This window comes from Pseudoalteromonas holothuriae (assembly GCF_945859825.1).
GTDB lineage: Bacteria > Pseudomonadota > Gammaproteobacteria > Enterobacterales > Alteromonadaceae > Pseudoalteromonas > Pseudoalteromonas holothuriae.
Window position 1 is genome coordinate 1 of sequence record NZ_CAMAPC010000020.1, and the last position, 57,671, is coordinate 57,671.

The following is a 57,671-nucleotide window of genomic DNA, read 5'->3' on the forward strand; positions in this document are numbered from 1 at the left end:
GTCGAGTTTGTTGCAGTCGAGTTTGTTGCAGTCGAGTTTGTTGCTCCTCGGATAAAACTAAATAGAGATTCATGTTGGAAGCTTAAGTTCACGTTTAAGTTCACTTAAAGCAAAACCCAATAATTAGCTAGAGTGGTTATGATAAAAATTAAATAATTTATGTGGTAAAGGTTATGCTGGGCTATTTCAACATTACTATAAATGGCTTATCGCTGAATGTTGATAAGCCACTTTAACGCTATCTTAGTTAGAAATTAGATACTGTATTTAAGTGCTCGTTTTGACTGATAATATCACTTAAATAGATAGAGTTACTTGTTTTTGCTAACTTTAACGCAGTGTTAGATGCATGTAGCGCTTTTACTAATTGTTTGTTTAGCTTGTATGCTGTTGCTAGGCTATCCCACAATATTTCTGATTTACCAAACTCTTTTACACCTTGCTCGAGTATTTCAATGCCCCATTGATGTTTACCTTCATATACTGCTTTTAGGCCGTAAACATTATATTGGTGTGCTGACAAGGTAAAATGATACCCATACTCTGGTATTTTTTTCAGGTAAAAATCATGCAGCTTATGGAGTGGCATTACGTCAATTTCAGGCACCGCATTCCAGTTATTAAATATTTTCTTAAGTGCACGCGCATTACCGATGAGTGGTGTACTGTCATGCGTTTCTTCAGGAAAATGCTCTGAAAACCAATGTAATTTAGATAAAGGCTGCTCATTCAGTGCATTAATCATCGCAGTATATGACTCGAACATTTCCCCTGATTCACTGGCGATACTTAAAAACCAACGCTTAGGCGAGCTGAGGTGATTATCACTCAATGCTTTATAATTATTCACTAATATCGATTTTTCCCACCATAGGCTAGGGCTTATTGATATGTGTAAACCAAATTTACTATTATTATCAAGTACTAAATTACTAGTAAACAACCCTCCGAGCGAATGCCCTGTGACTGCATAATAAGGTGCTACACGGTATTTATTACTTATATATGGGATGAGTTCTTTTTGTAAATAACCTTTGAACAAATCAGCTTTACCTGAACGACCAACAAACTTTTCATGCGCTGTTGGTGTAAAATAGGTCATCCTTTTTTGCGTACTAACCGACACCACTATCATCTCGGGTATAATGGCATAAGTACTTAAAAACTGGGTGCTTGCTGCAATATGAGAAAACTGCGTTGAGCCATCAAGCACCAATAGCAAAGGGTATTGATATGAATCTGAGTGGGAATATGTATCTGGTAAAGAAACTTGTACTGTTGGGTTTTCGTCTATAATTTTTGATTTTACGATAAACCGCTCTGAATTTGCTTGGCATACCATTGTAAATAGAAGTACCAGTAAAAATATGGTTACTTTCATTATTGACCTTTATATAGAATAATTATCTGATACTGCTCTATTGATACTGTTCAACAGGAACGAGTAGCGCTTGTGTTACTTCTATGCTTTCCCACACTTTATTGGTAACGTACGGGTCTTTCATTAACCAATAATCAAGCGCTGATCTTGTAGTAAATTCTACATGCACTGATGAGCCAATCATTTTTCCTGAACCATCTAGTATTGCGCCGCCACTTATAAAGTTGCCATTTTTAATTAATGCTCTAATGCCTGCTAAATGCTGCTCTCTTGCTGCCAAACGACGGTTTATAGCTTCTTCATCTACGTAATCATATGCTGTGATAATATATTGCATTCCTTTCCTTTTATAAATACATTTCAACTTAATCAAACATTGCGAAACAGTTGCTTAGTTCCTCTTTAAAAAATTTACTATACAATAAACAAAGACTTAATTACATATTAAAAGAAACAATTAACTGATTTCAATATGTAAAAGGGGTTTACATATTCCATAGACTAAGTAAAAAATATCGTATTTGAGTGGAGCTAAAATAAAGGCCCATTTACTTCATTAAGGGCCTTTATTTATTGTGGACAGTTAAAATTTTCCTGCAGGTGGCCAATTTGGGTTTTCGATCTCATCTTCACCTACTGCTGTACCTGCTTCTTGAGCAATTGACAGCGGAACATTTTCTTTTGGTATACACACTTCCACCAAGAAGTTAGTATCAGGTTTGCATCTGATTTCTTCCATCACAGCCAGCAGTTCACTCATATGGTTGACCGTTCGACCAGTACCACCAAATGCATCAGTGAGTTTTGCTATTTTCCAACTTGGCAACTCATTGTAGGCATAAACGCTATCAAGCAATTCATCTTTATAGTCAACAGGTGGGTGCCTAAATGGATTAGGGTTTACCAAGTATTGCTCGATGCCGTAAATGCCATTGGCAATAACAAACACCACCGTATTTTGACCATAAGCGTGCTGATCTGCAACAGCTTGACAAGTTTCATGAAAAGCACCGTCACCCACAACAACGATAGCGCGCTTGTCTGGCATTGCGCACTTTACACCGGTTCCCGCAGGAACTGAAAAGCCGATTGATAACCAAGCGGCTTGAGCTATGAAACCATTACGAGAAGGAATTTTAACGCCTTGTGCGCCTATCAAAGGGAAGCCTGCATCAACAACCATCACATCATCTTCACTGATCCATTGGCTCATCGCATGAAAAAAGTTATCGTATCCTAGCGTACTATCGGTATTTGGACATGTCCGTGCCGCTTTCAATAATTGCTTAGTTAAGCGTAAACCAGCAAATTTTGCTGATTCTACTTTCGCCAGTTCAGTAAATTTATCAATTAAAGCATCTAAATATTTATCTAGCTGAACTGATGGGTAAAATTCAGCGCCAACAAATACACCATCATGTGCAGCTAACACGGTTTTGCTGCTACGAATGTCTTCATTACCGGTATCTTTACCGGTGGTCCACGCTCCGATACCAATAAGCGCACCATCTTCACCCACAAGCTCGGTGATTTCTTCATTTTTGAGTGTGACACACCCCTCAAACCATGGGTGTGTTTCTTCAATAACCGATTTACTTAAAGCCGTTGTTACAAAGTGAATATGTTGATTGGGCAGTGTGTGCGAATGATTGAGTATATCCAGTAATGCTAAAAACTTATCCTGTAAACCAAACCGCTGCAACTCAATACCCGCCCAAAAAATACTGTTAGGCTTGCTTAGCATTAGCTCTACGGTTGCTTGTGCTGCATTACTCGCTTCGCTTACTGTGATTGTGGCATCAATGCCGGATTGAAGTGTACCTTGTGGCTTTTGGCACGGCGTACGCCATACATCTTCTGCAACTTCAAAGTAAATAGGGCGCTTGAGAGTCAACATTGCCGTTATTGCAGAATCTATTTGATAGGGCGCTTGTTGCGCGTTTGTGATTCGCTCTGCCGCCACCGTGATAGGTTTAAACATATGTATATCTACAAAATCATACCCTGTAGTATGTGAATACAATAGCCCTGCCTGCTTTGAGATTTGGTCTTCTTTGTTTGTTGGTGCACCATTTATCAAAATAACAGGGACTTGCTCAACAAATGACCCTGCAATGGTATTGAGTAAACTAAACGCACCAACACTATAGGTAACATAAAGCGCACTTACCCCCTTTAATCGTGCATAAGAATCAGCCGCATAGCCTGCGCACAATTCGTTTGCATTACCAGAGATTTTGATTGGTGAGTTATCATCAGATAAAATTACATCCAATAGCGCAGCAGTATAGTTACCCGCAACACCAAACATTTGCTGCACACCTATCTCTTCTAAACGTTGCTTTAAGTAATCAGCAACACAATATTGGTCAATTACATTATTCATGTTTTTTCTCGAAATTTTGCAATAAAAAGGAGGTGTTTAGCCTCCAGTATGTGTTTACTTAAGCTTTATCGAAATAAGTTAAATTTACACCTAAAATACTATTCCTATCGAAGGTTTCATCGATAGGTGCATCACTTATGCTCAAAGTTGGGTCTATATATTCATTAATTAACTTTGAAGCATTTTGTTCATAAGCTTCAGTAATCGCAGCAGATGACGGTATACCATTTTGTTCTTGATAAAGTTTGTCTAGTGCCTGTAAACCAAAGCCTTTTTCTAATACAAGATCAGTTGAGCGTAGCGCTCCTTCTACCCAACCTTGGTAATCAGAAAATGCTTCACCGCAAGTAAACAAATTAGGCAAAGGCTCAGTGAGCTCTTGCATTACCTGCTTGTCATCAGCACCTACCGCCCACTGGTGAACACCATAACCAAACTGCTGACTCATTGGTAAATCAAAGTCAACGCTTCCTTCCCAAATACGCGCACTCGTTAGCACCGGTTGCGGTACGTAGCGTGTATCAAAAATATCTTTAAAAAACGCAGTTGCTTGTTCAACAACGCCTACAGATGCAGGATACATATCAGAGGGCACATCACATACATACTGATCTTGATGTGGATTGTGATAGAGCTCACCTTTATTTTGTAAAGCACTCCAGAAATTAATATTTAGATAGTCACAATATATAGTTAACGCAGCAGGGCGGTCATACTTTTGTGCATTAATTACATCAAGCTTGGCTTGAGTTTTTTTATCAGCACTGGTTTTGCGCTCCTCATACATAAGTGCAGCAACCAATGGTTCGTTAACCGCATAGAAGGGGTAGACGGAGCCAGTTGGAAGATCGGCAAAATTAGGACCAAACTCAACCGATGGACGACCTGTAATACCTGTTGCCCACCATGGTGTATCGTAGTAAAGGTTAATCTTAAGGAGAGGCTGATTAGTTGCAGTTTGTAGTGTATTCCAAATTTTTTGAGACTCATCTTTTGGTAAACTATTAAATGCATTTGAGCCAATGAACAATCGCTCAAGCGCCTGTCTTGGTAAACCCAAAATCACCTTTTCGGCTCGAATAGTCCCTGAAGTCACTGAGCCATTTACATCTGTGCGAGTATATTTTAGTGAATACTCTTTACATTTAGCATCGTAGTCTATCGCTTCTATTTCAGTCTGAAGGTGAATACGCTCTTCGCCAATTTTCTCAACTAAAGCGTTCGGTAAGGTACTAAACCCATCCTTAAAAGTACGAAATTTAGCATCTGCAGGAAAGTCTTCTAACAGTTGGTATGCCACCCCAGCATTCATTTTCGACAAGAAAGTGCCATTGAAGCCAAGTGCGCGATAAAGCATGGTAATGCATTCTTGAGAATAACCCATGTCAGAAAATAGATCCCATAATGACCACTCATTTAAACCTTTATCGTTCCATTTGCACTCTAAACGAAAGTTTTGCCAAAACTGAGGGCCTTTAACCTTTGGGCGATCATTAAATTGAGGATTTGCTTGTAAAATACGATTAAAGACAACGTTAACAATTTCTGTTGGGTTCATCCCTTGTTCTGGCTGATCCAAATTATATAGCTCAGACCAAATCGCAAAATCATCTTTTGCTGCATCATTAACTGAAAAACTCTCTCCACGGAAATATAAGCGATTATTACCACCGCTATTCATAGGAAACGGCACAATTTCATCCTGCAAATCGAGCTCAAGAAATAACGCCATCAAATCGTCCATACTATCGAACAAAAAGCGCATACCGCCTTGCTCTTCTTTGACGGTTATTATGTCAGGTTGGTCTGGACCTTTTTTTTGATTATGGAAATTAATTAAATCCGAGTCTAAGCGCCCACCGGTTCTATTCGAGCGCTCTAATATAGCTAAATCGCTGATGTTCTTTTCATTATTAAGTCGCCAAGCGCTATAAAGGCCCGACATACCGGCGCCAACAATCGCAACTTCAACACGTTCTGGAATGGTTTTACATTTTATTTCACTGCCAAGTTTACAATGGGTCATGATAGTTCCTTGATTTAATTTCTACTTAACTATAGCGTCGTAAACAACCGATAAACGCAGCCGCCATTACTGTAGTCAATGCACAATTCAATCTTGCTCGTTAAAGTTAAAAGTAAGGTAATTACCGCTTATTCAATCCATTAAATAAAAATGCCGTTGTGCCGCTCCTTGTAGACTTAAATAAATGTAGCACCTATGTAAATAAATGTATGTTACAGCGCATTACATGCCAAAATTTTTTACCCTTAAACTCTAACTGGGTGAAGGCAATTAACTTTTATATGAAGATACAAAACTAGCTAGATCGTCATGTTTTGGGAGTGAGTACTATATGCTCTATAGTAAATGCAACAGATGAATTTAAGCTAGTTCAGTTTACACTGGCAGGTGGGCAAGGTAACGCTGATATTTATGTTCAACAAGATAGTTTACCTAATCTACAAACTTATGACTGTATCAGTTCAAATCAAGGCAATGACGAAATATGTAGCTTGGCCGCGCGAACAGCACCATTTTATATTCGTGTATATGCCAACTCCGGATTAGTAACACGACTTTACAGGTAGACCATATTAAAGAAGATGATAGTGAGGTTGAAACGTACTTTGGTGAAATATCAACGCCTGATGAAGTTGACATTCAACCTAACGGCCAGTGGTTTGAATATTAAGGAGGTACACTAATTGCTCGGCTAGCTGGCAACAACCAAGCAGACTTAGAGCTGAGTTTGGAGCAATAGGACAATACTTTACAACAGTGGAAAGTGGTCGCGGTATCTACACAACCTCAATCTAACGAGCGCATAGAATTTCAAGCACCTTATGGTTATTACCGATTTAAAGTTTATAGTTGGGATAGTCAAACAACGGGACAATATCAATTTACTTTAGATAGGTGATCAAAACGCACGCTCTTCAAATAAGGGTGTGCTACTAGATAACAACTATATAAATAAATGCATGTTAGAACGCATTACATGGCAAAACTCTCTAAGCAAGAGAACTAGTTTAATAAAAAGTTTGATTATTAAAATTTTATATCAACTCGATATACATTTGGTAAATTGCCACCCAAACAGCCACTAATACCAAATCCAATCTTTTTGTTTGCCGCAGCGGCTAGCAGCTCTTGTCCATTTGCTCATGTAAGATTAGCTTTTACAGCATATTTTCTTTTATCTGTACAATTCTGACTGTTAGTCTGCGCAGGATAAAATACAAAGGTAGTAGTGGTAAGTGATATTACACACCTTAATTTAACATAATATAAATTATGAGCCATTAAATATTACTTATGATGTTTCATAGACGATACAATTTACAAACCCCAAAATGTCCAATACTAAACAATATCGGACTTAAAAGAGGCTTGACCGTATATCAGCTCATCCTATACTTAAAAGTATTCTATATCCTATGTGGGATCACTTTTGTTTTATAAATATAAAGTTGCTTTATTTTCCTTGCTAACTTTTATCAGTGCATCTTGTTTGTCTGTATCAAGCGAAGACGTTGACTATGAACTCACACGAGCGCAATACTTCGTACGATCGAACCCCAAGCAGTCACAGGCAATACTCAACCAGATAAAAAATATTAATTCATTGTCTGATGAACAGAAAGTTGCTTTCTACACCTTAAAAATGCGCACTTCACTCATACTAAACAAGTTAGAAGCTGTTGAACCTCACCTTGACTCTCTGTTTGCTTTGGATGACAAAAGTGCTTTTGCCGATAAGTTAGTCACAATATTAAGTGGCAGCGGAATTTGGCTAAGAAAATCTAATTATTTTGATGCAGCCCAGCAGGTATTTTCATGTGCACTCAAACATACTGAAAAATCGGGTCAACGAATTTCAATACTTATTAGTAGTGCTATTGTAGCCCGCCATCAGCAAAACTATGCCATTGCTATATCTTTATATAATCAAGCTGCTGCTATAGCCAAAAAGTTGGATAACTTACGTGCAATTGCAACGATTGAAAATAATTTAGGGGCAATTGCAATGGATCAAGGCGATATTAAGCAAGCTGAGCTGCACTTTCGCCAAGCACTATCGGGTTTTCAGCGAACAAATAATCATTCAGGACACATTAATTCAGGTATTAATTTGTTATTCACTTTTATTATTCAAAATCAAGATATTAACTACCAACGTTTATATCCACATATATCAAAACTATCAGATGAATACCCAGACAACTCCAAAAAAGCCTATCTTTTTTGGGTTGATTCCACATATACACATAGTCAGGGGTATAAGTTACCCACGACTGTCAAAGATAACTTGTATTCGTCCTTTGATAAACTTGCAGGCCCACAATTACAAGCCTTGATCAGAACGTATTTAGCCACACGACTAGATATTCAACTACCACCCGTTACCTTTGCAAAAGCCAGACTTTTTGAAAATAAAAGCTGGTACACCAAGGTGTTAAATTGTAACTGGTAAATAGTTTATGGCTTGCTTAAAAGGTCAGTTAAAACAATATTATTGTTTTTATCTCGGCTATTGCGAATTATTTCATCATGATTAAATTTAACGCCCGACTTCAATAACCTATCATAAAGCACAACATTAACGGTAGCCGCCAAATTCATACATCCTTGAGTTGGAACATATATTACATCTTGACAGAGCTTAAGCGTGCCTTTATCGAGTGAGCCGTCTTCAGGACCAAATAGGTAAAATGCACTCTTGGGGTGAGTATACTCAGTAAGCGGTTTAGCTCCTTCGATTAGTTCAATAGCAACTGGTGTCGCGCCCAAGGGTAACATATCAGCAAGTGATGGTGTGCCAATTAACGGAATGTTTTGATACACCTTTTTGGTATCTGTTGTAAATTTACGTGCATTATCAAAGCGTTTACCCGTATAAAAAACCGAGTTTACCCCATAGCAACCAGCTGCACGCATTACTGCGCCCACATTACTTGGGCTTTTAGGATTAGTTAAGCCAATACAGGCAAAGCCATTATCAAACATCTTATTTCACTCTTTTCTTAATGCACCGCGAATCTACAGTAATATCAGCAAAACGTCTATAGGGCTGCGTTTGTTTATCTTGCTATGCTAAAATTGCAATAAATGTAACGCAATAAAATGTGATAATGAACACCGATACTTTTTGGCAAATAATAGCGTCAGTAAAAAATAGTAATAATGTTAACTTGGCGCTTAGAACCGCCCTATCAACACTCGACAAAAATGACATCGCACAATTTGATGTTCTCTACACGCAAGAACTGCGTAAACTATGGCACTGGGATAATTGGGCTTTTGCATATGTAATGTGTGGCTGTAATAGCGAGTATGATTTTCTAGATTTTTGTAACTGGTTAATTCTTCAAGGTAAAGAAAACTTAGCAAAGTTTTTAGCTAACCCTGACTGCTTGGCAGAGTACGAACATATACCAGTTAAAAATGACCTACCAGCGCCCTACTGCGATGAACTCGACTTGATTGCTGGTTTGTTGCATGAAGATATTACAGGCGAAGAGCTGCCCTATCACAATGTTGTTAACTTTGCGCCACAAGGCAAAAAATTTAAAAACAAACCAAAACTACTTATGGAACAATTTCCAAAGCTATACGCTAAGTTTTGGCAGCAAAAATAAAAATGGCGCCAATTTGGCGCCAATTTGGCGCCAACTGTTTAGCTTAAAAATGCCTAGTATTTTGTGAGCCTGAATTACAAGTGAGAGCTTAGCTTGACAATATTATCCGCAGCATACGGCGAAGTGGCTCAGCTGCGCCCCACAATAATTGGTCTCCAACAGTAAACGCGCTTATGTATTCTGGACCCATTGCTAACTTACGTATGCGGCCAACAGGTATATCAAGTGTACCTGTAACATTAACAGGCGTTAACTCTTTAGCCGTTTGTTCACGATTATTTGGTATGACTTTAACCCAGTCATTATGAGAGGCTAAAATCCGCTCAATCTCATTAACTGGCAAGTCAGCTTTTAATTTTATGGTCATTGCTTGTGAGTGGCAACGCATCGCACCAATACGCACACATAAACCATCGATAGGAATAGGCGACTTTGATGAACCAAGGATCTTGTTTGCTTCTACTTGTGCCTTCCACTCTTCTTTTGATTGACCAGACTCCATTGGCACATCAATCCAAGGAATTAAACTACCAGCAAGTGGAACACCAAACTGGTCGGTTGGTAAATCATCAGATTTAATTTTGTTTGCAACAATTTTATCAATTTCTAAAATAGCTGAGCTTGGGTCATTTAACTGGCTTGCGACAGAGCCATGGATCTCACCCATTTGCGTAATAAGCTCACGCATGTTGCGCGCACCGGCCCCTGACGCCGCTTGATATGTCATCGGGCTTACCCATTCAATCAAATCTTTCTCAAATAAACCGCCTAGTGCAAGTAGCATAAGAGAAACTGTACAGTTACCCCCCACGAATGTTTTAACACCCTGCTCCAAGCCTTGTGTGATCACATCGTTATTGACGGGGTCAAGCACAATAATACTATCAGATGACATACGCAGTGCTGATGCTGCATCAATCCAATAGCCACTCCAGTCCGAGTCACGCAATTTAGGGTAAACAGAGTTGGTATAATCACCACCTTGGCATGAAATAATCACATCCATTTCTGACAAAGCGGTCGTATCATTGGCATCTAATAACGGTTTTGCAGCGCCTACAAATTCAGGGCCAAGCTGCCCGGCTTGTGATGTAGTAAAAAAAGTCGCATCAATAAATGCAAAATCATTTTCTTCCATCATTCTGTGCATGAGCACCGAGCCTACCATACCACGCCAACCAACGAGTCCTACTTTTTTCATATTATTACCTTTATTTTAAATTAATAGACATTGCGTGAGTCTAGACGTCCAAAATAACAAATATGGTTGAGTTCGACTAGCCAAAACTTCATATTATTTCCCTTAAAATAGATGCATATATGGTATGAGCCATTAGTTCAATACATATTAATACTGTACTTTGAAATTTGATATTCTAGATAAATAGGGAGGAGAAATAAAATAGAAGGAGGCTAAAAAGGTATCAAAAACTTTAACTTAGCAATCAAGGTAAAATAAAATAACTAATTTTATCAACACATTGAAAATAATTTTAAAATAAAAAACCCCGCAAGCGGGGTTTGGATACAACATGTAAAGGTTGTCCTAATCTGATGTTCACGACACCAATTCAGAACTCGGTTCTAGGTTTGTTTATAATTTTTAATTATAACCTTTTGGATTGAAAGCACTTTAAAGTATAAAGATGACAAATTTATTAAAGTGCTGACATTTATACGTAAATTATTTGGTTCAGTGTTAATTCATATAACCGATTGTGATTATTCTACGTCACATGTCATATTTTCGCAATCAAATCTAATGACTTTTTATGAGATAAAAAAGCCAAGGCAATTGCCTTGGCTTATATTTTAAACAGTTTTAACTGTATACTAGTGCTTAAAACTCGTAGCTATAGCTCACACTTAAAGAAGTTCCAACTTCTTTTTGTCTTACAATTAAATCTGATTGCGTCACTTCTTGCTCTTCATCAAGTAGGTTTTTAACCTTAAACTTAACTTTAGAGTTAAAGTCTGGATACCAAGTATATACTAAATCAAGTGAATGGAATGGCTGTTCAAACGCATCATCTCGCCCACCAATACCTGATGCTAAAATACGCTCACCAAATACATTATATACAACTGAACCACTGTGTTGTCCATCAGCTGAGTCAAAACCCATTTGTAAGTTAACAACATATTTTGAGTGACCTGTCATACGCTTAGTAGGGTTAGTTAAGTTACCCGCAAAAGCTGGATCAATTGATACTTCAGAATCACTGAGCGTTATGTTACCCGAGGTAAAAGTACCACTTACCAATGATGATAAATCGAATAACCATTCTGTTTCAATGCCGTATACTTCACCTTCTATGCCGTTAACAAAAGATGCGCTGTAATCTTCATCACCTACACGAAGTACAGTTTCAATTGGGTTAGCAATGTCTTTGTAAAAAGCACCAACGGAGAAGTTGTCACCATTATCCATATAGTATTCAAAACGTGCATCATAGTTTTTCAAATCACTACTTTTGAGGCCTGGTGTACCAAATGTTTTGATATCGGTTAGAGGGTCAAAGTAAGCAACAGCGACTAATTCACGTAAATCTGGTCGAACTACCGTTTCACCGTAGCTAAAGCGAACTTGATAGTTATTTTCAGCTAAGTAAGTCAAAGCTAACGAGCTGAAAACATCATCAAGATTTACCGTGCCCTCTTTGATTGTCTCTTCTGAGTAATAAATACCCTGAGTAATTTTATCAAAGATTAAGCTAGATGTACCGATAGTAACTTGTTTGAAATCTTCATAACGCAAGCCGCCACTTACACGCCAAGTGTTATTGAAAAATGCATCAAACTCAAAATAGCCAGCATCAATTTTTTGCGCAGCAATGTAGTCATCTGCACTTGGTGCTGTTGGCTCATTAAACGACAAGAAAAAGTCGTTATCATTAACAAAAGTATCGGTTAGATAGCTTGTCATGCCTAAGATATTGTTTTCATCACTATTTACAGGTATTGAAATGCCAGTTTCGTTATTAATAGCAAAACTAGAAGTATTGTAAACACGTGCTCTATCTAAGAAGTCATAACCCGCTTTTAACGTTACTTCAACACTATCAAATGACAATGGCAGTGTCACATTACCACCGTATGACTTTACGTTATCAACCATATCGGTATAAGAATAAACAGCACGGTTGTCATCACCTGTTACTATTGAATTCTCATAAATACCATTTTCAAACGTATCAATAAATTTATAGTCGATATTAGTAGGAATACGCGTCTCAGCTTTAGACTCTGTATATTGCCAATCTGCGCCAATTCCCCAATAATCTAGCAAGGTATGTTGGCCTATAAACTGGTCAACATCTAAAGTACGTTCTTCATAATTAAAACGATGTGAACGTTGAGCTTGACCCGTACCCGCAATTGTTCTTACGGTACTACCATTAGGGCTTTGAAGTACAGACAGGTTTACTTCGTCTTCATTATCTTCTAAGTAAATTTTAGAGTAACTCACACTGTGCTGATCTAACTTATAACCTAAGTTAAATACTCCGCTTAAACGTTCATTTTCTGTGGTTACTTTTGAGTCTTTTACAGTAATGTAGCAATTATTTCTAGCGTCTTCTGTGGTCGCTAAAGACGTTGTACAGCCTTCTGACGGATCATCGTCAGTAACCGCTGTTTTACGCTCAGAGAATGACCAGTCACTATCATAAGAGCCTGCAAGCATAAAGCCAACAGTACCACCAAAGTATTCTTCATCAAAGCTGTTACCAATGTTTGCTTTGATATCATAGTTAGGATCTAACGACTCTTTAGTTACTTTTAAGTCTCTAGGTAATGATAAAACAAGCGCTTTGTTTATTGCCCCAGCTTGTTCAGCTCGGTTTTGAGTTTCAGTGCTTTTAATTCCGTCTCTGTCTACAATGCCGCTTAAACTAAAGTCGCCTTTATATCTCAACACGGCACTATGTAACGCATCTGGCTGGCCTGCATTGGGTCTAGAGTATGTGTACCCTTCATCCGAGCTAGAGTTCATACCTACACCAACCTCTATACCAGCAGAAAACTCTGAAGGTACAGATTTGGTACGAATGTCGATGTTACCACCACCAAACGCCGCAGGCATTGAAGGAGAGTATGCTTTTTGTACCGCTAAGCTTTGAATAATACTTGAAGGGAAGATATCCAAAGGGACTACGTTACGTGTTAAATCAGGGCTAGGTACTGACGCGCCATTTAATCGCGCACTTGAATAACGCTCACCTAAACCACGTACATACACAAATTTGCCATCTACAAGCGTTAGGCCTGTCACACGACGCAAAGCTGATGCAGCATCGCTGTCACCTGTTCGAGCTAGTTGCTCTGCGCCCATAATATCGGCAACAAATGCTTGGTTCTTACGCTCTTCAATCACTGCTGCCGCACTGCCTTGTAGGCGCGTGCCAACTGCAACAACTTCTTCGATTGCTTCGTCTTCTGCTGCTATGCTCGGCAATGAAATGCCTACCATGATTGCAGAACTAACTGCCAAAGCAATTTTTTTTAATTTCATTTGAGTATTCATTTGTAATCCTGCCAAAAATCATAAAAAAGGCGCATTAGCTGCGCCCACTTTGTGATAAACACTTAAAATCTTAATAGATTATTAGTTTGCAATGGCAGCAAGTGATTTTTGTACCCATTTATACCATTCGCTACTAGTATCTGTATCTGACACTGCACCGATGTGATCAACTTGCTCAAAGAAGCTTGCATCTAAACCACTTAGGTCATTCGCTTGGATGGTAACATCTGTAGAGGCTGTGTTAGTTGCAAAGCCATTGGCAGCCAATACACCTTCACCGCTATTCAAAACTAAGCTAGAACCGCTGTTTGCAAACCATTCTGCTTTAGAACCACCGCTCACAAAATTCTCACCCACTTTAAAGTTATTAACACATGCAAGAACTGAATTGTTGAACATCAACTTGCCTGCAACCGCTTTTTCTTCTGCACTTTCTTTTTTGAACTCTATGCAATCAGTACCATTATCACCTTGCGCTTTAACAAATAAAGCGTTGTAGTACATACCTTCAATTGCATCATCAAATTTAGCAGCTTGAGATGAACTGTTATCACGAATTGATTTACCATCAGTTGTTACTACGGTCACATTTGCAATAATTGGGTTTGATGCAGGTACTTCTGAGTATTCATCACCCTTACCTTTTTGACCATCAGTTTCAAAACCGTTGTTACCCATGAAGCCTTCTGAACCTGCTGGGATTGTTTTTTCTTCACCTTCGTCAAAATAAGTAACTGCTTTCTTTGTTGTTACTGTACCGTGTTTCACGAAGATAAACTGTGCATTACCTTGCCAACCTGCATCAATATCGATTGCATCATCTTGTGTATCTGTTACTACGATATGTTTGATGTTTGCAGCACCACCGAAGAACTCGATACCGTCATCAAAACCTTGGTGAACATGAAGGTAATCGAACGTAGAACCTGAACCAACACCATTAAGTGTTAGTGAGTTCAAGTCATCACCGTCACCGCCTTCACGCGGACCTGAACCTGCATACCAAATATTAGCAAACTTGATGTTACCACTGCTGTCTGCGTTATTTTTACCACCAAAGTGACTTATGATACCTTCTGCTTCTGCGTTACAAGTGTTAGCTGCACGCTCTGCATTTGTACACTGGTTGGTTAAACCAAAGCCATTGATGATGATGCCACCCCAGTCTGCAAATTGAGCACCAGTCTCTGCAATATCAAACTCAGAATAAACGTTTGCTGATGTGAATGTAATTGGTGCTTGTGCAGTACCAATAGCATTTATTTTAGCACCACGGCCAATACGAACAATTGCTTCACCAGATTTAAAAGCAAGGGTTGCACCTGCTTCTATGTTTAAAGTTGGGCCATTTGCTTCAACGGTACAGCCTGAAGTTGTTTTACAGTCTTTACCCATTTGGATTGCGCCATCAAAAACATGTGCGCCGTTATCAGCAAGCGCTGCAAAGGTAATATCTTCTTCAATTTCTAATGTCTTACCAGCAAAGTCAGTACCATATACACAATGAGGAGCTTCAAATGCGCCTTGAACCTCGTTACCTGCAACAGTACGTGCAGTACACGGATTAACTGTCACTGGCGGTTCAACAGGAGTTGTTGGGTCAGTAGGTGTTGTAGGGTTAGTCGTTGTGTTATTTGAGTTAGTAACACTACTATCGTTTACTGTAGGTGTTACTTTAATGTCACCACCACAACCGGCTAGTACTAATGCAGAAGCTACAAGGCTTACTTTGAATAACCCAGAAAGTTTCATTTTTATCTCCAAAATATATAATAATTATAAGTGCATAAAAAGCTTGGACATAAAGTAACTTGACTGTATTACAAATGGGTTACACTTTATAGAAACAAAAATGACAATTTAGTTTTTAGAAATAAAAAAACCGCCCGAAGGCGGCTTTGGTGTTGCGATTATAAATTTATAAAAGAGCTTGTTTTAACGTTTCCACGTGGAGCTTTTCTTTCTTGACGTACTTAATCCATTGTTTTGCTAAGTTAGCTGACTTCTTATGCTTTTCTGCTTGCTCAAACGCTAGTATAGATGCATCAAAATTTTGTAGGTTATATTGAGCCATACCAAGTGCAACATACGCATTTGATTCAAAAGTTAGCTCACCTTTATCTAATGCAGAACGCGCTGCATCTGCCGCTTCATCAAACTTCTCTAAATTGATATAAAGCTCGGCAAGTCGCTGATCATAATTACCATGCTCAACCAGCTCACTGGCATTCGCAAAGTAAGAAATTGCCCGATTATCTTCTTTGGCTTGCACTAAGGACTCGGCAATAAACGCTTGGTTTTTTGCATTATTTTCTATAACACCTTGCTCTAAACCACGTTCCATAATTTTGGCCGCTTTATAAGATAAGCCGTTATACATATAAACTTGTGCAAGTTGTTTAAGCTCTGAGCGTGACTTAACAAAGCCTTGTTGATCTGCCGCTTCAAATATAGCTAATTGCTTTTTCTCATCACCAATCTCACCATACATACCAGCAAGTTGAACCCAATAATTCGGCTTATTAAATAACTTCACCATTTTTTCTAATGTTTCAGTTACTTCTTTTGGTTTATTCAGTGAATAATACAGTGCGCGCTGTAAAACCAACCAGTTCTCTTTTGGTATTTTACCATCAGATTCGGCCAGATTAATCGCAGTGTTAATATATTTTAACGCTTGTGAATAATCTTTTATCTGATAATTTGCTTGTGCGCGTAATACATAGTAACTATCTGGAATAACTTTGGTGTTTATTGCATCCCAGCTATCTAGATATTCATTTACTTTATCGTATTGGGAGTTCGCCATTGCCAACTGCGCTAAACTAAATGTAGTAGATAAACGTAACGATTCCGGAATACCTTCTTCAGCTACCACTTTTTCAAATGAAGCAATGGCTTTATCAAGCTGATTCTCATTGTAATAGATAAAGCCATAGAAATTATGCATCATGGCAATTTCATATGAGTTCATACTTGATGAACGCTCGTTAATACTATCTAACGCTTCCAAACCTGCTTGAACATCGCCATCATCAGCAAGTTTTTGTGCGCGAGCCAGCTGGCTATATACTTTTTCTCTAAGCGCTGGAACGCGCTTCGTTTTAGTTTCAGCCTGTGCCGTATTTATATCTACAAATGGCGCAAGCGACACCAATGATGGCGCTGCAGATCCCGCTATGAATAACGCACTGTAAATGGCTAATTGTTTAATATTTTTCATAATCGCACCTTAACAACCTCATTACCCGTTTATTTGGAATGAAATCTTATTTTGTACACCTGCAACTTCTACTGCCTCACCATTGACCACTCGAGGCTTGTATTTAAATTTCAACGCTGCATCTAACGCTGCACGGTCAAAAATAGACTCTGGTTGAGCCGTTACTACTTTTGGATCTTTTACCGTGCCTTGCTTTGTTACTACAAACTCAACGATCACGTAGCCTTCAATACCGCGAGATAACGCACGACGTGGATAAACTGGGGCTACCTTTACAATCGGTAAATATTCACCATCGCTTGATTCAAGTGCAAGGCCACCGGCCAAATCAACGTCAGCTTCAACATTGGCGCTAAAATCAAAATCAGCCCCTGCAGCATCCAAATCGTTGCTTTGCATTTGCGGCGCATCCATCGGTGGAGGTGGCTCTTTTGGTGTTGGTGGTTTTTGCGGCTTACGTTCTTTCTTTTGTACCGTTTCTTCTTTTTTCAAACGGACAAAATCCAGCACGTTTCCTTTAACAGGATCTGTCATTGCTCCCTCTCCGCCTTGGATAAGCGCTTGCATACCCAAGAACAAAAAGAAGGTAACAACACCTGCAATCACCAGTGCTATTAAATAACGCATATTGCTACCTATGATTCCTGTGCGGCAATTGACACATCAAACGCACCAGCAGCACGAGACGCATCCATTACTTTAATTAACATTTCCGTAGTCGCTTTTTTATCAGCTTGAATGACCACACTACCTTGTGGATTTTCAGCTTTTAAACGCTCAATATTAGCTTGAACAGCGCGCACATCTACTTGGCGTTTGTTGATCCAGATCTCACCTTTATCTGAAATCGCTACCAATATATTGGCACGTTGTTTTTTCACGGCTGTTGCAGCTTCTGGGCGGTTCACATCTATCCCAGCTTCTTTGACAAATGATGCCGTTACGATGAAGAAAATAAGCATGATAAATACCACGTCCAACATTGGGGTCATGTTAATTTCTTCGGCTTCTTCTTCTTGAAACACTTTTGCTAAAGGGGCTCTCATAATTCTTTCCTCTGGTTAATCGACTTAGTGGTCAAGTAACAATTTGTCTTCTAACAACTCAACTTCACGCTTTGCTTTACGTTGCAAGTAAGTTGATGCAAATACGCCTGATAATGCGCCTACCATTCCAGCCATCGTTGGAATAGTGGCCTTTGACACACCCGATGCCATCGAACGTGCGCTACCAGTCCCTGTGATTGCCATAACATCAAAAACTTCAATCATGCCTGTTACTGTACCTAGCAGACCAAGCAATGGACACAAAGCAACCATGACATTGATATAAGGTAAGTTTGCATTTAATCGGATACCTGCTCGCGATATCTGCGCTTGACGAATTTGCTCAGCATTCCAGCTGTTTCGTTCTTCTCTTGCTTTCCAAGCTGTTAAAAGCTCATTTTTGTATGTGCGGTATTTACCAAACACAAACATAAAGCGTTCTAAAATAAGCAACCACATGGCGAAGATGATTAGTCCGATGACCAGGAGAACCTGGCCACCCGTATCTAAAAACTCTCGTAGCGCATTGATTGCTTCAATCAATAGGACCACGATTACGCTCCTTTTTCGCTTCGCTCAGCAATGATGCCCGCACTTTGCTCTTGTAAAATCAGCAGCAAGTTACGTGAACGTGTATTAAGTATTGTGTATAAGAACACGGTAGGAATTGCGACCACTAAGCCTAGAACAGTCGTTACAAGTGCTTGAGATATACCACCAGCCATAAGTTTAGGGTCGCCAGTACCAAACAAGGTAATTGCTTGGAAAGTGTTAATCATACCGGTAACTGTGCCTAGTAAACCTAATAACGGTGCAACGACAGAGATAATTTTAATCAGTGTAAGGTTTCGGGTAATTTTTGGCATTTCTCTTAAAATAGCTTCACTTAATTTAAGCTCTAATGTGTCATAAGCTACATTAGGGTATTGATCTTTAACCTTCATTACTCGGCCAAGCGGATTGTCATCACGTGCCGTGCTGTCTTTAAGCTGGCGATTGATTTTTGTACCCATAATCATAAGAGAAATAAAACGCTCTAGCGCGATAAGCAAAGCTAATACACCAACGCCTAGAATGACATAACCTACTGCACCACCTTGGTGAACTTGCTCTTCAGTATTAGGTGCTTGAACTAATAAGCCTAAAATTGAACCGCCGGTTGGGTCAAGGGCAAAATCAACCACACCACTATTGGCATTTTGTAAATCTGCAGCTGTTTCAGTAAAGCGAGACACAGGCTGACGCGTAAGCTCTGATAATGTACTTGTCACAGGGTTATAAGTTAAGTATTTACCGTCTGAGATTAAGTTAAATGCACCCACTCGAACAACTTCTTTATTCGCTTTTTGGCCACCAGCAACAATTACTTCGCTATTAAAACGCGTTACCTTACCTTGCTCGGTCATTTCGCGTTGAAGCTCATACCACACTTTTTCGATGTCTTCGATTGACGCTAGACGAGATGTTGAGCCCATCTTTTTCGCCATTTCATCCATGAAGTCACTGCGACCAGGGATTTGCGCAGATACCACTGACGTTTGAAATTTTGTACTTGAATCACCAGCAACTTGCTGTAATACACCAAATAGTTCTTTAAGTGAGCCCATACGTTTGGACAACGTATCAGTTAGGTTTTGAAGTTTAATTTCATTTTCTTCAAACTGAGTTTCAAAACGCTCAGAACGAGATAGTTCTGAATTACGCTTTTGCGTTAACTCATTTAACTTTGCAACCTGTTGGTCTTGCTTAGCCATAAAATCAGCTTCACGAGTACTGTTTTGCTGATTCTGTGAAGCTTGACCTTGCTCTAATGTTTTTAATAATGAGTCTAAGTCTAACGCTTGCTCAGCCATTGCTGATACAGATAGCGTTAATGTTGCAGCCAAGATGGCTTTTTGACTAAATTGCTTAATAAATTTCATCTTGAACCTCTTACTCTGACGCGTGAACTGGAAGCGTTAACATATCTGGGGCTAGTTGCTTGCGAGCAATTCGAAGACCCTTATTGATCTGACTGATACTGGTATCATCTAGTGCAACAAACTGCTTGGTATCTTGGTCCCAACTACCCGCTAAAGAACCATCTTTAGTCACGTATAGAAGCTCCATACGACCAATACGTAAAAAATCCACCTCACGCTCTTGGCCATCAATATCAATTAATGCGGTATATGCTTCAATAGTGCGCCCGTAATCAACTTCTACTTGATAAGCTTCTAGCACACGACGGAACTTTTCACTTGATGTTACATCTGCACGTTCCATCATTGTTTTTAAAGTCGTTAGACGTTCACTACGCTCTTTTGGTAAAAATGGAATATCTAATGACACAAACTGCTCTAAACCCGTGATCATTCTTAGCATTAAAGGCGTGATCTGGCGTTCGATAACTGATACTTGATCCATTGATGCATTGATTGCATTCATTTCATCAAGTTGATTTTTAATTTGCTTGTCTAATTGCGCGTTATAAACGGCTAAACCATCTATCTCTTTATTGAGCGTTTTAAACTTCTGTAAGCGAGACTGCATTGAGTCTGCTATTGAATCGATTTTTGTTTGAGATTTTTGTGCAGATTCATTAATTGCACTACTTTTGTCGATGACTTTATTTAAGTCAGTGGCTTGGACGCTGGTCGCAGTTGCAAGCAAACCTGCTAACAACAGGGGGTTAACGCACTTCATCGCATACACCTTAAGTTTCGCTAGTAATTAAATTGGGTGCAGTTTAAGGGGATTTAATGACAAACGTGTTGCGTAAAAAATACAAAAAGATGACAGCTGTAATAAAAGGTACTTCAATTCCTTTGAACCCGCTTTATTCGCGGGTTTGCAACAATGTAGTTATTTTGAAAACAAAAAGCCAGCACCTATAAATGGCTGGCTTTGTGGTTGTTTATAGAACAAAAAGGTTAAACTTTAAACTTCATCACCATTTTTTCTAACTCATCAAACTGAGCTTGCAGTTGTTTGCATTCACCTAGAGTCGCATTTAAGTTTTCTGACCCTTGAACGGACAAGTCGCTAATATGATGTATATCACTATCTAATGATTGAATAACAGTGTTTTGTTCTTGCGTTGCGCTTGCAACAGCATGGTTAACGCCATCTATCGAATCAATGGCATTACTTACCTCATGCATTTTCTCACCCGCTTGTGTGGCTTGTGATGCGCTTTTCGCAGAGTCTTCAAGTGATGATTTCATTACTGCAACGGCAGATGACGAACCTTGCTGCAATTCAATAATCGTATTTTCAATTTCTTGCGTTGACTCTTGGGTACGTTGAGCAAGCTGTCTTACTTCATCAGCAACAACTGCAAACCCTCTGCCAGCTTCACCAGCTCGAGCAGCTTCAATGGCTGCATTGAGCGCTAATAGATTTGTTTGCTCACTGACGCCTTTGATAACCTCAAGCACTTGCCCGATACTTGCTGAGTGCTTATCCAAGCTATCAACTGTTGATTGTGCTTGCACCATTTTATCGCTCAAAGAAGCAATTTCTGCAATATTAGCATTTAAAGCAGCTTGGCTATCTGCACTCAACTTATTAACCTCACTCGCAAGCTCAGACGCATGGCCCGCATTATTTGAAATTTCTACGGCACTTGAAGATAACTCATTAATTGCCGTTGCAACATTATCAGTACGCTTAGTCTGATCGCTATACATACTTAAGGTAGACTGAGTTTGAGCGATTAAGCTTTCTACTGAGTGCTCTAGTGAAATTGTTGTATCTCTTACTTGTGCAATTGAGTCGTGAATTTTCTCGATAAACAAATTGAAATAATTTGACAGTTCACCAAACTCATCCTCATTCTCAACATGCAAGCGGCGTGTTAAGTCACCTTCACCTTGGGCTATATCTTTTATCGCTTCATTGAGCTGCTCTACAGGTTTCATTAAATATGCGAGTAAGAATTTCAACATAAGTATGATCACAATCACACCCAAAAACATATATATCGCAGCCATATTTCTAAAGGAAGACACCGAAGAATAAGCAATCTCTTTATTGATCACCACACCTAAGTACCAATCAACATTTTTAATTCCTGCCATTTTTACAAATGAGATCAGACGTTCGCTCCCATCTATTTCCTCTTCTATAAACTCACTTTGAAGTGGTAAGTGTTTACCAAATAAATCTGACATGGGTTTATCGTTAAGTTTGGTATTAGGGTGAGACAAAATACGACCTTCTGCATCGAGTAAAAAGCCATAACCGTAACCCAAGAAATCAATTTCATTAATAATATCGGTGATGATAGCCATATCAATATCACCACCAGCAACACCCAAAAACTCACTGCCATTGGTCACTGGCACAACGGCAGAAATAGTCAGCTCATTGGTCGTAACATCAATATACGGATTGGTGAATGCCGTGCCGTTTTTCTCTTTTGCTAGTTGATACCAAGGCCTTGTGGTTGCATCATAATCCGGTGGCAACACAATATTTGGGTCATCTAAAATAAAGTCGCCTTCACGCATACCAATATAAACATTTTTAAAATCTCCTGCCGCATCAGCGGTCGATAAACGTCTTAATATTTGTTCACGTGAATCTGATGAACGATGCCCCAGAGCGACAGAGCTAACAATATCTAGCCTATCATTAAGCCAATTTGCGATATTCTGAGAGACAGATTCGGAAATTTCCTGTAGTACAAGGGTAAGCTGTTGCTGGGTTTGGCTACGCATCACAATAAAATTATTGACGGTAAATAACCCTAAGACCATCACTAACACCAACGATGCTGCAATGGTAACTTTAGTTGTGAACTTAAACGATTTAAACATTATGAGCCTATTATTATAAATTTTACGCGCGAACCCGTTGCCACTGTGTTGCAAACAACGTCTGATCAAATCAGGCTTTATTCATATGTAACAAAATTAAACTGGTTTGTCTTATCGTATCGGTCAGTATCTGAGATTTTTTAGCAAAATTAATTAAATCATGTACATTTGCTTTAAAAATAGACGATTCTTCGCTGCTAATGCGATAACTAACCACAGTATAGGCTGAAAAAACAAAATTTATCCAACCCAGTTTTTCGTATCAACCGCAGTGTATTATGCATGCCTTGGTGAACAATAAAAGCTGCACTTTATCGATGTAACTTTCTATGACCTATTAATAACAATAAAATGGAACGTTCCATCTATTTAATCACATAGACACGATGAATACGTATTCATCGTGTCTAAAAAGTTGGTATAAGCGATAAAAAAGGCAAGCGGGTGCTTGCCTTATAATATTTATAACTCAAAAGTGACGTTATTTGACTTTGGTTTGCCACATATTTGCCCACTTGGTCACATGCAAACCATACCAAGCGATGTAGACATAACACACTAATGGAACAATAAAGCTAATTTGAATATTCAACGAATCAGCAAATACACCTTGCATGAGTGGCACTATTGCCCCACCAACAATTGCTAAGCAAAGCCAACCAGATCCTTTACTTGTCAATGAGCCAAGCCCTTCAATTGCAACTGAGAAAATGGTTGGAAACATGATAGAATTAAATAAGCCAATCGCTAATACGGCCCACATAGCAAGATTACCATCAGTAGACATAGTCATGGTCAAAAGTGCAATGATGCACACTGCATTAAATGTTACCGCTCTAGAAGGTGCAACTTTTTGTAATACAACAGAGCCTATAAATCGTCCTATCATTGCACCGCCCCAATAATAACTAATTAACTTAGCTGCTGCGTGCTCTTCAAGTCCTGCGATATTAGGCTGTGCAAAATAGTTCACCAAAAAACTACCGATCGCAACTTCAGCACCCACATAACAAAATATTGCACCGACACCCATAACCAAATGCGGTGCTTCAAACAAGCTATGCGACTTGGCTTTACAATCGTCTTCTTGAGTATGAGATTCAATCGTTGGTAATTTCAAAAATGCGAACACGATAGCTATAGTTAGTAAAGCAGCAGCAAGCATTAAATAGGGTATTTTCACTGACTCTGCACCAGCTTGTGCTGCCATAGCGCCTGCTGAGCCAAAAAACAGTAAACCTCCAACATAAGGGCCTACTGTTGTACCTAACGAGTTTAGTGCCTGAGCCAAGTTCAGCCGACTTGATGCTGTTTTAACTGGGCCCAGTGCTGCTACATAAGGATTTGCAGACACTTGTAACACCGTGATACCAGAGGCCAATACAAATAGTGCACCTAAAAATAGCCAGTATTCATGTACTACCACAGCTGGATAAAACAACATGCACCCTATCGAGGCAACAACTAAACCAATTAACACGCCATTTTTATAGCCTAATTTTTTAACCAATGCACCAGCGGGCAAAGAAACAATAAAGTAGGCACTGAAGAAGCAAAACTGGATCATCATTGCTTCAGTATAATTTAAATCAAATACGCCTTTAAGTCTGGGTATCAGTACATCATTCAAGACTGTAATAAAGCCCCAAAGAAAAAATAAGGTGGTCATTGCACTGAGCGGTAACAAGTAGTTTTTGTTTTCGTTATTACCTTGCACAGCAAAACTCTGTTGCGTGTTTATATCACTCACATGTAAAACTCCAATTGTAGGGATATCTAGATTCTACACGTTGGAAGAATAAAATCACCGCCACAACCTAGGAACGTTCCAAATTTTTTTCAATATAGATATTCAACATTATCAGTTACTTAGTTGGTGATATAAATTAAAGCTGTTGTGAGGAAGTGTTCATGAAAAATAACCTCCACTCACATGTAGAGGTTAGGCGTTGGTGATTTTATTGACTGCCAATATGCAGTCAAAATAAATTAAAACCTAGAAATTATGGCTTGCTTTCACACGAGTTGAAGTACGGCGCATCACTAATATTGTAACAAGTATCAAAACCAGAACCGCCATACAAATTATCGTTAGTCCATGAGCCGTCAGTTCTGCCACCACTTAAAATATCATCCCCGGCACCACCAAATAAAGTATCTGAGCCTTCACCACCTATCAGCGTGTCATTTCCGTTGCTACCATAAACAGTATCCCAGCCTTTATCTGCAAACACTTTGTCATTACCTGCATAGGCATAGATAGTGTCATTGCCCGTGCTGCCATGTAGATAGTCATCTCCATTAGTGCCATAGATGGTTTGAGCTTGAGCTGAGTGTGCAAATACCGCCGAAATAATGGCTATACCAGCGAACGTAGATAGTTTATTTAACTTCATTCTTTTCTTTCCTTATTTAAATGAATTTATTAATATATAGTACTGATTTTATTTGAAAGTTAACTTTCAAATTCTGTGTGGCATGAGCTGCTTCAAACAACCCAAATTAATCCACTAAATTATTCAACTGAGCTTTTTTCAGTCTTAAATTTTTCTGCTCAAGCGGTGTCAATGAGTAAGAGCCCAATGCGCTTAAAGCATGTGAACGTACAGCTTTTGGCTCATTTTGATTATTGACGACTTGCCATAAAACCGAACGATTTTTTTGAGACTTAAAACTACTTTCTGCTATTGACATAATCGCTCTAGCTCTTGTATTTACATCGTTATCGAGTAATGCAACTTGCCTTACAATATCCATGTCTTGATCATTTGTAGCCCATAGGGCTACTTGATAGACCCCGTGGCGTCGCACATCATGGTTTGGCGATTTAACGACATTAGACAATGTGCTTTGCACCCGGGCATAATCCTCAGCTGAACTTGGAGCAGGTTTCAGCGCCATCAATGAAAACTGCTGCATGTCAGCACTGTACTCACTATTTGAGTCTATATGTGCTAAAAGTCTATCGCGCGTTTCACCGTCAACTTTAGTCATATTTGCAACCAGCATCATTCCCGCTGTTCTAGAGTCTTCATTGTTAGAAATATCTAAGGCAAGATCTAATGCAGCCTGCTGAGCTAGTGGATGTTCTGTTGCTGATAACACTGCACTCATTTCTCTACCAAGCAAACTATTTGGTGAAACAAGAAATTCTTCTATTACTGTAGAGATGAGATCTGGGTTTTCTTGAAGTGCTATTTGAATTTTTGTTCGTAAGTGTCGATATGCATTGCTCGGTCCAACAATGGCATGATTCAATGTACTAGGGTTAGCAGCTATATCATCTTTTAACTGTGCTAAGGAGCTACTTAAACGTTCTGTCGCACTAATCGGTTCAATACGCTCTGGCTGCTCTGTTTTTTTAGGCTCAGGCAACGCACGAGATATGCTAGTAATCGCTTTTTTACTATCATCTTCTTGAGCAGATGCAGCAAAATCAGATGTTGCTAATCGACTATCGTGTATATGACCTAAAGGCTGTGAATTTTTCTCAATTGAAGTGTTCAGTTTAATTAGTACATAAAACAATATTGATATAATAATAAAAGCAAGAATAAATTTAGACTTACTTGGTAAACGTCCTTTATATTTAATCACAATAGTATCCTTTATTGGTACAGAGCTGAAATTTAAAGAACGTTAGTTGCATTTGAATGACAGAAAAATGAAATATGTTTTACCAATGATAGATAGCTCGATTTTGACAGAGAATTTCAGCTAGATAATCTCGCTATTTATATACTTAAAAAGCGTGACACAGCTTTATTTGCTCAATAAGCGCATTGGCAAGTGGTGAAGCTACATAATTTTTTGATGTGATCAATACGACTGGTATTTGATAACTATAGTGCTTTGGTAAAATGGCCTTGAATACGCCTTTATCAATCCAATAATTTGCATAATGATCGGGTAAGTAACCAATAAACTGACCAGATAATATTAAATGAGCAATACCTTCATCATGATAAGCGGTTGCACTGTTTTGATAATTTAAGCCATCATTACGAGCCTCCTTATCTCTCATATAATTGCTGGTCACAACTTCAGCTTGTTTCAATAATTTGTTTACTTGTGCGGGTTTGCAATCAAACAATGGGTGACCCGTGCCACAATATAAATAATTGTTTTCATTGTGTAGGGGGAAATAGTCTAGTCCCCGTATATGATGACGGCTTACACCAAGGCCTACTAACGAGCGCCCATTTACAACAGATGTTTCAACTTCACGTGCCTCGCACACATTAATATCAAACTGAATGTTATCGCTTTTTTGCTTTAATGCTGCTATTGCTCGTGCTACGCCACAACGCGGATCACTTACCATTGTATCGATTACCGAGATTGTAACCCGACCTGAAAGTTCATTCTTGGAGCTTGCCACGGTTGTGGCAAAGGCTTCACACTGCTGTAATAATTCTAATGAAGCTTGATAGGTAATACGCCCCGGCTCGGTTATCTCAAAGCCACTGCGACCACGTTTACATAGTTTAATCCCTAAACGCACCTCTAAATCAGATAAGTGAGAACTGATAGTAGAGCGACCAATATTTAAGCGCGCTTCTGCTGCAGATAAGCCACCGCATTCAACAATCGCAACGAATATTCTGAGTAAGCGCAAATCAACGTCATGAACCTGCATTGCATACCTTCTTTAATGTTTGGTATTTTCGGAATGAATTACGATTATTATGCATTTATAAAACATCCACAGCAAGTTAACATCCACTCATTAGTAGTGCATCTGTGCATAACAAGATGATATTCAGGAGAATAATATGACTTTTAGATATGGTGTTGATCGACTAGATCTCGACTTAGTTAATGGTATAGCCAATGGCAATATTAAAGCAGAACTATGCCAAATCGCTTTAGATAAAATTAGTAAGAGCCGCCAAAATGTAGACAAAATGGCAGCTTCAGACAAAGCAATATATGGTATTAATACAGGCTTCGGTCCACTTTGTGATACACAGATCTCCCCTGAAGAAACACATTTACTGCAAAAAAACTTACTGATCACGCATGCTGTAGGTGTTGGCGAAGCGATTGCTAAACCAATTTCCAAGCTGATGTTAATTACCAAAGTACATGCACTAAGTCAGGGTTACTCAGGGATACGACTTGAAGTTGTAGAGCGCATGTTAGCGTTTATTAAATTAGACCTTATTCCAGTGGTTCCAGAGCAAGGCTCTGTGGGTGCATCTGGTGACTTAGCACCGTTATCGCATTTATTTTTACCGTTATTAGGTGAAGGTGAGTTTTGGCAAGGCGATAGTACTGTGCCTGCTGCGCAAGCGCTTAAAGAACATGGATTAGAACCGTTAGAGCTACACGCAAAAGAAGGCCTTGCACTAATCAACGGTACGCAGTTTATTTTATCGCATGCCATCACTGCACTAACAAAAATGCGCTATTTGCTCGACTTAGCTGATTTAGCTGGGGCCATGAGCATTGAAGGTATGCAAGGAAGCCAATCACCATTTAGGCAAGAGCTACATAAGATTCGAGCATTTGCAGGCAATATTGAAGTGGCAGCACGCATGCGAAACTTCTTTAAAGACTCTCAGAACATGTCAGATCACCAAGAGTGTGATCGTGTGCAAGACCCTTATTCGCTGCGTTGTATTCCTCAGGTACACGGCGCATCACGCAATGCTTATAATCACCTTAAAGAGTTAGCTGAAATTGAAATGAATTCAGTGACTGATAACCCAATTGTGATAAGCGATGAAGAAGCAATTTCTGGCGGAAGTTTTCATGGTCAACCTTTGGCAATGGTATTAGACTACGCGTCAATTGCCGCAGCTGAATTAGGTAATATCTCTGATAGACGCTGTTACTTATTACTTGAAGGCTTGCACGGCTTACCGCGCTTATTAACAACTTCTGGTGGTTTAAATTCAGGTATGATGATCCCGCAGTACACCACAGCAGCGCTGGTTACAGAAAATAAATCTCTGTGTTTCCCACCCTCAGCTGATAGCGTACCAACATCAATGGGCCAAGAAGATCACGTATCTATGGGTAGCATCTCAGGTCGTAAGCTTAATCAAATATTAGGCAACTTAGAAAAAATCTTTGCGATTGAGTTAATGTACTCGGCGCAAGCTATCGAGTTTAGACGTCCAAACAAATGCTCTGATTTACTTGAAGAGAACTTTGCTGTGATCAGAGCACAAGTCGCTAAGCTCGAAGAAGATAGACTATTAAAACCAGATATCGACGCTATGATAGAATTAGTTAAATCACAAGCATTTACAGTGAACTAAGGGAGAATCGCGATGACTTTTCAAGAACAAATTAAGCAAGGGATCCCAAGCGTATTACCAGAGCCAAAACTATACCCGGCTGACGCTAACCGTGCCCCTAAACGTAAAGACATTTTATCAGCAGAAGAAAAGCAGTTAGCTATTCGTAATGCACTGCGTTATTTTCCAAAAGAGTGGCACCAAGAGCTGGCAGCTGAATTTGCACAAGAGCTAAAAGACTTTGGTCGTATTTACATGTACCGCTTTAAACCAAATTATACGCTTAAGGCTCGCTCAATCACCGAATACCCTGCCAAATGTGAGCAAGCAGCAGCAATCATGTTAATGGTCGACAACAACTTAGATCCGGCTGTCGCACAGCACCCTGAAGAGCTTATTACTTACGGTGGCAATGGGGCTGTATTTCAAAACTGGGCACAGTATCTACTGGCAATGAAATATCTAAGCGAGATGGAAGAAGACCAAACGCTACATATGTATTCTGGTCACCCTATGGGCTTATTCCCATCTTCAAAAGATGCACCGCGTGTGGTTGTGACTAACGGCATGATGATCCCAAATTACTCACAACCGGATGACTGGGAAAAATTCAATGCACTAGGTGTAACACAGTACGGTCAAATGACAGCAGGCTCATTTATGTACATTGGCCCACAAGGCATTGTTCATGGCACCACAATTACAGTGATGAATGCATTTCGTAAAGTGTTAAATAAAGGCGAAAGTCCAAAAGGCAAGATCTTCTTAACCGCTGGCCTTGGTGGTATGAGTGGCGCGCAGCCTAAAGCTGGTAATATTGCGAACTGTATTACTATCTGTGCCGAGGTCAACCCAAAAGCGGCAACCAAACGCCATCAACAAGGATGGGTTGATGAGTTAATAGATAATATGGATGCCTTAATTACCCGTGTAAAACAAGCAAAAGAAAACGAAGAAGTCGTTTCAATCGCTTACATTGGTAACATTGTTGAGGTTTGGGAAGCTTTATATGAGCATGATATTTTTGTACATTTAGGCTCCGACCAAACATCACTGCACAACCCTTGGTCTGGTGGTTATTATCCGGTTGGTATTAGTTATGAAGAATCAAACCGCTTAATTCGCGAAGAGCCAGATGTATTTAAAGTAAAGGTACAAGAAACACTAAAACGTCACGCAAGTGCAGTTAACAAGCACACGGCTAAAGGCACTTACTTCTTTGACTACGGTAATGCATTTTTACTTGAAGCATCACGTGCAGGTAGTGATGTAATGGCTGACAACGGTATTGACTTTAAATACCCATCTTATGTGCAAGATATTCTTGGTCCTATGTGTTTTGACTATGGCTTTGGTCCATTTCGCTGGGTATGTGCCTCAGGCAAGCCTGAGGACTTAGACAAAACCGACGCGATTGCCGCAAAGGTGCTCGAAAAGATCATGCTTGAGTCGCCTGAAGAAATTCAGCAACAAATGCAAGATAACATCACTTGGATAAAAGACGCGAAGCAAAACAAGCTGGTAGTTGGTTCTCAAGCACGTATTTTATATGCCGATGCCCAAGGGCGTATGGAAATCGCTAAAGCCTTCAACGATGCAATTAATCGTGGTGAAATAGGCCCTGTGGTACTTGGTCGTGACCACCATGATGTGAGTGGCACTGACTCACCGTTTCGCGAAACATCAAACATCTATGATGGTAGCCGCTTTACCGCTGACATGGCTATTCACAACGTCATTGGTGATGGCTTTCGTGGTGCTACGTGGGTATCTATCCACAATGGTGGCGGTGTTGGTTGGGGTGAAGTGATCAACGGTGGCTTTGGTATGTTGCTTGACGGCTCTGATGATGCTGAGCGTCGCCTTAAATCAATGCTGTTGTTTGATGTAAACAACGGTATCGCGCGACGAAGTTGGGCACGTAATGAAGAAGCGAACTTTGCCATTAAACGCGAAATGGCACGTACACCCAAGCTCAAGGTCACATTATCCAATAACGTAGATGACGATATTTTAGATAAGTTATCGTTTTAACACATTCAAGCGGAGCGACTGTAGATCAATCGTTCCGCTTATCAATAACGTTAATAAATACTCAGCTGACAGATAAAAAGCTTAATAGATTGGTTCTAGCTTGATGCTTTCGTAAAGCCTACCAAGAAAGTCAACGATTGAATAAGCTACGTGTTTTAAACACATTGCGTATTTTTCAGGCAAATAGTGGTATTTGATTGAACCTTAACAAATCTACTCATTAATTAATCACAGTCAAAGGTCGGCCACTGAGCTACATAATCTTCAAACTCATTTTCCATATCAACGGTATTATCTTTAGTCACTCGACCTTTTGCACTAATGCCCGCAGTATGCATTTTTTCTTTGCTTCCATTGTTTAGTAATGGGTGCCAGCTGGCTAAACCTCGCCCTTCATATAAACGGCGATAACTACAACTTTGCGGCATAAAGAATATATCTTTGAGGTTTTCTTTAGTTAACTTAACGCAAGATGGAACAAGTGATTGACGTTCATTATAGCGAGTACAGCCGCAGGTCTGCTCGTCAATGTACTGACAAACCAAGCTAGTATAGATAAGTGACTCTCCTTCACGCAAGAAGTCAGTACTGGCAAAATTTTCGTCTTCTTCAAGATCACTATCTATAAAGCTATGTAAACAACACTTACCACATCCATCGCAGATGGCTTCCCACTCTTGTTGATTCATTTGTTCTAGGCTTTTAGTTTGCCAAAACTGCGAGTTACTCATATTAGATACTTCATCATTGCTGCCAAGGTGCGAAGTCTACTGAAATATAGGATGATACGCAAAGATCACACTGGTTCGTAGGCAAAGCTTTTGGGTAGCGTAAATTCAATACACACCCCGCCTAACAAACTATTATGAGAGGTGATCTCTCCTTGGTGTGCTTGAATAATCTTCTTACACACTGCAAGACCCATCCCTTTCCCCCCAAGTAAACTACTTCGAGAAGGTTCTTGTCTGAATAATGGTTCAAACAATAACTGATGCGCTTCATAAGTAAGTGGGTTACCAGAGTCTTCAATTCGCACAATTAAATGCTCATCTTTATCAATAAAACTCAAAATAACTTCTACGTTTGCTCCACCAAATTTCGCTGCATTAATTACAACCTCTTCAACTACTTTAGCAATCGCATTTTTATCAATATTAATGGTTTCAATGCCACTTAGTTGACAATTTAGGGTTAAACGCTGTTTTTGTAAGTTTAATTTTTGCAAACATGAATGATTAACTTCATTAATAAAAGGACCGATAGCAGTAGAGCGAATATTTAAGCCAAAATGTAAATCTCTTGAGTCGCTCACTAGCATTAAGATATTTATAAAATCATTTAGCTCATCAATTTTATCATGCAATTTACTGTAGGATTCATGTACGTTTTCAACAATATTATGTTGCAGTGATTCAACTTGAATTTTCATTACCGTTAAAGGTGTGCGTAATTCGTGCGAAAGGTCTGTAAATAAGCGCTGTTCTTGCTTCTTTACTTGTTCAGATTTTTGCTGCGAGTTTCGCTGCTCGTTAAGCACCGATTGATTAAGTGCATCTACCTGATTTTGTAAATGATAAACAAGCTGGCGTTGCACTGATTTATGCTGAACAGCCATTGCTACAGTAAATAAACATACCTCTATTAAGTAACCAATTTTAATGTATGTAGAAATATCAAAGGCTGCGAATATATTTCCAAAACTTGCACCTAATATAGTGAGTACATTGACAAAAAGCACATGATTCAACAAGCTGGCCGAAAATATTTTGATGCCTGGAGCTCGCTGCTGCCAACACCAATAGCAAGTGTAAATAAAAATAACAATCATCAATGAACTAGCAAGTAGATTATAGAATACAGATTGTAAGTACAGCGCCAATGGTACAAGCACGATGTAAATCGTCAGACACCCTAAGTAAATGTTATCAAGCTGAGGGTGATGATGCTTTAGCTGCAAAAAGCTTCGCACAAATAGCAAATGAAATATGGGTACTAACACCATTAACATGATTGAAAATGTAGTAGCAAATTCACCCAGCTCAGGCCATAAATATTGGTAAGTAAACCCAGCCATATCAATAACAATAAGTAAAAACATGAATGACCAGATAGCATAATATACATTAGTTAGATTGCGATTAAAGTACAAATTCACAAGAACAATCAATAAAATAGCGATGACCACACCAGCGATAACTGCATTATTTAATAAGCTTAATTGCACGGTATTGTTAAAGTGCTCGGGCGGATGGATTTGGATTTTGGCAGGGGCATTTGCAAAAGTTTGATATTTTATAAATAAAGTTTTTCGTTCATTGGGCAGTATATTGATAGGGACATACATTTGAGGGTAATGCAGTGGCCGCTTAGAAAAAGAGCTTTGCTCGTTGAGCAATATGATATTTTGTGACTCATCTAACCAATACATCTCTAATATGGGTAAACGGGCAAAACCAAATGATACATACCAATTAGTAATATCTGTGTTGTTAATCAATTCGATTTTTGACCATTTCCAATAAGGCTTTATATGAGGCTTTTGTATCGAGTAAGGCTTAAGTAATTGCGGCAAATCTTGTAATTGGGATAAAGATGTAATTTGTTTATCGTAGTCGTGAAAAAATAAACCAAATTGCTTTAGATCATAGGCGTTTTGTCCGTCAGAAAGTTCCAACGAGCCGGCATGAACAAAAAAACAACTTGTCCAAGAGGTTATTAACAGCAAAAGAGGAAGTAATTTCATTTATCTACATGAGCGACCTAATATGCGCTCACATTAAACAATGAAAATGGAGAAATTGTGGAGAAACAATAAAATTTACTAACTTCCAAACCCAAAGCTAGTAATAAAGTACCAATTTAGCAATTAAGTTACTCGACAATAGCGCCTTCATGGATTTTCACAAGCAGTTTTATCAATAATTGCCGAATTGAGTCACCTTGAGAAGTCTACACCAATTTGTCACCTTTGCCATACATAATAAAGAAGATTACAATTATTTCATCACATCTATTCTTTTTGTATATACGCTATAACTCGCAGGCGCAACAATAGAGAAGGAACAAACACTGGGAGAATTATTTTAAAAACAAAAATAATCTAAAGATATCAATCACAAAGGCATTAATAATAATATACGCCATACTCATTACTTAATCAAAAAGAACTGGCACAGGTACATAGATACACGCCATGTTGTAAAAAGCGAACCAAATCCCGACTCATTGAAATATTTCTGTAACAAAGGCATGTTTAAATCCGACCTGAATTTAAAGACACCATCAAATTGTAATAATTTGATGCGCAACCAATGAGAAAACATATGCGTAATACCGCAAATTCAGGCTTTTATAAGTTTTTAAACTGGGCAGCTATCGCCCTGTTGGTTTATTCTGTTTTAGTTGCTGTTGGCACCGTGAGTGGCGGTTTTAAACTCGCCTCTGGTGGTAGTGAAGGCGCCAAAGAAATTTTCGCATTCGCAACCAACCCATTCATAGCATTACTTTTAGGCGCATTAGCAACGGCCCTAGTTCAATCATCTTCGACCGTTACATCGGTTATCGTTGGCCTAGTTGCAGGTGGCTTACCTATTAGCATTGCAATCCCAATGATAATGGGTGCCAATATTGGTACCACCATAACAAACACCTTAGTCTCTATTGGACATATCCGCTCAAAAGAAGAGTTTCAAAGAGCATTTGCTGCATCGACTGTTCATGATTTTTTTAACCTGCTTGCCGTCGCTATTTTCTTACCACTTGAAATCATGTTTGGTTTTTTACAAAAGTTGGCTGAATATCTGTCTCACATGTTTGTTGGTGATGCTGACCTTTCATTGAAAAGCTATAACTTTGTTAAACCATTAGTGAAGCCTGCCGTAGGTACGATTAAGGACGCATTAGGGTTCTTAGATGGGAAAATGTTAGGTGTTGCGATGGTGATCGCAGGTATTGGCCTGATTTTATTTGCTGTTACCGCACTTGGAAAGTTACTGAAAAAAGCACTCGTAGGCAAAGCCAAAGATATTTTACACAGTGCTCTTGGTCGTGGCCCTATCGCAGGTATCGGTTCTGGTGCTGCAGTTACTATCATGGTGCAGTCTTCGTCTACAACAACGAGTTTAATGATTCCGCTTGCTGGCAGTGGCGTGTTCACAACGCGTCAAATTTACCCATTCACGCTAGGGGCTAATATTGGTACTACTATCACTGCATTACTTGCGGCAACATCAATTACAGGCCCAGCAGCAGAAGTAGCGCTTACCATTGCCTTAGTTCATGTTATGTTTAACGTATTTGCTGTGACATTGATTTATGGTATCCCGGTACTTAGAGAGTTGCCTCTGCGCCTTGCTGAGAAACTAGCGCAGATTGGTGCCAATAATAAACCTGCGGCACTTGGCTATGTACTTGGTTCATTCTTTGTACTACCAGGTATCATTATGATGGCCGTTAGATAAAACAAATATACTTAAAAAACGCCGCTATTTAGCGGCGTTTTTTTGTGTGTCGTAGAGGCTTTTCTCACACAAACACCTTGGACCCAAAGCAAATACATACTACCGTGACCTGCCAAAAATAGTACCTATAAATCATCTATAAGGTATAAAGAATGATAACGTACATTACTTATCGGATTGCCGCTCTCAGTACTTCTATATTTGTATGCGGGCTCGCAAATGCAACACAACTCGAAGAACAGTTCCCTATAACCGAATACCAGCAGTTAAGCGATGGCACTGCCGTCTCGATGCCATTTCATGTTGAAGGTAATTTAACCACCCCTTTTTTATCCATTATTAAAACAAAACAGGCGAAAAAATTTATTACCCACAGCGAGTTTGAGCCAATCGAAATTAGCTGTGATGGAGTTGGCACAAATCAAAGCATTGGCGTACTTTACTTTCAAGATATAACGAAAAGCCCTGTCGGCGCTTATGCTGAAACGGTTAACACCATTGGTGTAAAACGTAAGACAGCCCCTTCATTGTCTTTACCCTGCTTACCTAAAAATGCAACTAAATTAGAACAAATGCAATACCTCCTTGCATCACAACAAATTATGGCGCAAGCGAATGCAAAGAATGTACAACAAGGTCTTCCGTCAGATTACGCGATGTACAACCAAGACCTAAAACTAAACAATCCACTTGCAATAAAGGCTGGAAAAGAGATTTGGGGATACCCGAAGTCTAGTGCCGAAATTAACTACTGGGTTGGTAAATACTATGTTGACTTACAAGTAGGTAACTTACCTGACTACACACCTATTGTTGAGCTAAGTTATTTACGCAAAGTTGGTTCTCAAACCCCTTTGTATAGTGTTGGAGACAATGTACTGCCACAGACGCTACTACCTAATAACGAAAAGCAAGCGCAACTAAAAGGCGTATTAAGTTCAAGTTCAGTGTGGGTGCAGCCATTCATAGGTTACTTTTGGGCAGGTCCATCAAACAGTGCAACTTCAAAAGCGCTGCGTAAAACAGAGTTCTACCCCGTTGCTATCGTTGAATATACAAATGTCACAGGTGCAGCTCTAGCGCTTTACGATAAATAAACAGCATTTAACAATCGCAATATCTGGTCATTTATTTAATGTAATTGATATGAGTGCGTGTTGATCTTTGAGGTATGATTTTTTCAAATCAAAGGCTTTCATTACAAAAATGAGCTATGTTACATAATAATCTATGTTAATAGCCCATGAAAGTGCCGTGTAAGCCTCTGGTTGGCAACTTTGGGCTGTCCATTGGGGGTATTTTCCATGATATCACCTGACTTACATATAATAACTATGAATGCAGGTTCAACCTTAGGAAAATACCCGAATGACTGCTGTGAAAATACACAGCAAAGTTCAACAGTCCTTAGTTAACTACACATCACAGTTAAACTATTTAATATCAATCAATTAGCAAACGGATGCGCAATTCCAGCCCACGCTTTAAATAGTTTTTGCTGTGAGGCGTTTGGTAATGCGATTGCACGTACTTTTTTTCGCTTATCAAAATCACTATCCAACACCACATAGGTGCTCATGAGTTTGTCGCGGCGAATGAAGTCTACTTTTACTTTATCACCCCCTTTGAAGTAAGCTAGAGAGTCATTTAAATTGTCTCTTACATGATGATCATTGAATGCTACAATCTTGTCAGCAATAGTTAAACCTGCTTGCCAAGCCGAACTATTTCGAGCAACATGCTCAATAGTGAGTACCTGACCTTCGTTTTTTGTAATTAGGTCTAAACTAGCAATTGGCTTTGCATTTGCAGGGCGTGAAAATTCAAGACCAACATGCTCAAGAAGTATATCGATATCTAATGCTAGTGGTGAATTAATATGCTGCTCCCACCATTGGCTGTAATCACGACCTGATATGTTTCTTAGTATGTTTTTGACATCATTACTTGTAAAAGACTTTGGCAGTTGAAACTGTTTATAAAGTTGGCTATGTACATCTTTATAGCTGACTTCGCCGTTACTGTGTGCGAGCAAATCAATATCTAATGCTAAAGACACCATAGCACCTTCTTGATAGATATTAGTGCTGTAGTTTTTACCATGATCACCACCTTTGTTAATCCATTTATCAAAGCTTGATTCAGCTACAGATTGCACCTGTCTGCCTGGCGTTGCCAAATGCTTATTGAGAGTATGGGTTAAGTTGGAAAAAAACTCTTGATAATTGGTGATCCCCACACTGAGCAATAAATAGTCTTCTAAATAGCTTGTTGACCCCTCTGATAGCCAAAGCAGATCACTGTAATTCGGGTTTGTGTAATCATAGGGTACTAACCCTGCAGGACGATAAGCTTTTACATTCCAAGTATGGATAAACTCGTGAGCTGCGGTAGAGATGAAGCTAACATAATCTTCTCGTTTTGCAAATGTGTCTCGATGTCTTTGTATAATTGTTGAGTTTATATGCTCTGTTGCACCGCGTGCGCCACTGGTTGAATGCACCATAAATACATAACGCTGGTAAGGGTAGTCATGCCAAATCAGTGAACCTGTTTTAACTAGTCTCTTTAAGTCCAATAACATTTGGTCGACACTGTAATTCCCCTGCCCCCAAATCACTAATTCATAATCACGTTCATCGACTTTAAACTTGTGTAGTTCATTAATGCCTGTTTCAATTGGTGAGTCTACTAACGTATCGTAATCTTTCGCCTTAAAACTGTGCTCATCATGTGCAAAGTCCATACCCGAGACAGAACGCCATTGAGCGGGCACGTCGAGGTCAACAGTCACAGGCTCTTGGCGGAATGACTCAGAAAACATAAAAAAACCTGACGCGTCAATAAATGCGTGACTATCATCAATATGACGAGCTCGTTTGCCTAATTCATTTGCGTAAACTTGATAACCCACTTGCACCTGTGTTGGGTTATCTAAATGTACCCGCCAGGTACTTTTATCAATTTTTTCCCAGTTTAGCGCGTCACCATTATGATCTGTCGCATCAAAGTAGCGAATACCATTTGCTAAATTTAACACTTCATAGCGTCCGGTGCGCCAATCTGGTAGTTTAATGTCTAGATGAGCTTGAGCTGACTTTGGAAATATCACAGAGACATTACCCAAGTGATGCTCGCTCTGCTCAATAACAAGTTTATATTCAACTTCTGCCAGCGCACTTAACGATAGCAAGCTAAGCGGTAAGAGTAAGTTTTTGACGTTCATTATATGACCACGATTAAAAAAATTGCAAAGAGCATAACAAAACCCAAAGCCTTGTCTAAAAAACTCGGTGAATGGGCTGGGCGTTTTTTAAAAGTAGCTGATACAAAATTCATGAACAAAAATAGATAATTGATGTAAACTTAGGTTAAAACATTGTGATGATGGAAGTAGTTAATATTGGTAACTAAAAACTCAGCGCTGCTAGAAAAAAAGCTAGACCAAACTATCAAAGCTCGTAAAGCACTTGAAACAGCGCGTAAACATCAAGTAGATGTATTGTCTAACTTTGCAGTAAAGCTATCTTTAAGCTGTAAGGGCCAAGATGTGGCGCTGGATAACCAGCTGGCTAAATTTCGCAGCGCTTTACAAAAAGGTATGGATTTTGAAGCTTTTGAACCCTTAATAGAAAGCATGAGTGAAACACTCAAGCATCAAGAAGCAACAAATTCTGCCAATAGCCGAGCATTGCAACAGAGTATTACTCAAGCAGGAAAGCAACTACAAAAAATAAAAGGCTTACCTGACGATGGACGAAGAAAACTGCGCTTTTTGCTAGACAACGAACTCAGTAATATCAATGCAGCTAATGATTATATTCCAGTAATAGAAAAACTCTCTGACATCTACCAAAAAGCGTTACAGTTAAAAGTTTTAAAAACTCAATCCGCAAGTGATGATGATACAAGTGCACTCCAAGCGCCAGAAATTGCTAATGAGTTGATGAATTTAGCCAATGAACTAACTTTTGACGAAGATGTGTCGCAAGAAGTTAAGGTAATAAAAGACGACATTAACTTAAGTGATGGCGTTGACTCACTGCTAAATTCTGCTTTAAATATTATAAAAGTGATTGTTAAAAGTATCAGCCGAGAGAGACAATCTGCACAAGGTTTTTTAGTTTCTTTAAACCAAACTCTAGAAGAGCTAAACAGTTCAATTGTAGCAACAACCAAACACTCACAAAGTGTTAATAAGAAAATCACCAATTTAAACAAACAGATAGAATCAAAAATTCAAAGCCTCAATTCACGCACGCAAAAGGCGACATCAATTAGTGAGCTTAAGAGTTTGGTTGATGATGAGCTAAAGTTACTTAGTCAGGATTTGATCGAACGTGAACGAATAGAAAGCCTTGATAAACAAGCGCTATATGAAAATTTTAATAAAATTAACGACCGCATAAATATATTAGAAACAAAAGTTAATACATATAAAAAGCGCTTATCTGAACAGCGTTTTAAAAGTTTATTAGATGGATTAACAAAATTACCTAATCGCTCTGCATTTGATGATAGATTTAATCAAGAGTTTCATCTGTTTGGAGTGAATAAAGGTGATATGACATTAGTCGTTATTGATGTCGATCACTTTAAGTCAATTAATGATAAATATGGTCATAGTGCAGGTGATAAAACACTGCAAGTAATTGCCAGAGCATTGAAAAAGTCTATCAGGAAAACTGATTTTATAGCCCGTTATGGTGGCGAAGAGTTTGTAGTACTGATGCCTGGAATGAATGTTCAACATGCTAAACCTGCATTAGAAAAATTACGTAATGCAATTAAGTCGATCCCTTTTAAGTTTAAAGAGACGCAAGTACAAATCACCATATCTTTAGGCGCAACACAGTTTAAAGAAGGTGATACACCGCTTTCAGCATTTGATAGAGCTGATAGCGCTCTTTACGAGGCAAAAAATAGTGGTAGAGACCGGCTATGCCTTCGTGAATAACAAGGAGAATGCCTATGCAAGTACAGTTAAACCCGACTGGTGTACTAAACCTACTATCTCAACTTGAGGTAGATTTACTTGAACAATCGTCAAATAGTGAGCGGTATAGACTATTTAGAAATTGTGCTTTGGCTGTATTGAATGTTGGCAGTCACACCGACTCCAGTTCTGAAATTTATAATAAGTACCACGATTTTGATATAAAGTTGATTGCTCGTGAACGCGGAATTAAGATTGAACTGACAAACCCACCTAAAACAGCGTTTGTAGATAAAGAAATTATTCTTGGTATTCATGAGCATATTTTTTCAGTTATTAGAGATATATTATTTATTTGCCAACGTCATCAAGAGCAGATCAACACCCCTCGGGAGATAACCCACATGGTCTTTGATATGCTACGTAACGCAGGTGCTTTGGAAGTTAATTGCGACCCAAATATTGTTACGTGTTGGGGCGGCCATTCAATAAATGAAGTTGAATATAGATATACCAAAGAGGTTGGCTATCAACTTGGTTTACGTGGCTTAAATATTTGCACCGGCTGTGGGCCTGGCGCGATGAAGGGGCCAATGAAGGGCGCAACAATTGGTCATGCAAAACAACGAATTAACAGTAATCGTTATTTGGGACTGACCGAACCAAGTATAATCGCTGCTGAGCCACCCAATCCTATTGTAAATGAACTGGTGATATTGCCAGATATAGAAAAACGCCTTGAAGCGTTTGTTCGTACCGCACATGGCATTATCATTTTTCCAGGGGGAGCAGGAACAGCCGAAGAGCTACTCTATTTGTTAGGTATTTTGTTGCACCCGGATAATCAAAAGCAGTGTCTACCTGTTATTTTGACAGGCCCAAAGGAATCTGCGCAGTACTTTGAAGAGATCTGTATGTTTGTAAAAAGTACGCTTGGAGAGGCTGCATTAGGTAAATTTGAAGTAATTGTTGATGACCCAGCTTTGGTTGCTCAAAAATTGAAAATCGGTATGAAAGAGGTAAGAGAGTATCGCAAAGCGCAAGGTGACGCATATTATTTTAATTGGACATTAAAAATCGATAATGAATTTCAAATGCCTTTTGCTCCAACTCATGAAAACATGGCAGCATTAGACTTACACCTGTCTCAACCTACTCAACAGCTAGCAGCCAATCTACGTCGTGCATTTTCTGGTATTGTTGCCGGTAATGTTAAAGATGAAGGTATTCAAGCGATTAAACAACATGGTCCATACACTCTCAGTGGTGACACGTCTTTGATGAAAGATATGGATAAACTGTTGCGCGCGTTTGTTGAACAAGGCCGAATGAAACTGCCAGGCAGTAAATATGTGCCTTGCTACCAAATAAAAGCATGAAAGCAAAAATAGTATTAATAGATGCGCTGAATTTGATTCGGCGCATCTATGCTGTTGATGAGCAGCAAAATCACCGAAGCGCGCAGCAAACTCTAATATCTTGTAAAAGCCGAGTTAGTCACGCAACAAAGAAGTTATTGTCTTTAACTGATGCAAGCCATGCAATTGCTGTTTTTGATGGTCAAAAAAGCTGGCGCTATCATTTTTATGCTAAGTACAAACATAGCCGTAAACCTATGCCCGAGCAGTTGGCAAATAATCTGGAGTTTATTTCACAGGCTTTTGTTGAACAAGGGATCACCGTATATAAACCTGAGCAAGATGAAGCGGATGACGTGATTGCGACATTAGCCTGCAAGGCCAGTGACGCCGCAGTTCAGTCTGTTATCGTGTCAACTGATAAAGGATTTTACCCTTTATTGAGTAATAACATTACTATTTATGATTACTTCAAACGAGATTGGCTGACTGATAATTACATCATTGAACGATTTGGTGTGAATAAACACCAACTCATAGACTTTTGGGCGCTTGCTGGTGATAAAACCAATGATATCCCTGGAGTGGCTGGAATTGGACAAAAATCGGCATGCCAACTTATAAACGGCTATCGCGATATCGCAGTTGCAATTGATGACCCCAATTGCAAACCAGCCATCAAAAAGAAACTCACTATTGGCATGGATGATTATGTTATTAGTAAGCAGTTGGTTACTTTGCGAAAAGATATACACCTTGGGTTTAACATGAAACAGTTACGGCTTAATCAACATGATATGGTTTAGTCGCATCTTCATTTGTCTCAGTCTATGCTCTGTTATACTCTCACACGGTGTTCAGGTGAGTTTTTTATGATCAAAAAAGTATTACAGTATATTATTTTAGGCCTAGCTGTTTATGCGGCAATCGTGATGTTAGTCATTAATTTTTATAAAGACGACCCGCAAGCTATGATTTGGCAAGACCGAGAAGCATTTAATAATCGATATATCAATAAACTAAAGCCAGAACAGAGCGTGCAAATCGACCAAGTATTAGAAACGCTTGGTAGTCCAGACCTTACTTACGTAAAGAAACAACCAAGTAAAATGTTGCAGATTGTTTATTACCGAACTCAGTTAGTTAAACCAGATGGGATCACGACACAAGATGAGTGCACAGGCTTGTTGTTTGAAAACGGCAAACTTATTTTATGGGGGCCAGCAGCAAACGTGGCTTATGAAAAGGCATTGTAGCTATGTCAGACTTCAAGCCTAACCCAACACACCTAAAACGTTTATTTGAACATACTCACCAAGCGCTGAGATTATATTACAACAAACAAAAGTGGTCAGCGATTTACCCGACGCTGACTCAATTAGCTGAACGTTTTGTTTTATGTTATCAAACACAGCCTAATGCAATGCATGCACACTTACAGTTTTACGCGGCTGATTATGGTTACACAACAAATTTAACAGTTAACCAATGCATATTAGTTTGCGCATTCTGCTATGCGAATGGATATAACGAGGCGTTTACTGAAGAGCTTGTGATTGCAGCCTTGAGTGACTATTTGTGTTGCTCTAATGAAACCAATAAAATTGCTCGCTCTGCGGTGTTAAGTAAACAAGAGAGCAAGTTAGTCCAGTTACGTCATCAATTTGTTCTTAAAATGCTAGATAGCGCCAATGTACCGCAAGGGCAAATGCAGCGCATCTTATCTCGACTCGACAAATATAGTACGGCAATCACAGGCCAAAAAGCACTCCCTTTGTATGATAATACAAGTATCTTGGTCACATTGGCAAAGCGAATTGCCAAAGCAATTACACCTAGACCGAATGTCAAAACTTTTACCATTGTACAAGCAATCAAGTCACTATACCTTGGCACTCATAATGAATTTGCACAACTATCATTGTCAGCCCTCGCTAAGCAAATTGTTTTGTACCCTGGTGGTTCCTTGGTTAAATATAAAGGGCAAAGCGCGTTAATTTTATCTGCTACTCATAATGGCCATTTATTGGTGTTGTTAGATAATAACCGCGCAGTCGGTATGATTAAAACAAACAAGCGTTTTACGCCACTTTATCAACCTATTTCCACATCTGATAAAACTTTGCTCTATTCAATATGGTTTAATGAGCAAATGCCAGAACCAATCATGTCCGAGCACCAACGAGTAGATATTTGGCAAGCTATTTCTGATTTAGGTAAACATCAATTTTTAGAATTTAAGGCAATAGAAAAAGCGATTACGCCATTTTCACAGATTAAACTAGCACTGCAAGTAGCAGCGAGGCAATATAATCGTCAGGGCCAAAAAGCAACGACAGTTCGTCATTGTTTAACAATGGTTGGTTTAGATATCGCAGGGCTACTTTGCCAACGGGTGCTATTGGAGACATTAATTTCTGAACTTCATCACCCTTTTGCCAATGATGTGTGGCACAAATATAATCATATTAATAAAGTAATTATGGTTCTATTAAGCCATGCCCAAGGCGAACAGTTTGAAAGGTTATTAAGCCCCTTTACAGCAGCAATTTACTTTATTCTTTATCAGCATAGTACTGCAGTAATGCGACGTGTTATACCTTGTACAGAAGAAGTCGCAGACAAAGGTATATCGATTGCACATTTATTTGGTTTTGGACGATTGAGTGAAGCTAAATTAACATCATACATTGAAAGTTACTTTAAGTACTCTGATACGCATCAAGCTTTTCTAGAAACTGAAGCTAAGGATAAGCAAACTTTAAGTGAAGATGCTCGACATATAATAGCAATTAAGTTGCTGGCTATTTATACATTAGGTGAATCGCAAACTATTAGTGCATGGCAAAAACAGCTATTAGAAGATGTACTTAAAAAGATGCAATGGCAGTCTCTTGCAAGTTTCTGTGATGCTTTTATTGCTCATAGCCCAAGCTGTAGTATTGATTAGCCGTAAACATAATCTGGATGGCTAACTTCGCTTGCCATTTACATAATAAATAGAGTTAATACTAAGCATAAGCGATATTTATGGCTTATTTTAATTCCTTGCTGGTATAAGTAGGCATAAATTGTTATAAAACGCGCTTAAATTTTCAAGCGAACACACACCTTCCCTTTTTGTTTACTAAACTTCTCAGTAGTGCCCATTGGGTATGGTGTAACAAATACTTTTGATAAAGGAAAAACCAGAATGGCAAAGCAAACCATTACCGTAATTAAAGGCGACGGCATAGGTCCTAGCATCATTGACTCTGCAATTGAAATTTTAAATGCAGCAGGGTGTGATTTCGACTATGAGTTCGTAGATGCAGGTCTTGCAGCACTAGAAAAAACTGGTGAGCTACTTCCTAAAGATACTCTAGAAGTGATTGAAAAAAACAAGATTACTTTAAAAGGTCCTTTAACAACTCCGGTAGGTGAAGGTTTTACTTCTATTAATGTAACATTGCGCAAACAGTTTGGGCTTTACGCAAACGTTCGCCCTGTAAAGTCATTTGAAGGCACTAAAGCGCGCTATGATGACATTGATATCATCACTGTACGTGAAAACACACAGGGTATGTACTCTGGTTTAGGTCAGGTTGTTTCGGATGACGGCAATGAAGCCGAAGCTATGTCAAAAATTACACGCGAAGGTGCTGAAAAAATCGTAACTTTTGCGTATGAATTAGCAACCCGTGAAGGCCGTAAGAAGGTTACCGCAGTTCATAAAGCAAATATTTTGAAATCAACCTCAGGTTTGTTCTTGAAAGTAGCGCGTGAAGTGGGCGAGCGTTATCCAGACATTGAATCTGCCGAGATGATTGTAGATGCAACCTGTATGAAATTAGTAATGACCCCAGAAGAGTTTGATGTAATTGTTACTACAAACCTTTTCGGTGACATTCTATCTGATCTGTGTGCAGGTCTTGTTGGTGGTTTAGGTATGGCTCCAGGTGCAAACATTGGTGAGAACGCAGCTATTTTTGAAGCGGTTCACGGTAGTGCTCCTGATATTGCGGGTAAGAACCTTGCTAACCCAACTTCTGTGATCTTGGCATCAATTCAAATGCTTGAGTACCTAGAAATGGGTGAAACAGCAGAACGTATTAGAAGTGCAGTGGCTGATGTTATCAAAACTGGTGATCGTACTACGCGTGACTTAGGTGGTAATCATGGTACAACTGATTTCACACAGGCCGTGATTGAACGTTTGTAAATCGTAATGTAGGGCGTGATAATCTTTACTGTATGTTTTTGTAGCAGTCTTAGGGTGTTTCCCCAAGGCTGAACCTGCGTCGCATAGCTATTCTATGTAAGTTAGGTTATAACGTAGAAAATACCTAAATGGCGCATAGCCAAAAGGGTCCATACCTCAAAGATAAACACGCCCTAGCAATTGTTAGTCCTCTATACAGAATCAATAGTGTGCCTAATTTATGATAGAGTCACTTAAATTTGCATATTTAATTCTTCAACTTACAGTATCTATTTATTAACTCGAAAAAACTCCTAAATATTTTTAAAATTTGCGTTTTTTATGCACATACCACTAACTCCTCTTGACATAAGTCTTAAAACGACATTTAATGAAGCTCGTATATAAAAAAAAGTTAACAGTAAACCAAAAATGAAACGTATTTTATCTAATCTACATGTGCAAGTCCTGGTCTTATCTTTGAGTCCAGCGGGGCCGTGTTGAGCAAATTTACGCTTTAACCCCGCAACTTGCGGGGTTTTTTTTTGGAAAAAATAACCTACAGGTAAAGACAATACTGAGGAATGAGGATGAATAAAGAGCAATTCAATGGCTCAGAGCTTGTTGTAAAAGCACTTGCAGCTTTAAAGGTGGAATACATATTTGGCTACCCAGGAGGGTCAGTTTTAGATTTATATGACGCCCTTTTTCAACAGAGCGATATTGAGCATATTTTAGTTCGCCATGAACAAGCGGCAACTCACATGGCTGATGGCTATGCCCGTGCTACGGGTAATGTCGGTGTTGTACTTGCAACATCGGGTCCTGGTGCTACAAACTGTGTAACAGGTATAGCGACGGCTTATATGGACTCTATTCCTATGGTCGTGCTATCAGGTCAAGTACCGTCAAACCTTATTGGCGATGATGCATTTCAAGAAACGGATATTGTTGGCTGTTCAAGGCCCATAGTAAAACATAGTTTTAATTGTCGGGATGCACAGCAAATTCCAACAGTACTCGCTAAAGCATTTTACCTCGCCAGTACAGGTCGACCAGGGCCTGTGGTGGTTGAGCTACCAAAAGATATTTTAAACCCGCAGCTCAAATTTAACTACGCTATGCCTGATACTATGGATATGCGTACGTATAACCCAAGTACCAAAGGCCATCCAAAACAAATTAAAAAAGCCGTTGAAGCAATTTTAGGCGCTCAGCGTTTGGTTATTTACTCAGGCGGTGGCATTGTTTTATCAGATACATCAGCGCAACTTACTGAGTTAGTTGAAACATTAAATGCCCCTATTACAAACACTTTAATGGGTTTGGGAGGCATTAGCGGAACACACCCTAATTTTATAGGTATGTTGGGGATGCATGGCAGCTTAGAAGCCAACAAAGCGATGTCTAAGGCCGATGTTATCTTGGCATTGGGAGCTCGTTTTGATGACCGAGTTACTAATAACGTTAGAAAATTTTGTCCAGATGCGACAATCGTGCATGTTGATGTTGACCCTACTTCTATTTCAAAAACTATTAAGGCCCATATTCCAGTAGTTGGATGCTTATCGACGGTACTAAGCCAATTACAGGTAGCTATAGATAACAGTAGCAGTCGTATCGATAGAAGTGCACAAGAAGCATGGTGGCAGCAAATTACCCAATGGCGAGAACAGCAATGCTTATCATACGATATGGGCACTGATGTTATTAAGCCTCAAACAGTCATTGAAAAAGTGTATGAAGTTACCAATGGTGATGCCTATGTTAGCTCTGATGTTGGACAACACCAAATGTTTGCCGCGCAATACTACCCGTTTAAAAACCCAAGACAATGGATAAACTCTGGGGGTTTAGGCACGATGGGGTTTGGTTTACCAGCTGCGATGGGCGTAAAGTTGGCATACCCTGATCATCATGTTGTATGTGTAACAGGTGATGGTTCTATTCAAATGAATATTCAAGAATTGTCTACCTGTTTACAGTATGGCTTGGCGGTAAAAATTGTTTCGCTGAACAATCGATCTTTAGGGATGGTAAGGCAGTGGCAAGATATGATGTATGACGGCAGACATGCCAGTTCATACATGGAATCTTTACCTGACTTTGTTGCTCTGGCAGAGAGTTACGGACACATTGGTATAAGAGTCGATCATCCAGATCAATTAGACGCAGCATTAGAAAAAGCGTTTTCAATCACCGACAGGTTAGTCTTTTTAGACATTCTTGTAGATGAAAATGAACATGTGTATCCAATGCAAATTAAACTGGGCGCAATTGACGAGATGTGGCTTAAAAAGGGAGTAAAAGCATAATGCGCAGAATTTTAAGTATTTTATTAGAAAATGAACCTGGTTCTTTGTCACGTATAGTAGGACTATTCTCACAGCGAGCTTATAACATAGATAGCTTGACTGTTGGTACGACTGCAGATAACACGTTATCGCGTATTACTATTACTACGCATGGTGATGACCGAGTAGTTGAGCAAATTACAAAGCAAGTGAACAAGTTGGTCGATGTACTTAAAATCATTGATTTGACGGAAGTACCACACATAGAAAGAGAACTACTATTAGTTAAAGTGTTTGCAAAAGACGAAGCCACACGAGCTGCTGTTACGCGTATCGCAGACGTATATCAAGGCTCGATTATCGATATGGGTAAGCAGAGCTATACATTGCAGCTATTGAGCAATGCTGAGCGATTAGAGTCGTTTTTAGACATGCTAAGGCATGAAAGTGACATTATTGAACTTGTTCGATCTGGCGCGGTAGGCATTGGTCGAGGAGATAAAGCATTAAAAGGCTAGTATAGATAGTGTTTTGATAAAGATAAAGTTAGTATAAAACAAAGGGACCATATCAGTCCCTTTGTTATTTAAACTATATAATCGGATTAAGGATTAACTTGATCTTTTAAACCTTTACCAGCTTTAAAGCTTGGGATATTCGCCGCTGCGATTTGGATTTCAGCACCTGTTTGTGGGTTACGGCCAGTACGTGCCGCACGCTCTTTAACTGAGAATGTACCAAAACCAACCAGTGCAACAGAATCACCGTCTTTCAAAGACGTGGTTACAGCACCAGTAAATGCTTCAAGGGCGCGAGCTGCTGCCGCTTTAGAAATTTCAGCATCTGCTGCCATCTTTTCAACTAGTTGAGCTTTATTCATTATTAGATTCCTATTCATTTTATATTTTGCCTAAGCAAAACCTATGTTTATGCATTTTGGTTAGATGTGCAACCATTTCCTGAAATATTTAGCCAAAAATTAATAAAAGCTAGGAATGGCGCGCTTTCATGACGCTTTTGCGTAACACTAACCAAGCATCTACAAACTAGCAAGCGTTTGTGCTTTTCGCAATACCTTAACAGTGATAAATTATCTTTTGATTAATAACCAATCATAAATTCTGATAATAAATAAAGTACAAATCAGCCACAGCATACTAAAGGCAAGATAAAACGTCTCAATTGGCATTATAATGTCAAAAATACCGAAGTTAGCGGCAGTTATATAGCTTATCGGAGCGAATAGAGCAAAAACCACTGAGCCTAAGTATTTTGGCAAAGCAAACAGGCGTTTTAAAGAGCTATCAAACGTTAATATAAACGCAATCCATAAAATAATAAGCCAACTCGGCACTGTACCATGAGGATGGACTATCAGGCTGCTATAACTTGCAAAAACTTCAAGCCCTATACCTATTGGCAAACAAGCTGCGAGTAGCAGTAATTGCTTCAAATACTTTTCATGAGAAAAAAATAAAGCTATGCAAATTAATAACATAGCCCACACAGCTTGGGCTTGGAAAAAAAATGCTAATAACCAGCAAAGCTGAAACAGCGCAAAATTAATAACTAAGCGTATTGTTGCAGCGTGACGATACATAACGAGGCTTCCTTGCTACTAAGTGGATGGTGCTTGTAGCGCGTTGTTTAAAGGCACCTTCGCAGTAGCATAAGTAAAATTCCCAAAGGCGATAAAAACGTTGATCAAATTTGTTATGATCCAACTGCGGCCAAGCCTGTTTGAAACGCATATACCAATCATTAAGCGTTCTTGCATAATGCAACCCAATATCACTGATATTGTGAACTACCATTGAAGTGTTTGCACATATTTGCTTATTCAGCTCTGTGATGGACGGCAAACAACCCCCAGGAAAAATATACTGTTGAATAAAATCTGATTGTTTCAGGTAATGAGCATAGCGTTGACAAGCAATCGTAATGGCTTGGATCAGCATTGCACCATCGTCTTTTAATAGCGAATCGCATTTTTTAAAAAAGCTTGGTAAATAGTCATGTCCGACGGCTTCAATCATTTCAATCGATACTAGTTTGTCATAACGTCCTTCTAAATCTCTGTAATCTTTTTTAAGCAACGTTACTTTGTCTTCAAGGTCTAGTGTTCTAATTTTATTAGAAACATATTCATACTGTTCATCAGATATAGTCGTTGTTGTGACATGGCATCCAAAGTTTTGCGCCGCGTATATTGCAAAAGCGCCCCACCCTGTACCAATTTCTATTACCGTATCATTTGGTTGTAGGTCAATTTGATGACAGATGGTTTTTAATTTGTGCTGTTGAGCTTGTTCTAGAGTACTATCTGCAGTGGGGTAGACAGCGCTCGAATATAGCATTTCGTCACTTAAAAACGAGCTATACAGATCATTACCAATGTCATAGTGGGCAACAATATTCTTTTTTGAGCCGTGCTTTGAGTTTTTATTTTTAACGTGCTTTAACTTGTTAACAAACCCCGTGACAAAAGCAAACTTACGCTCAAATGCGTCTAGTTGAGCTTGATTTTGAGCAAAAATTTCAATTAATGCAGTAAGGTTGGAACAACGCCAATAGCCTTCTATGTAGGCCTCTCCTGCACCTGTACTCCCCCCTAATGCAAATAACTTGAACATTGCACTATCAACAATAGTAATGGTACATGACAACTCGCTGCCACGCTGTCCGAATTCATGCCTTTGCTGTGCCATGAGTACAGTTAAGTGGCCCGTTTCAATACTATCAAATGCAGAAAAGACCAATTTACTAAAAAGTTTTTCTGACCAAGATAAAGGTAACTGACTCTCAATTGAAGATGTATTTTCCATATTAATGCCCCGAGTGCCCAATAAAAGGCACTTTTTTTACGAATAACTTTAATGCTTGCCAATAAATACTTTTAAAAATAGTCAAAGTCATGGCAGGAAATCGTTTTAACAAAGAAGATACATTACCTTTTGTCAGCGCCTCTTTTTTTAGTCTTAAAGTTGCATCAAACAAAAGTGTCTCTTCGGATTTATTTTCTATGTGTATCAATGCTATACGACCAGCCATTTTAACTGTCCAGTGGTAATGCATGTTTAAATCCATAAATGGAGATACGGAAAAGCTTTTCTTAAAGTTCACTTTTTGATGCAATTTAACCAAATAACAGTGTCGTTCGTTCCAAGGCGTATTACTTACTTCAGCAATCATATGCTGAAATTGCCCATTATCATCAGCAAAAAAATAAAAGTTAACAGGGCTAAAATAAACCCCTAGGCAGCGCATCTGACAGAGCATCATTACTTTACTGATGTTTCCACTCCAACCTAACTCAAGACTAGCTGCTATGGCACGGTCATGCAAATTACCTTTATAATTAGTAAGATAGTCTTGCTGTTTGAAGCTAAGTAACTTAAACCCTTTGGTACCAAATAACGGGTGAATACCATTTAACTGATTTATTTCGTCTAAATCTATCCATGCCATGTAAAGCGGGTATTTAAACTTGTGCTCTGTTGGTAAATAACGTTTATGTCGAATATCACCTATATAAAGTGCGCTGTTGAGTGGTTGACTCAAAACTCTATTCCTAACTGTTTTGCTACATCTACTGCACTGCGAACGCCGTCTTCATGAAAACCATTGAACCAATAAGCACCGCAAAAATAACTATGATGCTTACCATCTAAAAGTGGCTTGCGCTTCTGTGCAGCAATACTATTGCGGTTAAATACCGGGTGATGGTAGGTAAAACGGCGTAAAATTTGGCTTTCGTCTATGCCTTCGTCATGATTTAAAGTAACGCAAAAAGGTTTAGGGCTACGTAGGCTTTGTAATATATTCATTTGATAGGTTACAACGGCTGCTTTGTCGGTATTTTTATCTAATAAATAGTTCCAACTAGCCCAAGCCGCAGGTCTTTTAGGAAGTATGCTTTGGTCTGTATGCAAGATGACTGAATTGGCAGTATAAGCAATTGCACCTAGTACGGATAGTTCATCCTCACTAGGGCTGTCCAAGAGCGCGAGCGCTTGGTCGGAGTGACATGCAAACACGACCTTATCAAAATCTAAGTTTTCGCCACTGCGCATAACAACTTTCACACTTTTATCATCGCGAACGACCTTGCTAATGTCAGCATTGAGCTTAATATTGTCCTTAAACTTCTCAATCAATGGGCTGATGTACTCACGTGAACCGCCTGGTATCACATACCATTGCGGACGGTTAGTGATATCTAGTAAGCCATGGTTGTAGAAAAACTTGATAAAAAACTCGACTTCAAACTGAGCCATTTCTTTAATGCTCGTTGACCAAATTGCCGCCCCCATAGGTAAAATGTAATGCAATTTAAAAAAGTCATTAAAGTGATGTTGCGAAAGTAACTCTCCAAGCGTTTTACAGTGTGAGAAGTCTTGGCTGTCATACATTGCTTTACACATCTTGTTAAATCTAACAATATCATAAAGTAACCGCCAAAATTTGGGGCGCAATAGATTGCGTTTTTGAGCAAATAATGTGGTTAGCGTATGTCCATTATACTCAAATCCAGTTTGAGCGTTTTTAACGCTAAAACTCATTTGAGTGGGTTGTCGATTAATACCAAGCTTGGCTAAGAGTTTCTCGAATTTAGGATATGTTCTATCGTTAAAAACAATAAAACCAGTGTCTAGCGCATATTGTTGCCCATCCAGTTCAACATCTACAGTGGCGGTGTGGCCACCAATATAATCATTTTTCTCAAACACCGTCACCTGATATTTATCGCTTAATAAATAGGCGGCTGTCATACCGGAAATACCAGAACCTATGATTGCTATTCTTTTCAACGTTTAATTCCTTTAGATAAAAATTGCCAGACGCCAAAAGGCAACAGCTGTATAAATTTAAGAATGAAGGTAAAGCGTTTGGGAAAGTGTATATCTTTATTGCGTTTTGCAATCCCTTGGCTGATAGCAATGGTTGCTTGTTCAACAGTTACAGCAAGCGGCATTGGGAAATCGTTTTTGTCGGTCAATGGGGTTTTTACAAAGCCTGGATGAACAACACTTACATCAATGTCTGCTAAATCTATAGCCAATGACTTTGCTAAGTAGGTGGCTGCCGCTTTTGAAGTTCCATAAGCTTGTGCTCGCGGTAAAGGCAAAAATGCAGCACTTGAACTGACAATGACTAACTGACCGCCAGAAGATACTTTTGGCAATAAAACCTCTAAACAATATGCCAACGCAAGTAAGTTGACATCTATCACACGTTTAAACAACGCACTGTCAAAATGTTTGGCATCATCAATGTATTCGCAGTTGCCCGCATTAAGCACTAAAATATCTAACTTTTCAATATGCTCACATGCAGCGCTGATTGAACCAATGTCAGTCACGTCGAGTTTGACAGGGTTAATGTTGTTGAATGTTGCAAGCTCATTAAGGGCATCTTCATTTCGACCACAAGCATAAACCGTATGCGCTTTAGCATAGTACTCAGCAAGCCCTCGGCCTATTCCTGAAGTTGCACCAGTTATGAGGATATTTTTCATTATTTCACCGCTCGTCTATTGATAAAACGAATTAAATGGCCAAGTATCGGAATATTTCTGTACAACATTGCAGCAGCATCAAAGTGATCTTGTTGATAAATTATTTTATCATCGCAAAATTTGAGGTGGCTGTGGCCATTCACTTGAATATCTTTCCCACGGTTCAGTTTCTTATGATTAAAGTGCATTTCCCAATAAACGAAACCTTGATCTTCAATATCGTATGTTTCAATAATGTTAAATTCAATAGCGCTAACATTGGCGTACATATTTGCAAAATAAGATTCAAGTGCACATAAGCCCTTCACATCATGTAGGGGGTCAACAAAATGAATATCTCGGTGATATACCTGTTGCAAAAGCGCCAAATTATTTGCGTTAAGTTGATTATACATATCTATAAAACGAGCAGTTACGTGATGCATTTATTAAACCTTGAATGCTGCTAAAGCCCGTTCTCTTGCCTCTTTATGGTCAACAATCGGTGACACGTAATGAGTACTTTGAGTCGAAGCTAAATAGTCATGAGGAAAGTGCAAGTATTTAATTGGTACACTCTCCAACTCAGGTACATACTTACGGATAAAATCTCCTTGCGGATCAAACTTTTTACTTTGAGTGATAGGATTAAATATCCGAAAATAGGGTTGTGCATCACAGCCTGTACTTGCAGCCCATTGCCAACCGCCATTGTTACTTGCAAAATCTCCATCTATGAGTTTTTGCATAAAATACTTTTCACCCCAGCGCCAATCAATTAATAAATGTTTAGTTAAAAAGCTTGCAACCACCATCCGTAAGCGATTGTGCATCCACCCTGTTTGGTTTAACTGACGCATTGCTGCGTCAACAAGCGGATAGCCCGTTTTCCCTTCACACCATGCCTGAAACTGCTGCTTATCATATCGCCAAGCAACTGCATTATATTTAGCATTGAAATTATGGTGCTTACATAAATCAGCAAACTCGATGATTAAATGACGGTAAAACTCGCGCCAAATAAGTTCATTTACCCAACAAAATTCAGGCCGCTCTGTTGTATGTAATATATCAGGGTAATTAAGCTGAAGTTGAGCAAGTAGTTGCTTTACAGACAATATTCCTAGAGCTAAATACGGGCTCAACCCTGAAGTACCTTTTATGCTTGGAATATCTCTTACTGATTTGTAATCTTGACATTTACTCTCTACAAAATGAGCCGCAACAGATGCAATCGCATCATCATCTACAGGCCACTTCTGTGAGCTACCATCACTGTGTAAGCAATCAGGAACATGCCAGCTTGGTGCTTGATTTAATGCTGGTTTAGGCCAACTTGGTATAAAAACATGGCTTTGCTCATACTGCTTTAACCATGCCTTTTTAAATGGCGTAAAAACTTTAAACATTTCACCACTTTTAGTTCTAACACTCTTAGGCGGGGCCATTAAATCGCCATGGAATAGTTCTAATTGTATACCTACATCAATACAGTGTTGATCGCGCTGTCGTTCATTAAGTTCATATTCTGCGTTGGCATACACAAGCTGCGTATTTTGTTGATCACAAAAATGTTTAAGCGCTTTAGGAATAGCTGAAAAGTCATCGACTTCAAGTATATTTAAATGAATGCCATATGCACACAACGCTTGCCCTAGCCACGCCACTCGACGTTTTAATAAATCTATTTGTATATCGGCACAATTATGTTGTTGCCACTGTTTTTGGCACACAAAAAAAAGTGCCTCTGTGGCACCATTTTCAATTGCTTCGATAAGCGCTTCATTTGCAAAATAGCGTAAGTCTCGTCGAAACCAAAATATAGGATTCATCAGATGCTAAACCTTAATCTTAAATCATTTGGATAAGGGTCAAAATATACCTGCTGCGCTAAATACTCATTTGGATGAACCGTTAAGTGATGCTTGAGTAATGTTAGCGGAACACAAAGCGGCACAACACCTTGGCGATAGTCATCAATGGCGCCACAAAGCTCCTGCTTTTCAATCTTAGAAATATTATTTTTAAAATAGCCTTGTAGGTGCGTCAGGGTATTGGTTTGATTCTTGCGCGATGCGGGACTAGATAAAGCCTTCATAAGCCCCGCGATATATTCATGTTTTACCTGTTCAATTGGCATGTCAGAGGATTGAGCAAGAAAACGGCCTAACGCCCTGTAAGACTCATAATTATGCGACATCACTAAATATTTGTGTTTGGCATGAAATTGCGTTAACTCATGCAAACCTATCTGAGTCAAAATCAAGTTTTGCCAGTTTTTAAATACGTATACACGCATAACAAAGTTCTCGCGTAAATGCGGGTCGTTTAAACGTCCATTTTCTTCGCAAGGTAGTAACGGATTGTGCGCCATAATTTGCTGTGCAAAAAAGCCAACCCCCTCTGAAGTATTACCCGTTCCAGCTTCATTATAAATTTTCACCCGCTCCATGCCGCAACTCGGGCTTTTTGCGCAAAATACGAACCCTGACAGATGTTTTGCTTGCTCAGTTGCTACTTTCTTACCATATTCATTGAGTTTAGGGCCCACGTCACCAGAGCCATCTGGGCGACATACTTTGATGGTATCTCCTACCTTAATCTGCCTAATAGTAGGCCTTGGTATAGGTAAACCTACAGCAACTTCTGGACAAAATTTTACGTACTCTACATGGTTTGCAAAGTCATCCATACAAAAGTTCGAGCGCTTATGTCCGGTGTCAAAACGTACTTTGTCACCCGCTAAGCAAGCGCTAATGCCTATTTTTATTTCAGATAGCTTATCCATAATCTGATCACACCTAGTAAATGAGGTTGCCAATTGGGTTAAGCAATTTGCTCAGCCCTTTATTAAAGTGTAGGGCGCTATTGACAACAGTAAAGCATAAACAGCCTTCCATTGTTACAGGTTGGTGATGATGTTTACCATCTAACCAAATAAAATCGCCCGGCACATAGGAGCCATTTTCGTCTGAAAATTCGCCATCAAGTAAAAGTGTTAGTTCAAAACCTGTATGAGTATGGTGAGGGATCTCGCCACTTGCGTCGATTTGTAGCAAACTTGCCCTAAGTTCCCCATCATCTATGTTCAAGCGTGCACGCGCAAGCTTTCCTAATTGAACAAATTTGCTTCTACTTGAGCTTGCAATTGCACGCGGTAAAACAACACGTTTATTTTGGTAACTTAGAGGCTCATTGTGAAACGGTTTTGCTTGATATATATCTTCATTTTGCGTTATCTGCGCAAACATATCAGAAAAGTCGTCTAAATCTGACGTACCTTCATTCTCTCCAAAAGCGGAACTTGCTTGGTTGAGCTCAAGTGCTGCCACTTTATCTTTGCAACAGCTACAAAAATCTAGATGTGCAGAAACTGCCATGCATAGTGTTGCAGGTAATTCACCTTTGCTGTACTGAGATAGTAGCTGCTCTGATGGATGGTGCTTAATCATTACTGTCTCCCATTTCTGCTCTTAACTTTTGTAACGCCAGTCTTAACCTAGACTTAACAGTGCCTACAGGAATATCTAATTGTTCGGCAAGTTGTTCTTGTGACATTTGTTGAAAATACACTCCCTTAACAACATCTTGCTGTGCAGGAGGAAGCTTGCCAATATGCTCTTGAATCTTTTGATCTTCAAGGTGGTCCGAGAACCCG

48 protein-coding genes (1 of these 48 running past the window's edge) are annotated in these 57,671 nt (G+C 39.2%); 15 read left to right on the plus strand and 33 right to left on the minus strand.

Annotation, left to right across the window (positions count from 1 at the left end; translation table 11 throughout):
* Positions 1-247: 247 nt before the first annotated feature.
* From OCI93_RS17900 to OCI93_RS17915, 4 genes are all read right to left on the minus strand, one after another.
* Entirely contained in the window at positions 248-1,381 is a 1,134-nt protein-coding gene (locus OCI93_RS17900; RefSeq protein ID WP_261626964.1) for an alpha/beta hydrolase, read from the minus strand.
* Between the two features lie 37 nt (positions 1,382-1,418).
* Positions 1,419-1,718 carry a YciI family protein gene (locus tag OCI93_RS17905; RefSeq protein WP_261594927.1) on the minus strand — a complete coding sequence of 100 codons (300 nt, stop codon included), beginning with the start codon at positions 1,716-1,718 and terminating at the stop codon, positions 1,419-1,421.
* 246 nt (positions 1,719-1,964) lie between these two features.
* Entirely contained in the window at positions 1,965-3,767 is a 1,803-nt protein-coding gene (locus tag OCI93_RS17910; protein WP_261626965.1) for an alpha-keto acid decarboxylase family protein, read from the minus strand.
* A 58-nt stretch (positions 3,768-3,825) separates the two neighbouring features.
* A complete protein-coding gene (locus OCI93_RS17915; protein ID WP_261626966.1) occupies positions 3,826-5,793 on the minus strand; it encodes an FAD-dependent L-amino acid oxidase in 1,968 nt (655 codons plus the stop codon).
* A 320-nt stretch (positions 5,794-6,113) separates the two neighbouring features.
* On the opposite strand from OCI93_RS17915, the gene OCI93_RS17920 reads away from it, so the two are divergent.
* Complete coding sequence (locus OCI93_RS17920; RefSeq protein WP_261594924.1) at positions 6,114-6,359, plus strand: PPC domain-containing protein; 246 nt, start codon at positions 6,114-6,116, stop codon at positions 6,357-6,359.
* A gap of 863 nt (positions 6,360-7,222) precedes the next feature.
* Positions 7,223-8,245, plus strand: coding sequence for a tetratricopeptide repeat protein (locus OCI93_RS17925; protein WP_261626967.1), 1,023 nt, complete (start codon positions 7,223-7,225; stop codon positions 8,243-8,245).
* A 5-nt stretch (positions 8,246-8,250) separates the two neighbouring features.
* Here the strand turns inward: OCI93_RS17925 and OCI93_RS17930 are convergent, their stop codons facing one another.
* Positions 8,251-8,778 (minus strand): RNA methyltransferase, encoded by a 528-nt coding sequence (locus OCI93_RS17930; RefSeq protein WP_261594922.1) that lies wholly within the window; start codon positions 8,776-8,778, stop codon positions 8,251-8,253.
* A gap of 125 nt (positions 8,779-8,903) precedes the next feature.
* Between OCI93_RS17930 and OCI93_RS17935 the strand changes: the two genes are divergently transcribed.
* Positions 8,904-9,410: a DUF4240 domain-containing protein gene (locus tag OCI93_RS17935; RefSeq protein WP_261626968.1), complete on the plus strand. Its 507-nt coding sequence runs from the start codon at positions 8,904-8,906 to the stop codon at positions 9,408-9,410.
* Between the two features lie 88 nt (positions 9,411-9,498).
* Here the strand turns inward: OCI93_RS17935 and asd are convergent, their stop codons facing one another.
* The 14 genes from asd to OCI93_RS18005 all read right to left on the minus strand — a co-directional run bounded on the left by asd (position 9,499) and on the right by OCI93_RS18005 (position 27,645).
* On the minus strand, positions 9,499-10,611 hold the full coding sequence (gene asd / locus OCI93_RS17940) for an aspartate-semialdehyde dehydrogenase (protein WP_261626969.1): 1,113 nt from the start codon (positions 10,609-10,611) through the stop codon (positions 9,499-9,501).
* 639 nt (positions 10,612-11,250) lie between these two features.
* Positions 11,251-13,935, minus strand: coding sequence for a TonB-dependent receptor domain-containing protein (locus OCI93_RS17945; protein WP_261626970.1), 2,685 nt, complete (start codon positions 13,933-13,935; stop codon positions 11,251-11,253).
* 81 nt (positions 13,936-14,016) lie between these two features.
* Entirely contained in the window at positions 14,017-15,687 is a 1,671-nt protein-coding gene (locus OCI93_RS17950) for a hypothetical protein (RefSeq protein WP_261626971.1), read from the minus strand.
* A gap of 166 nt (positions 15,688-15,853) precedes the next feature.
* A complete protein-coding gene (locus OCI93_RS17955) occupies positions 15,854-17,158 on the minus strand; it encodes a tetratricopeptide repeat protein (RefSeq protein ID WP_261594915.1) in 1,305 nt (434 codons plus the stop codon).
* A gap of 21 nt (positions 17,159-17,179) precedes the next feature.
* The gene (locus tag OCI93_RS17960; protein WP_261594914.1) at positions 17,180-17,785 is read right to left on the minus strand and encodes an energy transducer TonB; all 606 of its coding nucleotides are present in this window, start codon (positions 17,783-17,785) and stop codon (positions 17,180-17,182) included.
* A gap of 8 nt (positions 17,786-17,793) precedes the next feature.
* Positions 17,794-18,204: an ExbD/TolR family protein gene (locus OCI93_RS17965; protein WP_070982912.1), complete on the minus strand. Its 411-nt coding sequence runs from the start codon at positions 18,202-18,204 to the stop codon at positions 17,794-17,796.
* A 24-nt stretch (positions 18,205-18,228) separates the two neighbouring features.
* On the minus strand, positions 18,229-18,756 hold the full coding sequence (locus tag OCI93_RS17970; RefSeq protein WP_261594913.1) for a MotA/TolQ/ExbB proton channel family protein: 528 nt from the start codon (positions 18,754-18,756) through the stop codon (positions 18,229-18,231).
* Positions 18,757-18,758: 2 nt separating this feature from the next.
* Positions 18,759-20,126, minus strand: coding sequence for a MotA/TolQ/ExbB proton channel family protein (locus tag OCI93_RS17975; RefSeq protein ID WP_261626972.1), 1,368 nt, complete (start codon positions 20,124-20,126; stop codon positions 18,759-18,761).
* A 10-nt stretch (positions 20,127-20,136) separates the two neighbouring features.
* Positions 20,137-20,889 (minus strand): DUF3450 domain-containing protein, encoded by a 753-nt coding sequence (locus OCI93_RS17980; protein ID WP_261594911.1) that lies wholly within the window; start codon positions 20,887-20,889, stop codon positions 20,137-20,139.
* A gap of 227 nt (positions 20,890-21,116) precedes the next feature.
* Complete coding sequence (locus OCI93_RS17985; RefSeq protein ID WP_261594910.1) at positions 21,117-23,006, minus strand: methyl-accepting chemotaxis protein; 1,890 nt, start codon at positions 23,004-23,006, stop codon at positions 21,117-21,119.
* Between the two features lie 481 nt (positions 23,007-23,487).
* Entirely contained in the window at positions 23,488-24,756 is a 1,269-nt protein-coding gene (locus OCI93_RS17990) for a sugar MFS transporter (RefSeq protein ID WP_261594908.1), read from the minus strand.
* Between the two features lie 253 nt (positions 24,757-25,009).
* A complete protein-coding gene (locus OCI93_RS17995; RefSeq protein WP_261594907.1) occupies positions 25,010-25,402 on the minus strand; it encodes a calcium-binding protein in 393 nt (130 codons plus the stop codon).
* Positions 25,403-25,508: 106 nt separating this feature from the next.
* The gene (locus OCI93_RS18000) at positions 25,509-26,603 is read right to left on the minus strand and encodes a hypothetical protein (protein WP_261626973.1); all 1,095 of its coding nucleotides are present in this window, start codon (positions 26,601-26,603) and stop codon (positions 25,509-25,511) included.
* Between the two features lie 145 nt (positions 26,604-26,748).
* Positions 26,749-27,645 carry a LysR family transcriptional regulator gene (locus OCI93_RS18005; RefSeq protein ID WP_261594905.1) on the minus strand — a complete coding sequence of 299 codons (897 nt, stop codon included), beginning with the start codon at positions 27,643-27,645 and terminating at the stop codon, positions 26,749-26,751.
* Positions 27,646-27,781: 136 nt separating this feature from the next.
* Here OCI93_RS18005 and hutH point away from each other — a divergent pair, with 136 nt between their 5' ends.
* Positions 27,782-29,275 (plus strand): histidine ammonia-lyase, encoded by a 1,494-nt coding sequence (hutH, locus tag OCI93_RS18010; RefSeq protein WP_261626974.1) that lies wholly within the window; start codon positions 27,782-27,784, stop codon positions 29,273-29,275.
* 12 nt (positions 29,276-29,287) lie between these two features.
* Positions 29,288-31,288, plus strand: a complete 2,001-nt coding sequence (locus OCI93_RS18015) for a urocanate hydratase (RefSeq protein ID WP_261626975.1) — start codon at positions 29,288-29,290, stop codon at positions 31,286-31,288.
* A gap of 224 nt (positions 31,289-31,512) precedes the next feature.
* Here OCI93_RS18015 and OCI93_RS18020 read toward each other — a convergent pair whose 3' ends face one another.
* Positions 31,513-32,019 carry a YcgN family cysteine cluster protein gene (locus tag OCI93_RS18020; RefSeq protein ID WP_261594902.1) on the minus strand — a complete coding sequence of 169 codons (507 nt, stop codon included), beginning with the start codon at positions 32,017-32,019 and terminating at the stop codon, positions 31,513-31,515.
* 65 nt (positions 32,020-32,084) lie between these two features.
* On the minus strand, positions 32,085-34,031 hold the full coding sequence (locus OCI93_RS18025; protein WP_261626976.1) for a sensor histidine kinase: 1,947 nt from the start codon (positions 34,029-34,031) through the stop codon (positions 32,085-32,087).
* 568 nt (positions 34,032-34,599) lie between these two features.
* Between OCI93_RS18025 and OCI93_RS18030 the strand changes: the two genes are divergently transcribed.
* Positions 34,600-35,748 (plus strand): Na/Pi symporter, encoded by a 1,149-nt coding sequence (locus OCI93_RS18030; RefSeq protein WP_410007647.1) that lies wholly within the window; start codon positions 34,600-34,602, stop codon positions 35,746-35,748.
* A gap of 152 nt (positions 35,749-35,900) precedes the next feature.
* A complete protein-coding gene (locus tag OCI93_RS18035) occupies positions 35,901-36,845 on the plus strand; it encodes a hypothetical protein (protein ID WP_261626977.1) in 945 nt (314 codons plus the stop codon).
* Between the two features lie 350 nt (positions 36,846-37,195).
* Here OCI93_RS18035 and OCI93_RS18040 read toward each other — a convergent pair whose 3' ends face one another.
* Positions 37,196-38,974 carry a M61 family metallopeptidase gene (locus OCI93_RS18040; protein WP_261626978.1) on the minus strand — a complete coding sequence of 593 codons (1,779 nt, stop codon included), beginning with the start codon at positions 38,972-38,974 and terminating at the stop codon, positions 37,196-37,198.
* A 177-nt stretch (positions 38,975-39,151) separates the two neighbouring features.
* Between OCI93_RS18040 and OCI93_RS18045 the strand changes: the two genes are divergently transcribed.
* From OCI93_RS18045 to ilvN, 8 genes are all read left to right on the plus strand, one after another.
* Positions 39,152-40,705, plus strand: coding sequence for a GGDEF domain-containing protein (locus tag OCI93_RS18045; RefSeq protein ID WP_261594897.1), 1,554 nt, complete (start codon positions 39,152-39,154; stop codon positions 40,703-40,705).
* Between the two features lie 14 nt (positions 40,706-40,719).
* On the plus strand, positions 40,720-42,063 hold the full coding sequence (gene ppnN, locus OCI93_RS18050; protein WP_261626979.1) for a nucleotide 5'-monophosphate nucleosidase PpnN: 1,344 nt from the start codon (positions 40,720-40,722) through the stop codon (positions 42,061-42,063).
* Positions 42,060-42,848, plus strand: a complete 789-nt coding sequence (xni, locus tag OCI93_RS18055; RefSeq protein WP_261594894.1) for a flap endonuclease Xni — start codon at positions 42,060-42,062, stop codon at positions 42,846-42,848. Before ppnN ends, xni begins: the two co-directional genes overlap by 4 nt.
* A gap of 66 nt (positions 42,849-42,914) precedes the next feature.
* Positions 42,915-43,298: a DUF3192 domain-containing protein gene (locus OCI93_RS18060; RefSeq protein WP_261594893.1), complete on the plus strand. Its 384-nt coding sequence runs from the start codon at positions 42,915-42,917 to the stop codon at positions 43,296-43,298.
* Positions 43,299-43,300: 2 nt separating this feature from the next.
* The gene (locus OCI93_RS18065) at positions 43,301-44,992 is read left to right on the plus strand and encodes a hypothetical protein (protein WP_261626980.1); all 1,692 of its coding nucleotides are present in this window, start codon (positions 43,301-43,303) and stop codon (positions 44,990-44,992) included.
* 243 nt (positions 44,993-45,235) lie between these two features.
* Positions 45,236-46,243, plus strand: a complete 1,008-nt coding sequence (locus OCI93_RS18070) for an isocitrate dehydrogenase (protein WP_261594891.1) — start codon at positions 45,236-45,238, stop codon at positions 46,241-46,243.
* Positions 46,244-46,812: 569 nt separating this feature from the next.
* Positions 46,813-48,537: an acetolactate synthase 3 large subunit gene (locus OCI93_RS18075; RefSeq protein WP_261626981.1), complete on the plus strand. Its 1,725-nt coding sequence runs from the start codon at positions 46,813-46,815 to the stop codon at positions 48,535-48,537.
* Positions 48,537-49,034: an acetolactate synthase small subunit gene (gene ilvN, locus OCI93_RS18080; RefSeq protein WP_261594889.1), complete on the plus strand. Its 498-nt coding sequence runs from the start codon at positions 48,537-48,539 to the stop codon at positions 49,032-49,034. Before OCI93_RS18075 ends, ilvN begins: the two co-directional genes overlap by 1 nt.
* Before the next feature lie 86 nt (positions 49,035-49,120).
* On the opposite strand, the gene OCI93_RS18085 is transcribed toward ilvN, so the two are convergent.
* The 11 genes from OCI93_RS18085 to OCI93_RS18135 all read right to left on the minus strand — a co-directional run.
* Positions 49,121-49,396 (minus strand): HU family DNA-binding protein, encoded by a 276-nt coding sequence (locus tag OCI93_RS18085; RefSeq protein ID WP_261594888.1) that lies wholly within the window; start codon positions 49,394-49,396, stop codon positions 49,121-49,123.
* Between the two features lie 210 nt (positions 49,397-49,606).
* Entirely contained in the window at positions 49,607-50,116 is a 510-nt protein-coding gene (locus OCI93_RS18090; RefSeq protein ID WP_261594887.1) for a DUF2878 domain-containing protein, read from the minus strand.
* Positions 50,079-51,341 carry an SAM-dependent methyltransferase gene (locus OCI93_RS18095; protein WP_261594886.1) on the minus strand — a complete coding sequence of 421 codons (1,263 nt, stop codon included), beginning with the start codon at positions 51,339-51,341 and terminating at the stop codon, positions 50,079-50,081. Before OCI93_RS18095 ends, OCI93_RS18090 begins: the two co-directional genes overlap by 38 nt.
* Position 51,342: 1 nt before the next feature.
* Positions 51,343-52,077 carry a DUF1365 domain-containing protein gene (locus OCI93_RS18100; RefSeq protein ID WP_261594885.1) on the minus strand — a complete coding sequence of 245 codons (735 nt, stop codon included), beginning with the start codon at positions 52,075-52,077 and terminating at the stop codon, positions 51,343-51,345.
* Entirely contained in the window at positions 52,074-53,327 is a 1,254-nt protein-coding gene (locus tag OCI93_RS18105) for an NAD(P)/FAD-dependent oxidoreductase (RefSeq protein WP_261594884.1), read from the minus strand. The genes OCI93_RS18100 and OCI93_RS18105 overlap by 4 nt, the downstream gene beginning before the upstream one ends.
* Positions 53,324-54,034, minus strand: coding sequence for an SDR family NAD(P)-dependent oxidoreductase (locus OCI93_RS18110; RefSeq protein WP_261594883.1), 711 nt, complete (start codon positions 54,032-54,034; stop codon positions 53,324-53,326). Before OCI93_RS18110 ends, OCI93_RS18105 begins: the two co-directional genes overlap by 4 nt.
* Positions 54,034-54,459, minus strand: coding sequence for a nuclear transport factor 2 family protein (locus OCI93_RS18115; protein WP_261626982.1), 426 nt, complete (start codon positions 54,457-54,459; stop codon positions 54,034-54,036). Before OCI93_RS18115 ends, OCI93_RS18110 begins: the two co-directional genes overlap by 1 nt.
* A gap of 3 nt (positions 54,460-54,462) precedes the next feature.
* Positions 54,463-55,845, minus strand: a complete 1,383-nt coding sequence (gene phrB, locus OCI93_RS18120; RefSeq protein ID WP_261594881.1) for a deoxyribodipyrimidine photo-lyase — start codon at positions 55,843-55,845, stop codon at positions 54,463-54,465.
* Positions 55,845-56,801: a YbgA family protein gene (locus tag OCI93_RS18125; protein ID WP_261626983.1), complete on the minus strand. Its 957-nt coding sequence runs from the start codon at positions 56,799-56,801 to the stop codon at positions 55,845-55,847. The genes phrB and OCI93_RS18125 overlap by 1 nt, the downstream gene beginning before the upstream one ends.
* Before the next feature lie 13 nt (positions 56,802-56,814).
* Positions 56,815-57,465 (minus strand): ChrR family anti-sigma-E factor, encoded by a 651-nt coding sequence (locus tag OCI93_RS18130; protein ID WP_261594879.1) that lies wholly within the window; start codon positions 57,463-57,465, stop codon positions 56,815-56,817.
* Positions 57,458-57,671 carry the 3' portion of a sigma-70 family RNA polymerase sigma factor gene (locus OCI93_RS18135; RefSeq protein WP_410007648.1) on the minus strand. Its footprint extends 353 nt past the window's final position, so 214 of the gene's 567 nt are visible here — the last part of the coding sequence; its start codon lies off the right edge, out of view — the gene reads right to left on this strand; its stop codon occupies positions 57,458-57,460. The genes OCI93_RS18130 and OCI93_RS18135 overlap by 8 nt, the downstream gene beginning before the upstream one ends.

What these genes read in the sequence shown, in the direction of transcription:
- xni (WP_261594894.1), top strand. Translation starts at nt 42,060, where the DNA reads ATGAAAGCAAAAATAGTATTAATAGATGCGCTGAATTTGATTCGGCGC.
- OCI93_RS17930 (WP_261594922.1), bottom strand. Translation starts at nt 8,778, where the DNA reads ATGTTTGATAATGGCTTTGCCTGTATTGGCTTAACTAATCCTAAAAGC.
- OCI93_RS18075 (WP_261626981.1), top strand. Translation starts at nt 46,813, where the DNA reads ATGAATAAAGAGCAATTCAATGGCTCAGAGCTTGTTGTAAAAGCACTT.
- OCI93_RS18030 (WP_410007647.1), top strand. Translation starts at nt 34,600, where the DNA reads ATGAGAAAACATATGCGTAATACCGCAAATTCAGGCTTTTATAAGTTT.
- OCI93_RS18095 (WP_261594886.1), bottom strand. Translation starts at nt 51,341, where the DNA reads ATGGAAAATACATCTTCAATTGAGAGTCAGTTACCTTTATCTTGGTCA.
- OCI93_RS18125 (WP_261626983.1), bottom strand. Translation starts at nt 56,801, where the DNA reads ATGGATAAGCTATCTGAAATAAAAATAGGCATTAGCGCTTGCTTAGCG.
- OCI93_RS18035 (WP_261626977.1), top strand. Translation starts at nt 35,901, where the DNA reads ATGATAACGTACATTACTTATCGGATTGCCGCTCTCAGTACTTCTATA.
- OCI93_RS17975 (WP_261626972.1), bottom strand. Translation starts at nt 20,126, where the DNA reads ATGAAATTTATTAAGCAATTTAGTCAAAAAGCCATCTTGGCTGCAACA.
- phrB (WP_261594881.1), bottom strand. Translation starts at nt 55,845, where the DNA reads ATGAATCCTATATTTTGGTTTCGACGAGACTTACGCTATTTTGCAAAT.
- OCI93_RS18090 (WP_261594887.1), bottom strand. Translation starts at nt 50,116, where the DNA reads ATGTATCGTCACGCTGCAACAATACGCTTAGTTATTAATTTTGCGCTG.
- OCI93_RS17995 (WP_261594907.1), bottom strand. Translation starts at nt 25,402, where the DNA reads ATGAAGTTAAATAAACTATCTACGTTCGCTGGTATAGCCATTATTTCG.
- OCI93_RS17980 (WP_261594911.1), bottom strand. Translation starts at nt 20,889, where the DNA reads ATGAAGTGCGTTAACCCCCTGTTGTTAGCAGGTTTGCTTGCAACTGCG.
- OCI93_RS17900 (WP_261626964.1), bottom strand. Translation starts at nt 1,381, where the DNA reads ATGAAAGTAACCATATTTTTACTGGTACTTCTATTTACAATGGTATGC.
- OCI93_RS18110 (WP_261594883.1), bottom strand. Translation starts at nt 54,034, where the DNA reads ATGAAAAATATCCTCATAACTGGTGCAACTTCAGGAATAGGCCGAGGG.
- OCI93_RS17905 (WP_261594927.1), bottom strand. Translation starts at nt 1,718, where the DNA reads ATGCAATATATTATCACAGCATATGATTACGTAGATGAAGAAGCTATA.
- OCI93_RS17985 (WP_261594910.1), bottom strand. Translation starts at nt 23,006, where the DNA reads ATGTTTAAATCGTTTAAGTTCACAACTAAAGTTACCATTGCAGCATCG.
- ppnN (WP_261626979.1), top strand. Translation starts at nt 40,720, where the DNA reads ATGCAAGTACAGTTAAACCCGACTGGTGTACTAAACCTACTATCTCAA.
- OCI93_RS18085 (WP_261594888.1), bottom strand. Translation starts at nt 49,396, where the DNA reads ATGAATAAAGCTCAACTAGTTGAAAAGATGGCAGCAGATGCTGAAATT.
- OCI93_RS18020 (WP_261594902.1), bottom strand. Translation starts at nt 32,019, where the DNA reads ATGAGTAACTCGCAGTTTTGGCAAACTAAAAGCCTAGAACAAATGAAT.
- asd (WP_261626969.1), bottom strand. Translation starts at nt 10,611, where the DNA reads ATGAAAAAAGTAGGACTCGTTGGTTGGCGTGGTATGGTAGGCTCGGTG.
- OCI93_RS17965 (WP_070982912.1), bottom strand. Translation starts at nt 18,204, where the DNA reads ATGAGAGCCCCTTTAGCAAAAGTGTTTCAAGAAGAAGAAGCCGAAGAA.
- OCI93_RS17960 (WP_261594914.1), bottom strand. Translation starts at nt 17,785, where the DNA reads ATGCGTTATTTAATAGCACTGGTGATTGCAGGTGTTGTTACCTTCTTT.
- OCI93_RS17945 (WP_261626970.1), bottom strand. Translation starts at nt 13,935, where the DNA reads ATGAATACTCAAATGAAATTAAAAAAAATTGCTTTGGCAGTTAGTTCT.
- OCI93_RS17955 (WP_261594915.1), bottom strand. Translation starts at nt 17,158, where the DNA reads ATGAAAAATATTAAACAATTAGCCATTTACAGTGCGTTATTCATAGCG.
- OCI93_RS17950 (WP_261626971.1), bottom strand. Translation starts at nt 15,687, where the DNA reads ATGAAACTTTCTGGGTTATTCAAAGTAAGCCTTGTAGCTTCTGCATTA.
- OCI93_RS18065 (WP_261626980.1), top strand. Translation starts at nt 43,301, where the DNA reads ATGTCAGACTTCAAGCCTAACCCAACACACCTAAAACGTTTATTTGAA.
- OCI93_RS18015 (WP_261626975.1), top strand. Translation starts at nt 29,288, where the DNA reads ATGACTTTTCAAGAACAAATTAAGCAAGGGATCCCAAGCGTATTACCA.
- OCI93_RS17935 (WP_261626968.1), top strand. Translation starts at nt 8,904, where the DNA reads ATGAACACCGATACTTTTTGGCAAATAATAGCGTCAGTAAAAAATAGT.
- OCI93_RS18070 (WP_261594891.1), top strand. Translation starts at nt 45,236, where the DNA reads ATGGCAAAGCAAACCATTACCGTAATTAAAGGCGACGGCATAGGTCCT.
- hutH (WP_261626974.1), top strand. Translation starts at nt 27,782, where the DNA reads ATGACTTTTAGATATGGTGTTGATCGACTAGATCTCGACTTAGTTAAT.
- OCI93_RS18115 (WP_261626982.1), bottom strand. Translation starts at nt 54,459, where the DNA reads ATGCATCACGTAACTGCTCGTTTTATAGATATGTATAATCAACTTAAC.
- OCI93_RS17915 (WP_261626966.1), bottom strand. Translation starts at nt 5,793, where the DNA reads ATGACCCATTGTAAACTTGGCAGTGAAATAAAATGTAAAACCATTCCA.
- OCI93_RS18025 (WP_261626976.1), bottom strand. Translation starts at nt 34,031, where the DNA reads ATGAAATTACTTCCTCTTTTGCTGTTAATAACCTCTTGGACAAGTTGT.
- OCI93_RS18060 (WP_261594893.1), top strand. Translation starts at nt 42,915, where the DNA reads ATGATCAAAAAAGTATTACAGTATATTATTTTAGGCCTAGCTGTTTAT.
- OCI93_RS18040 (WP_261626978.1), bottom strand. Translation starts at nt 38,974, where the DNA reads ATGAACGTCAAAAACTTACTCTTACCGCTTAGCTTGCTATCGTTAAGT.
- OCI93_RS17910 (WP_261626965.1), bottom strand. Translation starts at nt 3,767, where the DNA reads ATGAATAATGTAATTGACCAATATTGTGTTGCTGATTACTTAAAGCAA.
- OCI93_RS18005 (WP_261594905.1), bottom strand. Translation starts at nt 27,645, where the DNA reads ATGCAGGTTCATGACGTTGATTTGCGCTTACTCAGAATATTCGTTGCG.
- ilvN (WP_261594889.1), top strand. Translation starts at nt 48,537, where the DNA reads ATGCGCAGAATTTTAAGTATTTTATTAGAAAATGAACCTGGTTCTTTG.
- OCI93_RS18130 (WP_261594879.1), bottom strand. Translation starts at nt 57,465, where the DNA reads ATGATTAAGCACCATCCATCAGAGCAGCTACTATCTCAGTACAGCAAA.